Genomic DNA, 57,671 nt, shown 5'->3' on the forward strand with positions numbered 1-57,671 from the left:
ACTCGCATTCAACAAAAATTAGACTACAAATCACCGATTGAATATCGGAAATCTGCAATCTAATCAATGCTTTTTTGAATGTGTCCCACTAATTGGGGTCAGTTCCAATAGCTATCTTTTTTCATACTTAAGTCCTTTGATTTATAAGAAAAAATAGTTTAGAGTTTTGACATAGCTAAAATAAAATTACTAAAAGGAGAAAATTCGATGTTAACCTTAAGATTAATGAAAGATGATGATATTTCATTAGTAGCAGCTTGGTTGAATAAAGAACACGTGAAAAAATGGTATGAAATTCCCCATCTTAACGTAACAATTGATGATTGGTTATATGAAATCAATCACCGCTATGATGAATTTCAGTGGCTAACTCATCTTATTGTTATGTGGGGAGATACACCGATTGGGCTATGCCAATACTATAACTGTCAAGATAGCGGGGAAGAAGATTTTGGCACACTCCCCTTAGCCGGTTCCTATGGCATTGATTATCTCATAGGTGAAGAAGATTATTTAGGCAAAGGATTGGGGAAAGCTTTAATTTCTCTACTAGTTGATAAAATTTTCTCTTTTCCTGATGCTCAGCGCGTAACAGCTGATATTGACAAAGCCAACCAAGCTTCTGAAAAATCCTTGTTAGCCTGCGGTTTTGTATTGATAGATGGCGAAGATAGTCGCTTTGTTAAAACTAAAAACTCTTTTCAATAATTAACAAAAAAACAAGTAGTTGAAATAACTACTTGTTTTTCTTTGATTAATATATAGTCCTAATCTTCATATATCGCAGCCAGCTCCTGAATTCTTCGCTTCATTTCAGTCCGAACTGTTAACGGCTCCAAACACTCGCATTTATTTCCAAAACCCAACAGAATATTATAGTAGTAATTATTTTCTATAAAAGGAAAATTAACGATATAATGTTCTTCCCCCGCTGGTAAAAAATCTTCATAAGCACAATAATCAAGTAAATCATCCATAATTGATTGTTGAATCCGAATTTTGATTTGCTTTTGCATCGTTGTCAAAATATCAGTAAATTCCAACTGAGGCCTTTGATAATCTCTTGCTTCAAAAGTTGTTGCTTGCATTTCTAAGTTTGACATGCGGGATAGTTTAAACAAACGAAAATCATTTCTTTTAAGGCAATATCCCTGACAATACCAATGGCTATTTTTCAAAACAAGCTGATAAGGTTCAACCGTTCGGGTAGTTTTATCGCCATGTCGATCGGCATAGTCAAAAGAGAGAATTTTTCTTTCCTGCAAAGCTTCTTTAATAATTTTTAAATGTGCTTGGATATTTTTATTTCCCATCCACGAATTTAAATCAATATGGATTTGGCTAGATTTTAATTCAATTTCTTTTGCTCGATCAGCAGGGATAAAACTTTTAATTTTCTCAAGAGCATTAATCTGCTCATCGCAATGAATCATGCTGGATATACTGGAAAGCCCCAGCAAAATAGCAGAAAGATCACCAGTTGAAAAAACTTTTTTATCCAACTTGTAATTGGGCATAATTTCAAAACCACCACCCACTCCAGGTATGGCATGAATCGGAATCCCCGCTCAATCAATAGCATCAATATCTCGATAAATCGTCCGCAGAGAAACTTCAAATCGATTGGCTAACTGTTGCGCGCTAATCCGCTCTTTATCAAGCAAAATCATAATAATGCTAACTAGTCTTTCAACCTTCATTTACTAGTCCCCTTTTAAAATTTCTTTTCATTATATATTGTTGACATAGCGCTGTCAACAATTGGCTGTTATAGTAAAGAAGTAATCAAGTTAAATCAACTTATACAAAATAAATTATAATCAAAAAGGAGAAAAAATTATGTTTACAATTTATATTTATGTTCTTGATACTTTAGCTGACTGGGAATTAGGGCACGTTACTTCAGAGCTGAATTCTGGTCGTTTTTTCAAAAAAGATGCACCACAGTTTGCTATCAAAACAGTTAGTTTCTCTAAAGAACCTATCACAACTATGGGTGGACTGACAATTACGCCAGATTGCTTAGTTGATGAGATGGTTGTCAGTGAAAAAAATATGTTGTTATTACCAGGTGCAAACACTTGGCATGAGCCACAACATACTGCTATTCTAAAAAAAGCCAGCGAACTCCTTGCGGCTAACGGAACAGTTGCTGCAATTTGCGGTGCAACTACTGCACTAGCAAGCTTTGGTTTATTAAATAATCGTCCACATACTAGTAATGGCGCAGGCTTCCTTGAAATGATGGTTCCTGATTATCAGGGTCAAGATTTTTATATTGATGAGCCAGCTGTGGCAGATAACAATTTAATCACTGCCAGCTCTACAGGTGGTTTGTTGTGGGCAAAACTAATTATTGAACATTTAAGTGTTTTCCAAGCAGATACGTTAGATTTTTGGTATCAATATTTCAATACTGGCGCTGCTGAAGTTTTCTTTGCTTTGATGCAAAGCTTGCCAGCTAATAACTAATTAATATAAGAAAAAAATCACTAGATTAAGAAAAACGTTCATTAAATTGAACGTTTTTTATGTTCAAATTGTATCTACTAGCAATCTTCCCTTTCTTTTATTACTAATCCCCTCTAACAAGATAATAACAGCAATATTGACTTTTCAATACGAAGATGCTAATATGCTCTTATTCTCAATTAGTTAAATACTTAACTATTAAACATTTAATCATTTCTGTTTATCTGGCACAATTTACAAATAAGCACTGAATATCTTCAACATATTTTTTAATGCAAAAGGAGGATTTGCTAATGAATCCAGAGCTAAGAAATCAGTTTTTTACCACGATTTCAAAATATAAAAAAATAGAAACCGCCTTTTCTGCTGAATGGGAAATTTCAGTCAATGAACTGGCAATTTTAAAACGCATAACACAAGGTTGTCAACTAAGTAAAAATGGCAATACAAATTTAGACATAGCAGAAATTAGAGAACGTTTGACTATCACAAAACCTGCCGTATCTTACATTTTAAATACCTTAGAAAAAAAGCAATACATCACCCGCGAAATAGATAATAAAGATCGACGAAAAGTCTCCATAACCGCTACAGAAAAAGGCCATAAAATTGTAAAACAATTTTCAAAAAAAATGGAGAATTCCTGGAATTTATTATTAGATAATTTCGGAGAATCAGAAATGGAAAATTTGGTAGGATCTATGGAGCATCTTATTCATATTTGTGAGGAAATTTTATAAAAAAAGAACCCCTTAAATTTCAAAATCAAGCCCCTACTGTTTGTTCAATTCATTACAAAAAAGCAACAAGAAAGAGGTAAAAAAATGATTACATTAAAATCACAAAGAGAAATAGATAAAATGGCTGCATCAGGTGCCTTATTGGCTGCTGTTCATAAACAATTACGAACATTTATTAAACCTGGCATCACCAGTTGGGATATTGAAGTATTTGTTAGAAAATTCATTGAAGATCATGGTGGCATTGCTGCTCAAATTGGTTTTGAAGGTTATGAATATGCAACTTGCTGCAGCATTAATGATGAAATTTGTCATGGCTTTCCGCGAAAAAAAGTATTACATGAAGGCGACTTAATCAAAGTCGATATGTGCATCGATTTGAACGGTGCAATCTCTGATTCTTGCTGGTCTTATGCAGTCGGGAAAGCAACAAAGCAAACAGAACAATTAATGGAGATAACCAAAAAAGCCCTATATTTAGGGATTGAGCAAGCACAAGTTGGCAATCGTGTTGGTGATATCGGTCATGCGATTCAAACTTATGTAGAATCAGCTGGCTATGATCTAGTTAGAGATTTTATCGCTCATGGAATTGGTCCATCAATCCATGAAGAACCCTTTTTTGCTCATTACGGACAAGCTGGTAAAGGAATACGACTAAACCATCACAATCGAACCAATGGTCAATATAGGTTCATGGGAAGCGGAAATGGGAACTGACGGCTGGACCGCTAGAACAAAAGATGGCTCGTTAAGTTGTCAATACGAACATAGCTTAGCAATCACTAAAAACGGTCCAATAATTTTAATTTCACAAGGCGAAGAAGGAACTTATTAACTTTAATAGGCCCCCAGAATTGAACTGATAATTGACCCTTAGGAGAGAAAACTTAATGAAACATGCTGTTGAAGAGTTTATTAGGTTTGGTACTCCACCAGAGGAGTATACTGAATCGAATGATATTCCACAAAGTTGGATATATAAATATGGAGAGTTAATATCAATGATTGAAAAACCTATTACATATACTGAGGCTATGGCAATCATTAGAATGTATCCAAAAGAATATTTATTTGGTTTGGAAATGTCATTGATTCATATAATTGAATCATGTACTGAATTTAATTCCGAAAAGCAGTTAGCCCCAAATGAGGTAACAAAATATTTAGCTTTAATCAATGAATGTAATTCAGATTATTCTAAAGAGTTACTTTTAAAAAGGTTTAACAACTCACTTAACGATAAATATAAATAAAATTATATATTAGCAAGTATTGTATAAAACGGCTCATTGTTAACTGATGTAGGTGAAGCAAAAACAGTTCGTTTCCAATTAACAAGAATTTCTTACTAACTTTAACTTTTGTTTCAAGTGAGTATTCCAAAATTTACAACTCACTACGAAATATATCGAAAGCCTAAAAACCTTTATAAATCAAAGGTTTAAGCATAATTTATGGCGTCCACGAGAGGATTTGAACCTCCGACCCCACGCTTAGGAGGCGTGTGCTCTATCCAGCTGAGCTACGTGGACATTAATTAGCAAATATTCAATTTTACCCTCTTAGGGATATGGTGACATTCCCCTTAGGAGGCGAACCCTCTATCCTACTGAGGTACGAGGACAAAATAGTCTTTATTTAAAATCATTGCAAAAACTGTAATCCTTTTTATTTTATCCTTGGAAATGTCCCTTGTCAATCGCAATCAATCATTGTAAATGGTATAATGGTCTAGAACAAAGTGAAAAGGGCTGTTTTAGCTCTTGTTGCTAAATATCTAGGAGGTTATTCCATGGTTAAAAGATTAATTAGCGCTAGCGCCAGTGAAATCAGAGCAATGTCTGCTAGCGAATTGAAACAATCCATCAAAGCAAGTGAAGGTCGGACGATTGCGGTGGAAAATGTTGTATTGGCACCGCCAATGGCTGGCGATATTACAAATGCTGAAGTAGTTAGTGCTTATGGCGCTGATTTGATTTTATTAAATGCCTTTGATTGCTTTAAACCAATCGTTTTTGGTTTACCTAATCAATCGTTAGAAGAAAATTTTGCTAAATTAGCTGACCCTGAAGCACAAGTTGAAAATCCTATTCCAATTTTGAAAAAACTAACTGGTCGCCCAATCGGGATTAATTTAGAGCCAGTTGCTGAATCAACTGATATGTTTAGCGATAAATTAAATATCAGTAAAGGTCGTCAAAGTTCGCCTGAAACCATTCAAGAAGCAGAAAAATTAGGGGTAGATTTCATCTGTTTCACTGGCAATCCTGGTACTGGCGTAACTAATGCAGCGATTGCTGAGGCGGTTAAAACGGCTAAAAAACATTTCTCTGGTTTAATTATCGCTGGAAAAATGCATAGTGCGGGCTCTAGTGAACCTGTTGTAACTAAAAAAGCCGTAGAAGATTATGCCAAAGCTGGTGCGGATATTTTATTATTACCAGCTGTCGGAACGATTCAAGGCTTTACTGAAAATGATTTAATTGAAGCAGTGCAAATTGCTAAAAAATATGATTTACTAACAATGTCTGCTATCGGCACCAGTCAAGAAAGTGCCCGTCCAGAAACTTTACGACAAATGGCGATTCAAAATAAAATTTGCGGCGTTGATATTCAACATATTGGTGATGCGGGTTATGGCGGCATGGCGCCAACTGAAAATATTTATGAATTATCAGTTGCGATTCGGGGCATGCGTCACACAATCAGTCGTGTTGCTCGTTCAATTAACCGTTAAAACAAAAACGTTCGCTAACTTCTTTTGTTAGAAGTTGCGAACGTTTTTTATTTTAAAAGTAATCTTCAAGGACTGGTTTGCCTTCAGGAATAAACTGGTCGAAATACTCAATTTGTTTTGCCTCACCCGTGATAATTTCGTGAAAATGAAGTTTTTTACCAGAAGCATAGCCCATGAAAAATTGCGTCCACCCTTGAATATTGGCATGTAAAATTTTCCCAGCAATTTCAGCAGTTGGCGTGATGTCTTTTTTAATAGTAGTTTTGCCATCTTTAATAATCAGTTGCCAAATACCGTTATTCCAAGGTCCATAATCATCTTGCAATTCTAAATAGAAAGTAGCCTCTGTTGACTCCGGAATAAATGGATAAGCTTCAATGAAACTTTCAAAATCAACAATTCTGCCCATCATATAAGGTTGTATTTGGATCTCAAGTAACGGTGATGGCATCAAATAACTTAATTGCTCACCAGAGAAACCTTTTTTATAATAGAATTGATGAGTTGCACCACTGTGAGAACCGATGAAGCCAGCTAAAGCAGTATAGCTTTTTTGATTTAGTGCTAACCATTCATGAATAACAAATTGTTCCACCGTGACTTCATAAACTAAATAGCCTTCAACTTTTCCTAATGGATTTTCAACAATTGCAAAACGATAGTCTTTTCCTAAAGAAAATTTATAATCCAACCACCAATCTTCTCTAACTACCCCACCAGGATTTTCCGCTAACCATTGTTCATAAATACTTGTGATAGCTGGTTTAGCCTCTTCCCAATTGCATCGATAAATATGTCGGTCAGTCAATGGCGTTTGTGGCCAGTCGCGACTACTAATCTTGTATTCAATTTGTTCAAAAAGTTGCTCATAGCCATAACGGCGATAAAAAGGATAAGAAAAAGGTGCTAAATAAGATAATGCCGTTTTCTCTGTTTTAAGATCAAAGAGAATTTGTTTCATCAAAGCCGAAATATTCCCTTGCCCGCGATATTCAGGATAAGAAGAAACGCTCCCTATGCCCGACATTTTATAAGTTGTCCCATGAAAATCAATCGTAAACGGTGTAGCGATAATTTGAGCTGTTAGCTGATCATCTTCAAAACAGCCATAATTAGCCGAACAATCCACTAACCAATCAAATCGTTTTTTTCGCATTTCCGTTTTTTCTGAGTTAAAAGCGTAAGCCGCCAACTCAAACATTGCCTGTGAATCGGCTTGCGTCATCTTTCGGATATTATCTTTCATTTAATCCCTTCCTCTCCTTGAAATAGCCTATAAATTACTAAAATGTTTAGGCAAAGAAAAAAGGCGTCATCGCTGATGCCTTTTAATAAGATTCTTCAATCATTGTTAGCATTTTTTTAAAGCGACGCTTTTTGAAAAATCCTAATAATATTCCGGTAAACATATCATTCAATTTTTGGAATGTGCCATTTGAAGTCATTGACTCTTTATAGGTAACCATACAATGATTATCATCAATTGCTTGAATATCATAACGACAAACAAACTCATTTCTAACAGATAATGTACGATATTGATAACTACTATTTGGTACTAACTCGTCAATTATAATTTTAGCAGCTTGATCTTTCGAAAAAACCTTATCATAAGAAAAACCATTTAACTGTTTTTCAGTTAGGCTTTTCCCAGTGACAGTTCGTACATCATGACGAATTGAATCTAAAACTTTTCCATAAAAGAAAGCTGCAGGTACATTAAGATTTTTTTTGATTTCCATTGTCATTATCCTCTACTTTTTTGTTTTCTTTTTCCTTTTTAGCGCCTCTTCGATACACGAAAAAACCAATAGCGATTAAAAATACTGCTGAAAGTAAATTAATCCAATTATATTCACCTGTTGCAGCATTTGCACTATAAACAAATAAAAGAAAACCAATACTCATAATAAACAAGCCGTTTTTTACCATGTTGCTCACCTACCTAGTTTATCAACAGTTTAGGCAACATTAAAGAATAAAATTCTTCCCCAATCTGTTGCTTTAATTGAATCTTTTGCTAAACGAATTGCTTGATCTTTATCACCAGTGATTTCAAAAATCAATTGAATTCCTTTTTTTTCTTTAAATTTATAGCTAATTTCGCCTTCTGTCAATCCTTCTAACAAGGCAATAATATTGTCTCCTTGCATTGCTGAGTTTACTGTAATCATTTTTGTTCCTCCTTAGCTTATATTAACTTTAAAATTTTAACTCTTTATGAACATTAGTATTTTAAAAGAGTGGCTAAAACATTAATTGAAAATAATTATAACCCAGTCAGTTCTCGTTGTAAAATTTGCTTTTACAACGAGAACTATCTTTCTACCTGGATTTAATAATTATCAAACTTAATGTTCCAACCACTAAATACTTTTTTACTCTTCACCAGCAGCTGGATCTAGTTTATTTGCTGCTATAACGAATGGTGCCCAAATTGCTAAAGCAACCGCTAAATTGACAATGGTTAACACGATTGCTCGCCAGTCACCACCAGTTGCTAAGAAACCACTAAGTCCTGCTGGCATTACCCAGATAACACTTACTACAACTGGGTTAACTAAACCTGCCAGTGTGGCAAAGTAAGCAATTGAAGCTGTTACGATTGGTGCAACAATAAATGGTACCATGAAGATTGGGTTTAATACAATTGGCATACCAAACATAACTGGTTCGTTAATGTTAAATAAACCAGGCCCAATGCCTAATTTGGCTACTGTTAAATAATCAGCACGTTTAGAGAAAAGTAAAACCGCTACTAATAACATTAAAGTAACACCGGCACCACCAGGCCATACAAACGCTTCAAAAGAACCTGCAACCCATTTATAAGGGATAGCTTCTTTCATTTGGTAAGCATTCGTATTTTCGGTCATTGCAACACCATAGATAGATTGTAAAACTGCACCCATGATATTTGTTCCGTGTAAACCGAAGAACCATAATACATGAACTAACAATACGATAATGAATACTGCTAAATATCCTTGTGATAAACCAAGTAATGGTTTTTGAATAGATTCTGAAATCCAGTCAATCAAAGGCATACCTGCAACTTTTTGGAAAACATAGTAAATTGTACCAGAAACATATAAGCCAGCGATACCAGGAATAATTGCTGCAAAGGCTTTAGATACAGCAGGTGGCACTGAATCTGGCATTTTGATGATGATATTTTTCTTCATCAATTTCGCAAAAATAATTACTGAGATAAACCCAAAAATAATTGCTGTAAACAAACCTGAGCCGCCCATATATTTACTAAATGGGAAATAGCCCCAAGCATCAGCACTAATTTGGCTAACACCGTCAACTTCTGTTACTTTAGCACCTGCTTCAGTGAATAAACCAATTACTGATTTATCTAAAACTGTACTTAATTTGATGTTCGCTGTTGCTGTTTGAGGAATCCCCATGATAAAAGCAACTAATGAAACTAACGCGCCTGATAAAGGATCCACGTCATAAGCTTTCGCAATGTTATAGCCGAATGAAACTGAGAAAATAACCGCCATAATTGCTAAAGTTCCGCCCCATACTAAACCATTAACTGAAATTAACGGCTGACAGAATTTTGTAATTGCATTGCCTTCCCCGATATATTCTTTCGGGAAATCACGAACAAAAGCGTTTAATAATACTGCTATCGCGCCGGCCATAGTTGCTGGCATCATACCGATAAAAGCATCACGCAAAGCAACTAAATGTTTTTCTGACCCAATTTTTGCTGCGATTGGAAGAACGTGTCTTTCCAACCAAGATGTAAATGCATCCATTTTACTTCCTCCTTAAAAATATTTATATAAAGAAGGTGCTGACAATATATATTTATTAAAATAAGTTCTCTCGCAGCCTTCTGTTATAACTTTTTTATTTCGCTTCCATCTTACGATAAACATCAATGATTTCTTTTGCTAAATCTGTAAAAGCAATTGAAGTCATTAAGTGATCTTGGCTGTGAACTGTTAATAAAGTAACTTCCATATGGTTACCTTGTGCTTCTTGTGTTAACAAGCCAGTTTGTGAATGATGTGCTTCAACTAAAGATGCTTCTGCATCAGCGATTTTTTGATCAGCTAATTCAAAATCACCTGTTTTTGCTGCTGCGATTGCTTCCATTGCATCGCTTTTTGCGTTACCACCATACATAATTAAACCCATGATTGCTTCTAAGTTTTGTTGATCTTCCATTGTTTATTCCTCCTATTTCGTTTTAAAGTATTAATTTTTCTTCGAAAAATTAGTTTGATACTTTTTTTGTAACTCTTTCTTATTTTTCCATTAAAGCTAAAGCTTGATCAAGGACTTTTTCGCCATTCATCATGCCGTAGTCAGCCATGTTAATAACATCCAAAGGAATACCTTTTGGTTGTAATTTTTGTTCAAATTGTGTTTTCATGAAACGTACTTGTGGGCCTAATAATAAAACGTTAACGTCTTTTGCTTCGATATTGTTATCCGCATCTGATGCTGATACTGCGAAAATATCGGCTTCTAAGCCTCGTGCTTCTGCTGCTTTTTGCATTTTAGTTACTAACAAACTAGTACTCATCCCTGCAGAACAAACTAACATAATTGTTTTTGTCATTTTGGTACACTCCTTTTCTTTGCAAAAGTCTTTTATGCTTTTGCGATAAATTAAAAAGTCTTTTACACTTTATATAAAGCAAGAAGCGTGCCAAAAGTAGAATAGACCAAATTCCACTTAAATTGGTGATTTGGTCTATACAATTGTGTGTACACACTATTTTCCACAAATTACACACTATACATTTTGATAGTGTGTAACTTCAAATCAGAAATGGCGATTTTTCGCATTTTCTATTTGATTATCTAAGCGATTTTGTTGCATCATTTCCACTAAAAAGGCAAATTCAGCTTCCGGAATCTTAATTTGATAATTTTTTTCCAATGTCATAAAGTTAGTTCGCAAAATATCCATATCTAAGCGGTTCTGTTTAACAAATTCAGCTAAATTAGGAAAGGCGCGCCCTTCTTCACCAGCTAATAAATTATTAATCAGAAAAGCTGTATGAATAATCATCCCGGCATGTACTTCTGGTTCAATCGTAACGTGAATCTCTGTTTGAACTTGTTGTAATGTATTTTGAATAGCGTGAATAAATTTAGGAATATCAGCGATATTATCCAATTCATGACTTAAACTACGAATAATTTTTTCCGTTGGTACTTCATCAGCCGCTACCCGTTTTAAGATGTTTAGTTTTTCATCATCAAAAATGTCATAGGCAGAAAAGAAAGGAATATTTTGATATTCAATCGCAACAGTGCCGGCAATAGCTTTAATTTCATATTCTTCTAACAACCGATCAATATGCTTTTTGAAAGTTTCTTTTTCTAAAAACTGCATTTGAATTAATTCCACTTGCGATTTATCAATCACTGGTTCGATTCGTTGATATAATCGACTGGCAACCCCTTCACCAGTGAAACAAGTTACAATAATTGCTTTCTTGTTAATTTGTGGCGTATGACTATTATTACGGGAACGATCGCGAATAATCGATTCAAAAGCCATTTGAATATTTTGATAAATATCCTCCAAACTTCTGCCAACACTGGCCATCCGCAACGCTTCTAAAACAATCATCGTACTGGTCATACTAATCGCTTTGGTGCGCACACCTGTTTCTTCATAAATTAAATCCCCGAAAGAATTTAAAGACCCCATATCCGTTAAAAGTAACAAGCCATTACTTAATAACTCTTGATTTTGTTTGACATAAGTTAAGAGTTGACTATACATTGTTTGAACTTTCATTACCAACGGCATATTAAAAGCTTTACCTAATGTCGTCCCCAACAACTCTTGGGCTGTTTCTAACATACTAGAAGCTGTGGAATTACCATGCATTAAAATAATAACGCCAACTGGATTTTCGTGATTCTGTTCCGTTTCCCCTAAATTAATAGAAAGAAACATACTGATAAAGCCAATTTCATCAAAAGGAATTTCGATGTCTTCTTGTTCTTCAATAATTCCGGATAAATCCAGCGCGACTTTAAACTCTTTATTTAAAGTTTTGCGGATATTGTTTAAGCCAGGGTGAATAATCATATGGCCATCTTTAATTCGATCAATGGTACTTTGTAAATGCAGGGCAAAAGCAAAGCGAGATTTTTCATTATATTTTCGCTCTAAACGTTCTTCCGCAATATCATATAATTGATCAGTCAAATTTAAAATATTTTCAGGAATCAATTCTTTGTGAATTTGATTTTTAGTTAACTCTTGAACATAAGTTTGAAAATATTCATCTACATCTCGCGAAATTAGTTCTTCTAAATTAATATTATTTAATTCAACTTCTGATAGCTGCGAAACTTTTTCTTCAATGTCGTTGTAAACTTGCATATTGCGTTCTGGATCGTGAGACCAAACCACTTCGGCAGTTCCTGGCTCAAAAGTTAAATACTGACTTTTACTTTCTAAAAAGCGTTCCATGCGGTCAGGAATTTCTTTAATTTTCAATAAACCTTTTTGAACTTGTAGCGGTAAATCTTCTTTGCGAATCAATAACTCAGATTCTGCATGGGTGCGGTAATGTAAAAAAGATTTGGCACAAACTAATTTCAAATCCCGTTTAACTTGACCGATATTACCTTCTGCTTCATATAGCATAAAAGCTAATACAGCTTCTCGCTCCACTCGAATCCGCTGAATCAAACGATTGGCTTCTTGTTTAATAAATAGCGAAACAATTTCATAACGCTCATCTAACGAACGACTGGCTAAGTTAGGTAGCGTAATCGCCATAGGAATCCGGCGATTAAAGGTTGTTAAAAAGGATTCTGAAGATTCCGTAGTGGCGCCAATAATTTGCACAGAAGCTTCATAAGTTTCTTTACTTTCCCCTAACGGGCGATAAATCCCTTTATCAATAAAAGTAAAGAGCATTTCTTGTCCTTCTGGCGGCAAGCGATGAATTTCATCTAAAAATAAAATTCCCCCATCAGCATTAGCAATCAACCCCGGACTATCTTCTGTTGCTCCGGTATAAGCGCCTTTACGAACCCCGAAAATATGACCAAACAGTAATTGGGGATTTTGGGCATAGTCTGCACAATTAAAAGAAATGAATGGTGCATCTTTTGGTAAAGTCTGTGATTCCACCGCAAAAGAGTACATACACTCTGCAAACATTGATTTCCCAGTACCAGTTTCCCCAAAAATAATCGTATGTAAGCCCCGTGGTGGATATAAAATCGCCGCTTTGGCTTGTTGGATGCTGACTTTTAATGAATCTTTTTCACCAACCAAATTATTGAAAGAAACTTCGCTGGAATCATCTACATGGACTTCTTCTTCCTCTTCCAACAAAGCGCGATATTTCACTGGTCGCCCATCAGATTTTGAAATTTTATTTTCTTTGAAAAGTTCGCTTAAATAACGACTGGCATTGCTGCGATCAATTTGCAACAAGGTCGCTAGTTCAGCTGCCGTCATTTCCTGCTGATTGCTTTCTAAAGTATGCAAGATTTCTTCTTTTCTTGAGAGCATAAAAATTTCTTCCTCCGTTTCTAAATAACAGACCTATCTTTCAGATAACTTTTGGGATGTAATCACTTTTGCTTTTTTCTAACTTTTTTAGTGGTATTTTTTTTACCACTATTACTTTTAGTTTTTTTAGCTGCTGGCTTTTTAGAGCTTGTTTTATCCCGATTTTTTTCAGATGCAGTTGTTTCTGGCTTAGCAGTTTGTTGCAAAGCGCCATCGTATAAATAAATTTGCGTGGCTTTTATAGCGACTTTTTTCATTAATCGTTGATAATCGCGACGGCTGCCATCATGAATAAAGGTAATCACTTGACCAGCTTTGCCCATCCGCCCGGTTCGACCACTGCGGTGTAAATAACTTTCTTCTGTAAGAGGCACATCCACATTAACCACATAAGGTAAATCATCAATATCTAAACCCCGTGCCGCAATATCAGTGGCTAACAACAGACTCAGTTCGCCTGCTTTAAACTTATTAATTGCGCCTTTACGCAGTAACTTGTTTTGATCGGAAGCCAAGCTGCTGACAGGCAATTGATGATAAACTAATTTTTCTTCAGCGTTGCCTAATTCACTAATTTCATTAAAGAAGACCAAGCCTTGAAATGCTGGAATATTGGCTAAACGGCGCAGTTCATCTACCCGTTTTCGCGGGGGCACAACTATATAGTAGTGTTGAATACCCGCGTGGGAAGTATCTTCAGCAGTTACATCAATCACGGAAATAGCTGGCCGTAAATTTTGTGCTTCTGCTAAAACTTGCTGGCCAGTCGCTGAAAAGAACGCCAGCTGCGTTTCACGACTAACTGCCTTCACTACTTGTTTCGTTAAAGGATCGGCAAAAAGTTGATCGGCTTCATCAAAAACCACGGTTTTAATTTGATGGCTCTTAATTTTTTTCTGTTTAATTAACTCAACCACTCGACCAGAAGTTCCTACTAAAATTTCTGGTTTGGTTTTCAATTTTTCGATTTGACGTTTAACATTGGCGCCACCAATCACTGATTGCGTGATTAACCCTAAATCAGCTCCCCAAGTCTTGACGACTTCGAAAACTTGCATCCCTAACTCCTGTGAAGAAGTTAAAATTAAGAGTTGCATGCCGGCACCTTTAACGACTTTTTCTAACAAAGGCAACGTATAAGCCAATGTTTTACCTGAACCAGTTGGCGAAATCCCTAAAACATCTTCGCCACTTTTTAAAGGCTGATAACTTTGTTTTTGAATTGGCGAAAAGGTGGTAAAACCTTGCTCTTGCCAACGAACTTGCCATTTTTCTGGCATCTGCATCTCTTTATCTGTCATAATTGGATTCCTTATTCATTTTATAGTATTAATTTTTATCCGCATCAAAGCTGATTTCTGCGTTACTTCTTAAAATATAGAGAGTTTCGTTGACGTTGCGGGCTAATTCCACCCATTCTTCATATTTTTGACCCCAAACTTGATCTTCTGGGTTTAAAATCACTTGCGCAAAATTACGGGCTTCTTCAATCATCGGATTTTCTTCGGCTTGAACCGCAATAATTTCTTCTTGATTGGTTAAGCGGTCATAGTAGCTGGCTTCTTCGATAGCGTTGACGCCATTTAGTCTCAACGTGCCGTTTTCAAAGTAAATTTCCGATGGTAAAAAAGCATCGCCAATTTTCCCCGTTTGTAAAGCTATATCGAAATCTTGATAACGTAAAACGCCAAAACCTAAACCATCTACGCCCGTCGCGATTTTTTGAGCAAAATAATAACCGTTTTGCGGTTTACCAAACCAGCCTAAAGCTGCGTAAACTAAATATACCCCTAAATCCATGATTGCACCACCAGAAAAATGGGGTGAAAAAATATTCGGTTCTTCGCCAGCAAGCACTTGGTCATAGCGCGAAGAATATTTCATATAAGAAAAATTGCCACCAATCACTTGGCCTTTATCGCAAATCACTTCAGCAATTTTTTGATAGCTAGCTTCATGAATATTGCGAGCTGCTTCAAAAAAGAAAACATTTTCTTGGTTAGCCAATTGAATGATTTCTTCCATTTCAGCAATCGTTGAAAAGGCTGGCTTTTCGACAATCACATTTTTCTTAGCTAAAATCGCTGCTTTAGCTTGTTGAAAATGTAAACTATTAGGAGAAGCAATATAAATTGTATCTATCGGTAAAGCAAAAAAATCTTCAAAAGTAGTTGCCGTTTTTGCTGTGCCATATTTTTCAGCAAAAGTTGTCGCTGTCGCCAATTTTCTTGAATAAACGCCAGCTAATTGATAATCTCCTGTAGCAATCGCTGCTTCTACGAATTGATGACTAATCCAATTTGTTCCAATCACACCTAATTGAATCATTTTTTTATCCTTCTTTCTCTTCTGTATATTATGCTATTTTTAATTAAACTTCTTGATTAGGGTCAATAAAATCGGCTTGCAAATTAAAGTCAACTTGGCCGATTAGTTCAACTGTCTCCGCGGTTACTTGGCAATTATAAGCCAGCACCGTTAAACCTTCTGCCTGTCCTAGCTCAATCGCTTGCACTAAAGCTGGCTGCATTTTTTTATGAATAGTCGCTTCTTTAATTTCTGCAAATTGCACTACAAAAATCACGTAGCTGCGATAGCCAACGGTTAGCGCCTGACGTAATTCATTAACATGCTTTAAACCGCGCAAAGTCGGGGCGTCTGGAAAAGCACCAATTTGTTGATTTTCCAAAGTCATACCTTTCACTTCAATGAAAGCCTGCTCCCCTTGATCTGTTTTTATATAGAAATCAAATTTTGACTGTTGAAATGTTTGTTCGGGTTTAATTTCAGTTAGTTTGCCCGTTAAGCCAGATAAGTTTATTATACCAGTTTTCAAGCCATTATGTACTAATTGATTCGGTAGCTGGCTGTCAATATTAATCCAAAAATCAGCTTTTTTAGCCGCAACTAAATCATAGGCGGTTTTTCGTTTAGGTGAAGGTTGATAGTTTAAAGCAACTAACGTGCCAGGAATTAATATTTCTTTGCAACGACCGGTATTTTTTACATGAACGGTGACAATTTCTTGCGTTGTTTGTAAGCGACAAGTGGCAATAAACCGATTTTCTCTTTTTAAAAAATTTGCCAAAACAATTGATGAATATTTCATAGCCAGCTCCTTCATTTTTGAATACTATTTAATCAGTATTTCTAAAAATTTCTCTATAATATTCAGATTAGCAAACTTCCTGTCAAATTACCAAGAAAAAAGATTGCGCTTCAACAAAAAATATTACTAATACTGCGAATTTTTTACGTTTTTATTAAAGTCGTTGAAGAAACTATTTCTTCTAAAAAATTCGTGTTAAGCTTAGAACAGTTAAACAAATGAAAATAAATTAGGTGAGTAAAATGAAAAAGAAATGGCCATGGGTTTTAGGGGCTTCGATTTTTACCGGCCTTGTTGGTTCAGCCGCCCTACATAAAACTAAAACTAAAAAATCCGAACAGCTAAATAAGCACTATAGTGGTGAATGGCGCTTTTATCATGCCAATAAAAAAACACCTCATTCCTTAAAGGTAGAAAATGATTTGACAATCACTTTAGATAATCGTTCCATTAATGCTAATATCATTGAATTAAATGATGAACGACTAGTTTTTCAAGATGGCAATGGTTATCATTTGATTTTACAAATTACGAATAATCAAAAGGCTACTCTTTATGATGAAGCTGATGATTGCACCCACTCTTTAGATGCAATTTAGTTAGTGATTTTCATTCCCACAACTTGTGGGATTTTTTATTTGTGATAAATTTTGGTGAAAGTAATCGTTTTCCAGTAAGATAATTGAAAAAATCAAGGTTTTCCTTATTTTTAAAATAGTCAAAGTTGTTTTTTTTTGTTAGAATTATCTTACTGGTTTTGCCAACGTAATGAATTTAGCTTTAGGAATAAGTTTTCTTTCATAAACTGATAATAAATGGCCGCTGCCTAACTACATTGTCTAGTTATTCAAAGGAAAAAAGCCAACTTTCTATATCAATTTCCTGTTGCTTTGTAAGAAAGGATGAAGCCATATGACACCAAATCGCGAAGATTATTTGAAACTAATTTTAGAATTAGGTGGCGATACCAAAAAAGTTAGTAACAAGCAAATTGTTTCTGGCTTAAATATTTCCGCTGCTTCTGTAAGTGAAATGATTACCAAGCTAGTGAAAGAGCAGCTGGTAGAGCATTCCCCTTATCAAGGCGCACAATTAACAGAGCAAGGCTTACAAAAAGCCAGCAACCTGATTCGTAAGCATCGCTTATGGGAAGTTTTTTTAGTACAACATTTAAATTATCCTTGGAACACGGTTCATGATGATGCCGAAGTTCTAGAGCACGTCACTTCTGAAGAATTAGCGGATCGCTTGGAAGATTATTTAAATCATCCCCAAAGCTGTCCCCACGGCGGCATGATTCCTAGTAATCAACAAATCGTTAGCGAAAGAGAACGAGCAAATTTAACTGACTACCCTGTCGGTACAAAAGTCCGCATCGCTCGCGTAATTGACGAACGGGAATTATTAGATTATTTAGTTTCAATTAATCTAAATATCACCGAAGAATTCGTCATTGAAGAAATCGCCGCTTACGAAGGCCCGATTACCATTACCAATTCAGAGAAAAAAATAGCCGTTAGTTATAAAGCGGCTAGTACAATTTTCGTAGATAAGCTTTAAACTTGTAACAAAAATTTTATGAGAACAAGGAGTTATCTAACTAGTATGAAAAAAGAAAATGTTGTTTTATTTACTATTTTTGGTGCAACGGGAGATTTGGCCAAAAGAAAATTATACCCTTCACTATTTCGCTTATTTCGTAAAGGCTTGTTAAATGAGCATTTTGCGGTTATCGGTACCGCTCGTCGTGAATGGAGTAACGAACATTATCGGGAAATTATTCGTGAAACCATTCAAGATTTAGACCCAGTAACTGAAGAAGCCTCAAGCTTTATCAGCCATTTTTATTATCAAGCCCATAATGTGACAGATACAGAGCATTATGATGCGCTGAAGAATTTAGCTGATACCTTAGATGAAAAATATCAGCTGCAAGGAAATCGCCTGTATTACTTAGCGATGGCGCCACAATTTTTTGGCACGATTGTTGCTCATTTAGAAAGTCAAAAAATCAAAACCGATAATGGCTTCAACCGCCTAATTATCGAAAAACCTTTTGGCTTTGACTATCCTTCTGCCCATCAGTTAAATAAAGAAATTCGTGCGGTCTTCCCTGAAGAAGATATTTTCCGCATCGATCATTATTTAGGTAAAGAAATGATTCAAAATATTTCTGCGATTCGTTTTGCTAATAATATTTTTGAATCACAATGGAACAATCGCTATATTGATAATATTCAAATCACTTTTGCGGAAGCTTTAGGGGTAGAAGATCGTGGGGGTTATTACGATCAAAGTGGCGCACTAAAAGATATGGTGCAAAATCATATTTTACAAGTCTTGGCTTTATTAGCTATGGAACCCCCTGTGGCTTTTTCTGATCGTGAAATTCGTCATGAAAAAGTTAAAGCTTTAAACGCTGTCAGAATTTACAGCGAAGAAGCCGCTTTGCAAAATTTTGTTCGTGGTCAATATGCAGCTGGTTCTTTAGATTGTAATGATTACACTGATTATCGCAGCGAACCCAACGTCCCTGTTGATTCCACTACCGAAACTTTTGTAGCGGGTAAATTATATATTGATAATTTCCGTTGGTCAGGTGTCCCCTTTTATTTCCGAACAGGTAAACGCCTAACCGAAAAAGGCACCCGCATCAATATTGTCTTTAAACAAGTTCCAATTAACGTTTTTCGCCCTGAGGTTGAGGAACACAGCTTGCAAGAAGATTTACCACCAAATGTCCTAACCATCTATATTCAACCTACTGAGGGCTTCTCAATGACCTTAAACGGCAAAGAAGTGGGTCAAGGTTTTAATACCTTACCAGTCAAATTGGATTATCGTAACAGTGCTGAAACTGTCAGCAACAGTCCTGAAGCTTACGAAAAACTTATGCTAGATGCTTTACTAGGTGATAGCACCAATTTCACTCATTGGGATGAGCTAAAACAATCATGGAAAATCGTTGATGTGGTTCGCGCCGCTTGGGATAAACAAACGCCTGATTTCCCTAATTATCCTGCCGGCACCATGGGGCCACAAGCAGCTTTTGATTTATTAGAAAAAGACGGCTTCCAATGGATTTGGCAACCAGATATTTGGTATCGCGAACGCAATAAATTATAAAATCAAAAAATCCAGCTAAACAAAATTTTCTTTTGCTTAGCTGGATTTTTCTTATTCAATTATCTTTTATTCAAATCCTTCAGCTACTGCTTCTGGATATGCTGTTTCAACAATTTCAGCACAGTGATCACATAAAGTTGCTAAATGATCATGACCACCGACATGTTTTTTCACTTGACGACAACGATCACAAACTTCACCTTCAGCTTTTTCAATTAAAATCGCCACATCATCAAATTTGACAGCTGCTTCAGGCACTGCTGCACCAACTTCAGCTACAGTGAAGAAATCTGGTGAAACGATTAGCAATTGAGCTAAATCAGTATTGACAGCCATGAATAAAGCACTAACTTGTTCGTTAGGATAAATCGTTACTTTTGCTTCTAAAGACTTACCAATTAATTTTTCATTACGGGCTTCTTCTAAAGCTTTCAAGACTTTATCTCTAAAGCCCATGAATTCATTCCAAATATCTAACAATTCGGCTTGGTTAGCAAATTCTTGATGCTCTGGGAACTCAGCCAGTTGCACCCACTCACCCTCTTCTTTTAAGTGAGACCAAATTTCTTCAGCGGTATGCGGAATAATTGGTGTTAATAATTTCGTTAACGCCACAGCTGCATCATAAAAGACAGTTTGCATGCAACGACGTTGATAATCATTAGCTGCTTCAATATAAACAACATCTTTAGCAAAATCTAAGTAGAATGAAGACATATCACCGGTTAAGAAATTAACAACCGTTTTATAAATCGTTGAGAAGTTATATTTATCATAACCTTCATGACGGATTTCTTTAATCACTTGATTTAAGCGCACCATCATAAATTTATCAACAGAACGCAATTCCTCGTAAGCTACCCGATCAGTTTTTGGATCAAAATCACTAGTATTAGCTAATAAGAAACGCATTGTATTACGGATTTTACGGTAGATTTCAGAAACTTGGTTTAAAATTTCCATTGATACCCGCACATCTGATTCATAATCCACACTACTTACCCATAAACGTAAAATATCAGCACCCATTTGTTGCGTCACTTTACCAGGGACAATTGTGTTTCCTAGCGATTTACTCATTTTACGGCCTTCACCATCAAGCACGAAACCTTGAGAAAGTACCGCTTTATAAGGGGCAATTTCATTAATCGCGACACTTGTAGTGATACTTGAATTAAACCACCCACGATATTGGTCAGAACCTTCTAAATACATATCAGCTGGGAAACTTAACTCAGGTCTTTGTTGTAAAACTGCTTCATGAGATGAACCTGAATCAAACCAAACATCCATAATATCTGTTTCTTTGCGGAAAACACCATTTGGTGAACCTGGATGAGTGAACCCTGCTGGTAATAAATCTTGCGCTTCTCTTTCAAACCAAACATTAGAGCCAAATTCGCTAAATAATTCAGCTACATGTTCAATTGTTTCAGGCGTGATAATAGCTTCATCACTTTCAGCATAGAAAATTGGTAGTGGTACGCCCCAAGCCCGCTGACGAGAGATTACCCAATCGCCACGATCACGAACCATGTTGTAAAGACGCGTTTTACCCCAAGGAATAATCCAATCAACTTTTTCAACTTCATCTAAAATATTTTGACGGAATTTATCAATCGAAGCAAACCATTGTGGTGTTGCTCGGAAAATAACTGGTTTTTTACTCCGCCAATCATGTGGATAACTATGAACAAAGAAATCTAATTTTAGCAAAGCATTCTTTTCAGTTAATAACTCAGTAACCATCGGATTGGCTTTATCATAAAAGACACCTTCAAAACCAGGCGCTTCCGCAGTAAAGACACCACGATCATCAACTGGTGATAACACTTCTAAATTATATTTACGACCAACAATGTAGTCATCTTCCCCGTGACCAGGTGCCGTATGAACTAAACCAGTACCAGCATCTAGCGTTACGTGATCTCCTAAAATTACTAGTGATTCCCGATCATAGAAAGGATGCTGTGCTGTCATATACTCTAAATCAGTACCTTTTAGCTCTTGTAAGACTTCAACATTTTCCCAACCAATCGCTTCTTTAACAGTTGCTAATAAATCTTTAGCAATTACTAATTTACGACCGTCAGCATTTACCACGATATAAGTATAATCAGGATTAGCAGAAATACCTTGGTTAGCTGGTAAAGTCCATGGTGTTGTTGTCCAAATTACAAAAGAAGTATCCGTATCTAAAAGACCTTTGCCATCTTTTACTTGAAAAGCGACATAAATTGAAGCAGATTTAACATCTTTATATTCAATTTCCGCTTCTGCTAATGAAGATTCGCTTGATGGTGACCAATAGATAGGTTTTAATCCTTTATAAATATAGCCTTTTTCAGCCATTTTACCAAATACGCGAATTTGGGCTGCTTCATAGCTAGGCTCTAAAGTCACGTAAGGATGTTCCCAATTGCCAGCAACTCCTAAACGTTTGAAATCTTCCCGTTGAGTATCGACTTGTGTTAATGCATAATCAAAACATTTTTGACGGTATTCCGCCATCGTCATTTCTTTACGCTTAATGCCTTTATTGGTTAAAACTTGTTCGATTGGCAAACCGTGAGTATCCCAACCAGGAACATACGGCGAGCGATAACCTGACATTGATTTAGAGCGAATGATAATGTCTTTACTAATTTTGTTTAAAGCATGCCCAATATGGATATTCCCGTTAGCATAAGGCGGTCCATCATGTAAAATAAAACTTGGTTTGCCTTCATTTAATGCTTGACGTTTTTCATAAACTTGCGCTTCTTCCCACTCTTTTTGCCATTCTACTTCGCGAGTTGGCAAATTCCCTCTCATTGGAAAATCAGTTTTTCCCAATTGCAATGTTTCTTTCATTTTCATTATCTTTTATCCATCCCTTCTAAAAAACAGAGTTAATTCATTTTATAAAAACAAAAAAAGCATTCAGCCCAACAGGGACGAATGCTTCGTGATACCACCCAAAATTCGAAATCAAATCAATTGATTTCCTCTTGTAACCAATAACGAGGTCAAACGGTAAAACTTACTGTGATTTCAGTTTTACATAGTATAGAGGATCTTTCTCATTCAAGGGACCTACCAAACTTTCACTATCATTGGCTCGCTAAAGGTATTCAATCAGCTTTTCTGTTCTATACAACTATTTTAAAATTATTCATCTTCTTCTTGATAAAACTCTTCACTATCTGTTTCATCTGATTCTACATCAGTAGACTCATTTTTGTCAAATTCTGATGCTAGTAATTCTTTAATAACTACATGGCTATCATTGACATAGTTAGAAAATGGCTCTAAAATTTCATCCCATTCATCAGTCTTCATTTGCTCTAGTTGTGACTCTAACATTAAGCTTAAACGTTGATGGAACACACGTGTCCGTTTCTTCAAATCATCAGTTTCAGAAGCCAAACGTTTTGCTTTACTAGTTGCATCTTCAATAATTTCGCGAGCTTTTTCTTCAGAAGCCGCAGTTAAATTATTTGCTCTCGTTTCAGCCGTTGTCACTAATTCATTGGCACGATTTTGTGCTGAAGTAACAATCACTTCAGATTCTTTACTTGCATTATCTTTCACTTTATCCGCTGTGTCTTGGGCAACGATAATTGATTGATTTAATGCATCTTTTAACTCGTTAAAGTATTCCAATTTTTCTTCAGAATGCTTTAGAGCTTTTTCCATTTCACGATTTTTTGAAATTAATTCTTCGTAATCACGAACGATTAATTCTAAGAAATCTTCCACTTCATCTGGACTATAGCCTCTTAATTTTTGTGAAAAACTTTTATTTTGAATGTCTAAAGGAGTTAATGCCATCTAATTTCACCTCTGGGAATTATTTTCTTAATACACCTATCACAAGTCGTAACTTATCTTTTTTTGTTTTACCGTTGATTTCCAACAGTTGAATTCTACCAAAACCACGAACGGAAATAATATCTAGCTCAGCTAAAATAAAATCTGTCCGCTGTACTTCTCCCCAATTCACCTTAACTTTTCCTGACTCAATTAATTGTTTTGCTCGCTGACGAGAAATATTGTAAACACTAGCGACAACTGTATCTAAACGTAAGGAACTCACTGTCGTTGTTTCTTCTTGCCATTTATCAACCGATTGTAAAAACTCGCCGTCAGCCATTTCTTCAAAACGAACACTGACATTACCAACTTTATTGACTTGATTAGCGATAAAAGAACTAATTTCTTTCGTCATAAAAACTTGCCAACGTAAACCATCTGTTACAATATCACCAAAAGCATCCCGCCGAATTCCTGCGCCTAGCAGCGTTCCTAAAATTTTACCATGCCCTAAGGTGGAAAATTTCTGTGGGTACATCACTTCATAAGAAACGATTTCAAAATCTGCTTCAGTCGCTTGATAATAATCAGGGAAAATTAAACACCGACTTCTTTCCGCTTCAGGATAGCCACCATAAAACTGAAATTTCAACTCACTCATTTGGCGAACCAAAGTTTCAACAATATAAGCTTGCCTTGGATCTAAAAAATCAGTTAGATAAGGTGCATACTGACTATCAACCTTCTCAATCCAATCACCTACAGCGTCAATAAAAGGATGCTCATCTGCACGAAAATGTTGATAAACATTTACATTCAAAGACAACCACCCTTTCTTCTATCTATTAGAAAAAAATCCAACTCAAAACCTTAATTAAGCCACTAGTAGCCATATTTAAAATAATCGTTGCTACGAAAACTGTAAAACTAACTGAACCAATATTTAGGTTCCAGCGATCAAACAAACTTAAATAAGGCTCGACTATTTTGGAAATAAACCGTCCTATCGAAGAACGATAACCACCTGGAAACCAGGATAGTAATGCATAGGCAACTAATAAGGCCGAATATATTTGTGAAGCCCTTAATATTAATCTAAATAAATCTATTAAAGCGATAGGAAGCCCTCCTTTTTGCTGCTTATCATTTAGTCAAAAAAGCTTGCATCCGCTAATGTTTGAGCAACAGTTGTGTCAATTTCAACATTTGCAGGTGTACATAAGAAAATTTCATCACCAACTCTTTGGATATCGCCATCTTCAGCGTAAACCGCGCCAGTTAGAAAATCAACAACCCGACGTGCTTGATCTTCATCAAGTAAATCAAAGTTAACCAATACAGATTCACCTGCTAAAATACGCTTAGCAATAACCATTGCTTCAGAATAGACTCTTGGCTCAATAATAGAAATTTTTCCAGTTTGGTTTGCAACCTTACTTTCTTTTTTCGTATTTTTCACCGGACGATTGCCACCATCTAAAGCAACTAATTTGCTAGAATTAGTTTGTTGTACTGGCGGATTCTTCAGCTGTCTTTGTGATGAGTTTTTCACTGCTTGCTCAATTTTTCCACTAAACCGAGGTTCTCTACTTGAATCATTGACTGCTTGCTGATAACCAACAGAAGCAGTTTGTGGTACAACTCTTGATACGGGTTTTCTCACCGTACGTTGTGTTTCTTGTACCTCCTCCATGTATTCAGTATTTTCATCATCAGTTAAGCCGAAAAATTCAGTAAGTTTTCCGTTAAAAAGTGCCATACTGGGTTCCTCCTTTATGCATCCCCAAATAATAATCTCCCAATTCGTACATATGTAGCGCCTTCCTCAATTGCAATCGAGAAATCATTGCTCATTCCCATACTTAATTCTGTGCATGGGGCATGCTCTAAGTTCATTTGATTAATAGTCTGTTGTAAGCTATGCAACTCACCAAAAACATGATGCAATTCATCTTCTGAAGCATCAAAAGGAGCCATGGTCATTAAACCAATAACCTTTATTTTTCTAAAATCCGCGAGACTTTGAATGAAGCTAATTACATTTTCTGAAGCCAAACCTTGTTTAGATTCCTCTCTAGAAATATTAACTTCTACAAAGCAACAAATTTGATGATTTGCTCGCTTTTCTATTTCTTCAGCTAAAGAAAAACTATCCAGTGCGTGAAAGTAATCAATTTCATTAATAATTGTCTTCACTTTCCTGCGCTGCAAATTTCCAATTAAATGCCACTGAATGAAATCTAAATTGCTTAAGGCTTGCTTTTTTTCTAACAGCTTATCAACACGATTTTCAGCCAAATGGACAATCCCTTGATCAACTAATTCTTTAGTTTCTGCTATTGTAACAGTTTTGGTAACACCAACGACTGTTACAGTTTTTGAATTTCGTTGGGAGAGCGCACAAGCTTCTTCAATCTGAGCATGAATCTGATTCAAATTTTCGGAAATCAAGTTGCCCACTCCCTTCAAAAAATTAGCGTTTACGACGGAAGAAAGGTGGTGTACTTAACTCGTCAGTATCATTTGATTTAGTACTTTCACGACTGAAAGTTTCTAATTCTTTTTTCTCAACATTTTCAAATTGAGGGTCTTGACGAACATTTTCTTCACGACGGATATCCCAGTTTCCAAAAGCCCCTGCATCTTCATTAGATGCTGTTGGTTGTGGTGTTGCAACTGGTTGTTGTTGCACTGGGTCCATTTCCAAAACAGGTTTTTGTGGAACAGTATGAATTTGCGTTTGACGTGTTGCTTGACGCGTTACTGGTTTCTTTTCTTTTTTAGCTGGGTCAATACCAGTAGCAATAACTGTTACACGGATTTCATCAGCCATGTCTTCATTAATAGATGTACCTAAGATGATATTTACATCACCAGAAGCTGCGTTAGCAACGATATCAGAAGCATCTTGAGCTTCAAATAAGGTCATATCTACGCCACCCGTAATATTTAATAAGACTTGTTCAGCACCATCAATTGAAGTTTCTAATAATGGAGAAGAAATCGCCATTTTCGTTGCTTCAATCACGCGATCTTCACCGCTAGCAACCCCGATACCCATTAAAGCAGTTCCTTGATTTTCCATCACAGTCTTCACATCAGCGAAGTCCAAGTTTACGTAACCTGGTGCTGTGATTAAATCAGAAATCCCTTGAACCCCTTGACGAAGTACGTTATCAGCTTCACGGAAAGCTTCTAACATCGGTGTTTTCTTATCAACAACTTCTAATAAACGATTATTAGAAATAATTAGTAAAGTATCAACATTTTCTTTAAGTTTAGCAATACCTTCAGCTGCGAAACGACCACGTTTTGGACCTTCAAAACTAAATGGACGAGTTACGACAGCTACAGTTAATGCGCCAACTTCTTTAGCAATTTTGGCAACGATTGGTGCAGCACCAGTTCCGGTACCTCCACCCATACCAGCTGTGATAAAAATCATATCAGCGCCTTGTAAAGCTTCTTGAATAACTTGTTCACTTTCTTCAGCTGCTTTTTGACCAATCTCAGGCTGAGAGCCAGCACCTAAACCACGTGTGCTTTTAGGGCCTAATTGAATGATTGTTTCTGCTTTTGAATTTTTTAAAGCTTGCACATCAGTGTTGCAAGTAATAAATTCGACACCTTTTACATTTTCTTCAATCATGCGATTTACGGCATTTCCGCCGCCGCCACCGACACCGATGACTTTAATAACCGCACCATCGTTGATGCTATTATCATATGAAAATTCCATTCTATCTGTTCCTCCTAATATGATCTACCTTGTTTGCTATTCACAAAAACATCAATTCAGCTAACCAAATAAATTTCATAATTAATTACTGAACTAACAATATAGGAAAGTACCTACGGGATTTAATCGTCAAAAATATTTGAAATAAAGCTTGAGAATCTTCCACGGATATTTCCTGATTCTTTTGGTGTTTCTGATTCTTCATAATACTCTTCATTTGCTTCAGTGTTTTCATAAGTAACTTCTTGTGGTGCTGGTTGCATTGGTTGTTGTGGCGCTACCATTGGTTCTGGCTCGCCTAAAACAGCCGTCTTAGCTAAATGATAAACATCATTTAGTTCAGCAGTGTAAGCAACAATGCTAATCACGTTAGTGAAAACAGGATTACGTAAGCCCATATGATTTGGAACATGCAATTTAACGTTTGTTTCAAAAACATCTTGAGCTAAATCAACTACACCAGGTAAACTAGCTGCGCCACCAGTTAAGATTACGCCACCAGGTAAATCTAATGCATCAATTTCAGATAAAACTGCTTTTGATTTTTTGAAAATTTGTTCCAAACGTGCTTCAATGATTTCTGAAAGATATCTTTCATCAATTTTGATTGGCTCAGATTTCCCAATTACATCTACAGGGAATTCTTCACTAGCAGAAGTTCTCGCTGGATACGCATCACCGTAGTTAATTTTTAAAGCTTCGGCATTGTTAAAAGAAGTATTCAAAACGATTGAAATATCTTTTGTAACAAATTCTCCGCCTTCTTGATCAACATGAGTGAATTTCAACTGACCATCATGCATAACTGAAGTCGTTGTTTGACCGCCACCCATATCAATAACAATCGTACCGAAATCTTTTTCACCATCAGATAAAATAGACTCAGTTAAAGCTAAAGGTGTAATTAAGATTTCGCTAATTGATAAGCCCGCTTTTTGTACACATTTACGAATATTGTGAACAATTGTTTTTGGTCCAGTGAAAACTAAACCGAACATTTCTAAACGAACACCAATCATGCCGCGAGGATCTTTAATTCCTTCAAAGCCATCAACTGTAAATTCTTGTGGCAAAATAGCGACGATTTCTCGTTCTGGCGGTGTTGAGCGTACCATTGCTGCAGCAGCAACATTGCGCACATCCTCATCAGAGATTTCTTTTGATTCATTGTTGACAGCAATCATTCCTTGACAATTTTCAACTTCTAGTTGATTAGCAGGAAGACCCACGCTGACGCTACGAATCTGAATTCCGGCTTTTTCTTCCGCTTGGCGAACTGCACGTTGAATTGCTTGTACAGTTTTGTCGATATCAACAATAATGCCTCGGTTAATTCCTTCAGATTTCGCATTTCCTACACCAATAATATTCATTTGGCTATCGATATATTCAGCGACGACAACTTTTACTGAAGTTGTGCCAATATCGAGACCTACATACATTCCCGTTTTTACCATGAATGGGGTTCCCTCCTACGTTACTTTTCCGTATACTAGCAAATTTTCATTAAATTTGTTTATATAATTTAAAATTTCATCTATCCACTGCTCTCAATTTTACCATAAATCCCTACCTTTAATAAAGCATTATCTGTTAAATATCTGGTTTTTTCACCAATTCTTAGAAATTTATTCTTCATTTTCCGTAGAACTTTCAGTCTCTTTTTCAAGTTTTTCTCTTTCAGCAGCTTCTTCTTGCTCTCTTAAGTAGGCTTCTTCTTGCTCTTTTTCGGCGATATCAGCGAGTTCTTTAGCTTCAAATGTCGAAGTAAAAATGCCGACTTCCATATCAATATAGTGCGGCCCTTCAAGTCCCGTCACTACTTCTGGATAAAAGGCCATTTGGCTATCCATGTTTTTATATTGTACTAAAACTTGATTGCCATTATTCATCATTAAAGTTAATAGCGTTGTATTACTTGCTGACGGCGTATATTTAATGGTGACAATTTGACTTTTAACTTCATCAGTTAATTTGCCATAAGCCGCAATCGTTTTTTCAATAATTTTCGTATCGGTAAAATCTTCTAAAATCGGAAAGTTTTGATCGTTGGCTTCTTTAGCATTTTCTAAAACCGTCCCATTTTCTAAAATCGGAAAATATTGACTGTCTCTAAATAATAAAGCTAACTCTTGATATTCCGTAACTTTGATTTCAAAACTAGTGATTCCAGAAAAGCCAACCGTTGCTGATTTAATTTGTGGTAAATTAACATTTTTGGCGTAAGTATCACGATCAAAAAATTGTTTCCAGATATTGTTGCCAATTTTCAATTTAGAAGCTTTTAAAATTTCTTCACTAGCCACTTGCTGATTTCCAACAATGTTCACTGTTTGCAACTTACTTAAAGAAGAAACATCATAGATAAAAAATAGTAGCGGAATCGTAAAGGCGCCAATAATTAACGTCAGTCTTCTTCGTAAAACCTTACTTCGCTGATCTTTAATATTCGGCAGACGATCGGCAAACGATTCATAACTATCGTCCTCAACAATTTCTTCTTCTGGCAGATAAACGACTTCTTCTTCCAAAAGCTCTTCATCATCTTCTGCTAAATCATCATCCTCAGATTGTTGCCGATTCTGCCAAGTTGGCTGATCTCCTCGCTCCTGCATATAGCGAAGATTCTCTTGTTCCCAAGGGGTAAGATTATCTTCATCTCGCGGAAGTGGTTCATCATTATTTTTCTCCCCTTGGAAAGCTTCCAAGTGGATATAATTATCATCATCTTTTGACAAATCTTACCCCTCCATACTTTTTTATTTTTTGATAATCTCTTTAACCAAAGTTTCTAAACGCTGGCTGGCATCAACAATGCCTTCTTTTTTCGAAGCAGTCGCCATTTGTTCGCGTTTTGTTTGATTATTCATAATTTCATCTAAGGCCGCCACCAATTTAGCACCTGTAAATTCAGCATCAGCAATCATCTCAACTGCGCCAGCTTTCACTAAGCTTTGGGCATTTTTAGTTTGATGATCATTTGTAACATAAGGACTAGGTATTAACACTGCTGGTAAACCTAAAGCGGTAAACTCAGCAATTGAAGTTGCGCCAGCTCGACCAACTAGCAAATCAATGTTCGCCATAACTTCAGTCATTTGATTAATGTAAGGTTGAATACTGATGTTATTAAAATCTCCTGGCAAATCAGCCAAAGCTTTTTGCAACGTTTCAAAATAGCGTTCTCCAGAAGCATAAAGCACTTGATATTTTCTTTGGCTAAGTTCTGGTAAAGCTTCAATGACAGCTTGATTAATTTTCAAAGCCCCTTGGCTACCACCAAAAATCAAAACTGTTGGCACACCTGCTTGTAAATTATAGTTTGTCAAAATATCCGAAGGTTGCGCATTAACAACTTCTTGTCCGCGGGGATTTCCCACTAAGACAACTTTTTCTTTTGGAAAGAACTCCGCTGCATCTGCAAAACAAATGGCAACTTTAGAAACATAACGACTTAAAAATTTATTAGTAATCCCTGGCACACTATTTTGTTCGTGAACAATTGTCGGAATTTTCATCTTAGCTGCTGCGTAAACCACTGCACCTGAAACATATCCCCCGGTACCAATTACCACATCAGGTTTAAACTCTCTTAAAATCCGTTTGGCTTGTTTAATACTTTTGAAAAATAATTGGACTGTTTTCAAATTATCTAAAGATAGTTTTCTTTTAAAGCCTTGAATTTCTAAAGATTCAAACGGAATCTTTGCTTCAGGCACAATTTTGGTTTCTAAACCGCGTTTTGCACCAATATAGAGAAATTCATTTTGACTGTCTTGGGCTTGCATATATTTGACAAAAGCCAAAGCTGGGTAAATATGTCCGCCAGTTCCGCCACCAGTTACTAAAATTTTCATTCTTCATTCGCTCACTTTTATTATTGATTATTGAATTATCTCAAATTATTGACTGCTTGGATAAATTTTTCACCGCGAACTTCAAAATTAGGATATTGATCCCAACTGGCATTTGCCGGTGATAATAAAATCGTATCTCCCGCCTGACTTTTTTCAAAAGCTAGCGGTACAGCCGTTTCGACATTTTCAGTTACATAAATATTAGCAATGCCCGCTTGCTCGCCAGCAGCTACTAATTTTTGCGCCGTTTCACCAAAAACAATCAAAGTTTTTACATTTTTTAAAGCAGGAACTAAGGCTTCAAAACCATTGCCCCGATCTAAGCCACCAGCTAATAAAACCAACGGCTCACCTTCAAATCCACCTAAAGCCATTTCCGTCGCTAAAATATTGGTTGCTTTAGAATCGTTAAAAAACTTGCGGCCAGCAACTTCACCAACAAATTGCGTACGGTGAGCTACCCCAGTAAATTTACTTAAAGTTAAACGAATCGTTTCCGCTGAAACGCCTGCTAGTTTCGCTACAGCAATAGCTGCTAAGGCATTTTCAACGTTGTGAGAACCGGGAACCCCGATTTCTTTAACTGCCATAATCTCTTCTGCCTGGAAGTAGATTTTGTCAGCTTCCACATAGGCTCCTTCTTTGACTACTGATTTAGTAGAAAAAGGAATAACTTTTGCTTTGGTTGTTTTTGCTAACTCGACTAATTCAGCTTGTTGATAGTTAATGATTAAAGTATCTTCATTAATCATGTTTTCTTGAATACGCCATTTGGCTAATTTATATTCTTCACGATTACCGTGATAATCTAAGTGAGCTTCATAAATATTAGTAATCACAGCAATTTCAGGGCGGAAAGTTTCAATTCCTAATAACTGAAAACTAGACAATTCCATCACCATTACATCGTCAGCGGTCGCTTTTTGCGCCACATCACTAGCTGGAAAACCAATATTCCCTGCTAAACGGGCTTCCCCTTTTGCTCTTTGGGCATTTAACAATAAACCAATCATCGTTGTTGTTGTTGTTTTACCATTGGTTCCGGTAATCCCAATAATTGGCGCTTCAGCGATTTCATAAGCCAATTCAACATCGGTAATAATCGGCAAGCCTAAGCTTTGCGCTTTAGCAACTAAAGGATTGCTATAAGAAATCCCTGGATTTTTGACCACTAAAGAAAACTCTTCATCTAATAACTCAATTGGATGGCTACCTGTAATTACGCGAATCCCCATTGCTAATAAATCTTGGGCTTCAGGATTTTCTTCAAAAGGCTTGCCGTCATTAACGGTGACTAGCGCACCTAATTCATGTAGCAATTTAGCGGCGCTAAAGCCACTTTTAGCTAAGCCTAAAACTAAAACTTTGCAATGTTGATATTTAGTAATTTTCTTCATTGAGGGCTGCCTCCACATTCATCCAATAATAATTTTTATAAAACAATCCATAAAGTAACTGCTGAACAAATTAATCCTACTAGCCAAAAAGTAATATCAATTCGCCACTCTGACCAACCAGACATTTCAAAATGGTGGTGCAACGGTGACATTTTAAAAATTCGTTTGCCAGTTAATTTGAAAGAAGTCACTTGCAACATCACACTAGCTGTTTCACAAACATAAATAAAGCCAATTAATAATAAGGTCCATTCTTGATGTAACAAAATCGAAATCGCCGCTAATAAACCGCCTAGCGCTAAAGAGCCAACATCACCCATGAAAATTTTTGCTGGTTTATGGTTATAAATAAAAAAGCCAACCAATCCGCCAATGACGCTTAAACAAATAATTAAAACTTCCATTTGATTTTGATGCCAAGCAATAATTGCATAAGTACCAAAAGAAATTGTTCCTAGCCCAGAAACCAAACCATCAATGCCATCGGTTAAATTCACCGCATTTGAAAAGCCTACTAACCAGACTAAAACAAAAGCCCCATAAAGATAACCTAAAGGTAATTGAATACCAAAAACATTTAAAGTGTTGGGATTACCATCAATAATATAAACTACATAAAAAATTAATCCACCCAAAATCTGACCGATTAATTTTTGACGAGAATTTAAACCTAAATTACGTTTTCTGAAAATTTTAATAAAGTCATCTAAAAAGCCTAGACTACCATATAAAGCTAAAATGAAAATCATAATGCCCATGGCTGGCGTTAATTGCTTTTGCCAAACGCCTACCCAAAGTGCTGTAATCACCGCTGCTATTAAAAAGACTGTGCCACCCATTGTCGGCGTGCCAGCTTTTGCGTTATGCCATTTAGGTCCCTCATCACGAATAGATTGACCATATTTTTTTGATTGAAAGTAGCCAATAAAAAGCGGCATAATTGCAATTGTTATTGCAAAACTGCTAACAACAGCTAACAACATTTGAGTCCACAACATTATAAAAATCTCCTTGTTCATTTTAATGTATTAATTTTTTGAAGAAAAATTAGTTTTATCTTCACGCCGTATATCATTCGACTAACAGCCATGAATAATTAGAAGCTAGTTCATAGTTTAGAAATAAATTTTCCAGAAAAAAATTTAATGTTATCTTCACTACGCATACCATTCCACTAACTTGATTCTTGGTAAGTGGAACTGGCAACTGACATCCTTGTTCATTTTAATTTATTAATTTCAAAACTTAAGGCCAGAGCATTAGGTGTTAATCATTTTCCTTAAAGGATGAATAATTAACACTAACCTAATGTCCCAGTCCTATTGCTATTTCATCTATTTTTTTAATAACCTAAAGTAAAGGATAAAGTATCAGCTTTCAAAGCTGTTTCAGCTTCAACGCTTTGACTGACACAATGTCCATCACCAATGATGCTGACTTCAATGTTTAATAAATCGCCTAATGCTTGTAATTCGTCAGCCGTCCAACCTGTCGTATCTGGCATTGTTACATCGCCACCACTATACAACAACATCCGAGTATTAGGAGCAACTTCAGAACCTGCTTTTAATGATTGACTTTGAACCATATCTCCAGAACCTAAAACAATTGGATTTAAAGTTTCTCGTCTAGCAGAGACAGCAGCTGAATTAATTTTTTCATTTTCATAATTAGTTACTTTAACTGAAGCTGTGCTTTCTTCATAGCTATATTCTTCACTATCAAGTAATTCCATTGAACGTTTCATAATTGGATTAGCAATTTGTGCAAAATACGCATTGCTCCAATTAACTGGTAGTTTAGTTGTTAAGTATAAAATATACTGAGGTTCTTCAGCAGGATACATCAACACCACTGAATTAATATAGCCATCTTTTCGATAACCAGTCCCATCTTCACTAGCAACTTCGGCAGTCCCTGTTTTCGCTGCAATATTATAGCCATCTAGTACATAGCCATCTTTATAAGCAGTTCCTAATTCAGTATTAATAACATCTTGCATATAACTCAGGGTCATATTAGCAGCTTCAGCTGAAACAGGTTGTCCCACTACTTCAGGTTCAATAACTTTGACTTCATTAGTAATAGGGTCTTCAACTTTTTTTACATAATGTGGAGCAATCATTTTTCCATCATTAGCAATAGCGGTAAACATTTGTAGCATTTGAAATTGATTAACACCAATGGCTTGTCCGTAAGCACTCATGGCTTTATCGACAATATTTTCCAATTCAACTGAACCAGCTGTTTCATCAGTAAGTCCTGAATATGTGCTTTTACCAAAACCAAACTTAGCTAAATGACGATCCCAGTTATTCGGGAATAAAGCTTCCATTCGTTCTTCTAATTTAACCATCCCAATATTACTTGAGTGAGCTAGTGCTTGACCAAAATTTAAGCTACCACCACTTTCATAACCATCATCCCAGTCATTAATTTTACTATCCATTAACTCGTAAGTTGTGGTAGGGTAATACTCACCTGAGTTAAAAACACCATCGTCTATAGCAGAAGCAACTGTCGCTACTTTAATGGTAGAACCCGGTTCAAATTTATCTTCTACAAATAGATTGCGCCAAACGAAGTCTTCTTCTTCAATCCCAACCATGGTTTCTGGATTAAAAGTTGGTCGTTGTGCCATAGCGATAATTTCGCCGGTTTTGGCTTCCATTAAAACACCAGTAAAGTTTTCAGCCGTAACTGACGACCAAACTTTATCAATTTCATCTTCCATTAAACTTTGCATGTTGCGATCGATGGTTGTATAAACATCAGCTCCAGCAATTGCTTCAGTTTGACTTTCAACCGTACCAGGTAATGCCATGCCATAGATATTTTTCTTAAATTCAGTTTCACCATCAACACCACTTAATAATTTGTCATAAGCGGCTTCAATCCCAAATTGGCCAGTTATCCCTTCATCAGGATTTTCTTTATCTAAAGAAGCATAGCCAATTAAGTGAGAGGCAAAGGTGCCGTTAGGATAAATCCGACTTGAATATTCATCAAAGTATAAACCTTTAACATTAGCTGCCGTCATAGCCTCTTCAATCTTTGCACGCTTTTCAATGCTAATATCGCGGCCTTTATTACCAAACTCAACTTGATATTTATTTTCAGCTAAACCCGTTTGCAAACGTTCCAACACTTCAGAGCGTTCCATTTCCAAATTTTCCGCCACAATTGCCGCTAACGTACTAAAATCAGTTTCTTGAGCGTAAAGTTTATCATCACCCGAAATGTACTCTTCAGACAAAATTGCTTTAAGTTTATACGTGGTTGAGTTACGAGCAATTTCATCCCCATTACGATCTAAAATCCTGCCACGTTCAGCAAGATCAATTCTCGTTCCTTTATATAAGGTATCGACTTTGTCCTGTAAAGACACATCAGCCACATGTCCACCTATAACAATATAGGATAAACGTGCGGCAAATAAAAAGAACAACCCAATACTCGTAGCAAATAAAATGATCCCTACTTTTTTGCGATTGTTCACTGGATTCAAATTTCGCTTGTTAATAAATTTCTTTATATGTCTATTTTTCATTTCAATTTCCTCAAATTATCATCACTGATGACCATACCTTTTTTATCAGCAACTTCTTTCACACGTTCTTTGCGAGATAACTCAGATTTTTCTTGTTCTAAAAGCCGAGCTGAACTGTTCTTCTCTGCAATTTCCGTTTGAATTGAAGAAATTTCATCTTCAACCTTGGTAATTGTTGTTCGTAACTGAATGGTGCCAACAGAAATACCAATGATTCCCATAAGAATTAAACTAAGAATAAATTTTTCCATTTTTGAAAGCCTCTTAAAATGTCCTGCAGGTAAGACTGGCGCCTGCGTAATATTTTGATAGGAAGTTTGTCGTACAGGTATCGAATCATTCGAAGTCTGAATCGGTGCTTCATATGGATCATATTGATATTCATCAGTTCTTTTTAACTCAGCCATATTCCTAATCCTTTCTTACGCATTTTTCCGCCACTCGCAACTTAGCACTACGAGAACGATTATTTTCTAACAATTCTTCTTCACTAGGAAGAATTGGTTTTCTTGTAATTACTTTCAAAATCGGTTGGAATTCTTCAGGGATAACCGGTAAACCTGGTGGTAAATCTTTAACAGAACTATATTCTTTAAAAATTGTTTTCACGATACGGTCTTCCAGAGAGTGAAAAGAGATGACTGAAATCCGACCTTGAGATTTAAGCAAACGAATGCTTTGTTCAAGTGCTGTTTCAACCACGCTTAACTCATCATTAACCGCAATTCTGATTGCTTGAAAAACCCGTTTAGCAGGATGCCCACCTTGACGTCTAGCAGCTGCGGGAATCCCCATTTTAATCACGTCAACCAACTCTCCAGTTGTAGCGATTGGTTTTTCCTGACGAACCCGTTCAATTTGTCGAGCAATTTGTTTAGAAAATTTCTCTTCTCCATAACGGAAAAAGATTTTAACTAAATCGTGATAACTATATGTATTTACAATTTCATAAGCAGTTAAAGGACTGCTTTGATCCATCCGCATATCAAGTGGTGCATCTTGGTGATAACTGAAACCACGACTTGCTTCATCTAATTGTGGTGAAGAAACACCTAAATCATAAAGCAAACCATCTACTGCATAAACGCCGTGATCTGCTAATTCTGCTTCAACATTAGCAAAATTACTTTTAATAAAAGTAACCATTCCTAACTCCACATATTTAGCTAAGCGCTCTTTGCCATGATCAATGGCTAATTGGTCTTGGTCAAAAGCATAGAGATGTCCCTCTGGCTCAAGCTGACTCAAAAGATATTCACTATGTCCGCCACCACCAAGGGTGCAGTCAACGTAAATGCCTTGAGGCTGAATATTTAAGTTTTCAACTGTTTCTTTCAACATCACTGTATAGTGTTGAAACTCTTGTGCCATTGCAGTTGCCTCTTTCTACTTCTCTCTAGAATCCAAAATCAATCATCGTTTCAGCAATTTCATCAAAGCTTTCTTCAGCTTCTTTAGAAAACTCTTGCCAACGCGCTTCATCCCAAATTTCAATTCGGTTAGAAACGCCAATAATAACACACGTTTTAACAATGCCTGCGTGAGTTCTTAAACTAGCAGGTAAGTTAATTCGTCCTTGTTTATCAACCTCCACCTCAGTTGCGGCAGAATAGAAAAAGCGGACAAAAGTACGTGCATCTTTTTTAGCAAGGGGCATATCATTGAGTTTTTCTTCGAGTTTTTCCCACTCAGACATAGGGTAGCCAAATAAGCAGCCATCTAAACCTCTAGTGATAACAAAGTTATCGCCAAGGGCATCACGCAGCTTAGAAGGCACAATGAGACGGCCTTTTGTATCAATATTATGTTGAAATTCACCCATAAACATCGAGAAAAACCCCATCCCTCCACTCAATAAGAATAGTCTACCACATTCCCCCACTTTCTACCACCAAATTCCAAAAAAAGTAATCACTTTTTTTAGTCTTTTGATTTTTGCAGGATGAAAAGCAGTCTTTTTTGAGTTTTTTTAAGCTTTTCTCGATTGTTTAAAGTTTTTTTAAATTTCCTTAAATAAAGAAATGAATGATGCTTAAAATGATTAATGTCAAATATAAAATCAGACATAGTAAAAAGACTAATCGCCAAAACATTTTGAAATAACGTCCGTATAAAATCTCTTTATAGTAACGGCTATGAAAAACAGCCACGCCAATCCCTAAGATTAACAAAGCAATCATGAAATAAGGAACAATTGAGCGGTGGTAGACCGCCTTCGTTAATTCACTTAAACCGATGACTAAAAACGGCACAGAGATATCTGCGGTTTTCCATTTCAATCGCTTAATTGTCGGAACGCTTGTTTTCAAAAAGTTACATGCGAAAATCGCAATAACTGGAAATACATACCAAAATATGATAATTAGTGAAAATGACTTCATTGTTTAAATTCCTTCCTTTTTTTACAACCAAGCATACTATACTTGATTTTCTTTACATGAGTGTTGCAGTTCTCTTAAAAGTTTATGCATATTTTATTGTCTCTATTATATAGTAGAAACATTTCTTCTAATCAGCAAATTTCTATTGCAAAAAGCTTTTTAAAAGACTTAATAAAGCCTTATCTATTTAACCTAAATCCCTCCTTTAAAAAGTTAGTTATTAATATGGGGTAATCTAGCTTCGCTGGCTAACTCTCTTCGAAAAAGTGAAGAAGAAATTCGTGGCAAAAAACTCCACTATAAATTATCCTTGCACTTTGATGAGAACTAAACGAGCCTCCTTCGCTTTTTTTGTTGCAACCTTTTCCAAAAGATAGTAAACTTTAGATAATCAAAAATAAAGGACTGACGTATTTTGAAAGAGAAAAAAACGAGCACTTTAACGAAGTTAACTAAAATCTTCGCTTGGTCAATGGTAATCATTACTTTAGGTTCAGTATTAATTACTGCTTATACTGCTTTAACAAATTAATTATTTCTATTTAATAAAATGAAAGAGTGGCACAAAAGCTGTCTCCGTTATACAAATCTGATTACTGCGAGAAATTTTCTCCGCAGCTCAGTGAAGCCTTGTCTTTAAAACAGGCTTCATATTTGGTTTTAACGGATGTCAAAGGGCTTTTGTTCCACTCTCTATTTTTTTGCCTGTTGTAATAACTCGCGAGCGTGCTCCAAAGTTAGTTCGGTAATTTCTTTACCTGCTAACATGCGAGCAATTTCGGCTACGCGTTCTTCTTCGTTTAATTGATGAACTTGAGTTTCTGTTCGTTGGTTGCTGACTTCTTTGGAAATATAATATTCATAATCCGCCACCGCCGCAACTTGTGGTAAATGGGTGATACACAAAACTTGTGAAGCTTCGGAAATTTGATGAATCTTATTTGCGATAGCTTGAGCTACCCGACCACTAACACCGGTATCTACCTCATCAAAAACAATGCTGGTCATCCCTTGCACTTGAGAGAAAATAGTTTTCAACGCCAACATCACTCGCGATAACTCTCCACCAGAAGCAACTTTTACTAAAGGTTTCAATGGTTCACCGATATTCGTAGTAATATAAAATTCAACTCTATCTAGGCCGTTTTCATTTAGCTCTGGTAAACTTTCAAAGCGAATTTCAAAAATGGTGTTCTCCATATATAACTGATGCAACTCACTTTGAATTGCTTGTTCAATGTCACGACTGACAGCTAGGCGTTGTTGTTGTAGTTGTTCAGCTATTTTTTGTAAAGCGGCTTGCTGTTCATTAAGTGCCTGCTCCAAATTTTCCAGTTTGCCTTCTGAATAAATTGATTTTTCTAACTCGCTGACGATTTTTTGATAGTAAGCTAAAATTTCGGTAATTGATTGACCGTATTTGCGTTTTAATTGATGAATTAAATCTAAACGCTGCTGCACTTCTTCCAAGCGACCTTCATCTGACTCTAAATTTTCTACTTGGCGACCAATATCACTGGCTGCATCTTGCAGCAAGTAATGGGCGCTTTGCAGATTTTCCGCAATCGCTTGATAGTCTGCATCTAATTTACCAATTCCTTGCATTTCAGAAGCTGCCACCGCAATTTGATCCACAACACTTTGACCATCCGCCGTTAAAACTTGATAACTTAACGCCAACGTATCGACAATTTTTTGATAATTAAGTAACTTATCCCGTTCTTCAACTAAAGCTTCTTCTTCGCCTTCAGATAAATCCGCATCGGCAATTTCCTCTTGTTGAAAAGTTAGCATATCTACTCGCTGCACATAAGCTTGTTCATCTTGCTGCAAACGTTGTAGTTCACTTTCCAATTGTTTGGTTTCAAAATATTTTTGACGATATTGATTTTTCAACTGTTTGAAATCTTGATCCATGAAACTGTCTAACAGCTCTAAATGGCGCTCGGCTTTCATTAATTCTTGATGTTCATTTTGCCCTTGAATATCAACTAAATATTCACCCACGGCCCGCATGTTCGTTAAGGTCAACGTCCGACCGTTCACCCGACAAATACTTTTGCCTGAATGATAAATATCTCGTTGCACCACTAAAACTTCATCCGTTAAATCTATTCCTAATTCTTCAGCTAGTTTAAAGAAACTTTCTTGTTGCGGCAATTCAAAAATCCCTTCAATTAAACAGCTCTTCGATCCTTGACGAATATAATCACTAGAGCTACGGCTACCCGCCAATAAACTCATGGCATCAATGATAATTGATTTTCCCGCACCCGTTTCTCCTGTCAACGCTGTCATTCCAGTATGAAAAGATAATTTCAAATAAGAAATAATCGCAAAATTTTGAATCGTCAATTCTTGTAACATTTTGCCACTCCTCATTAATTATTTGATAAAACACGACGAAAATCTGTGCTTATTTTATAAATAAGCCAATAAATACTTTTCTAAAGCTTGCGCTTCAGCTTCGCTATTGGCAATTAATAAAATTCCAGCATCATCATTTAAAGTCGCAAAAATTTGTTCTCGCATTTGTTTTTCCAGCATCTGACTAACTGCCGCAGCATTGCCGGGAACAGTTTGTAAGAAAACAAATTTTTCCATCACTTTTACATTGACTAAAGCTTCCTTTAATAAACGGTTCAGGCGCTCCTCCAAATTTTCTTTGGTTTCTGTTGGCATGGCATATTGATAACCACCCGTCAGCGCCGGAATTTTAATTAATTTCAATTCTTTAATATCTCGGGAAATCGTCGCTTGAGTTACTTCAATTCCTTGAGCTTTTAAAATTTCAACAAACTCCTCTTGCTTTTGAATCACATTTTCATTCAAAAGCCGTGCAATTAAGCGATGGCGATCTTTTTTACGCATAGACGAACCTTCTTTCTATATTTATTTCTTTAAAGCTTGATGAGCTTCAGCAACAACTGCCGCCATATCAATATCAGCCGCGATTGCACCTGTGGTTTCAGCGACTAAGTGAACTAAAAATTCAATATTGCCTTCGCCACCAGTAATTGGTGAAAAGCTTAGTTCTTTCACTAAATAGCCTGTACTTGCTGCAAAATTTAATATATCTTTTAAGACTTGTTGATGAGTTTGCGGATCACGAACGATGCCTTTTTTGCCGACTGCTTCTCTGCCCGCTTCAAACTGTGGCTTAATTAAAGCAATCACCGAGCCTTGTTCTTTAATAATCTTATGTAACGGTGGTAAAATTAGTTTTAAAGAAATAAAAGAAACATCAATCGTGGCAAATTCTGGTTGTCCTTGCGTAAAATCTTCTGGCGTACAATAACGGAAATTTTTACGCTCCATCACTACCACCCGTTCATCTTGACGGATTTTCCAAGCCAATTGATTGTAACCAACATCTAAAGCGTAACTTAATTTAGCGCCATTTTGCAAAGCTGCATCTGTAAAGCCGCCTGTTGAAGCGCCGATATCTAAAATAACTTTATCAGCAACGGTTACATCAAAGTCCGACAATGCTTTCTCTAATTTCAAACCACCTCGTGAAACATAGCGCAACTGCTCCCCTTTGGTATGCAAAAGAGAATCGGCTGCGATTTTTTCACCAGGTTTATCTAAGCGTTGATTTTTTATATCATAAACCAAACCAGCCATCACAGCTCGTTTGGCTTTTTCGCGAGTTTCAAATAAGCCTTGATTAAAAGCCAATACATCTACACGTTCTTTTTTCATTTTTTCCTCTATTCTTGTTCTTCTTGCCAACGAAGCATATCAACGATTTCAAATAGCAAGCTTTCTGTGAAAAGTAAATCTTTTTGGCAAATTTTAATTAAGCAATCTTCAACTTGTTGCAACTCATAAGCTAAAGCAGCAATTGATTCTTCAACACCTAACAGACTTGGATAAGTATTTTTTCCTAAAGCCCGATCGCGACCAACATTTTTACCTAAAATATCGGCAGTTGCAGTCACATCTAACAAATCATCTCGCACTTGAAAAGCTAAACCTAAATGTTTCGCCATTTCTTGTAAAAGATCCATAATATCTTTAGGTTGATTAGTTAATTGTCCCCCAGCTACAATCGCAAACTCTAACAACTTACCTGTTTTACGTTCATGAATGGTTGCTAATTCTTCTAAAGTTAATTCTTGCCCTTCCCCTTCAATATCAGCAGCTTGCCCCGCTACCATCCCACTAGTTCCAGCCGCACGAGTTAAAGCTTGAATTAAAATCACTTTTTTCAAATCAGTAATTTCAGTTTGACTCAACAATTGAAAAGCTGCTGTCAATAAGCCATCGCCAGCTAAAATCGCCATCGCTTCGCCATAAACTTTATGGTTAGTTAATTCTCCGCGACGTAAATCATCATCATCCATCGCTGGCAAATCATCATGAATCAGCGAATAAGTGTGAATCATCTCCAAAGCTGCCGCCACTTGATAATGGCCTTTAGTTATAGGCACATGAAAAGCATCAATAACCGCTAATAAAAGCAGCGGACGCAATCGTTTGCCCCCAGCTTTAATAGAGTAAGTCATGCTTTCTAACAATTTTTCTTCATTGGTATTATCAGCAATAAATTCCAACATCGCATCCTCAACTTGAGGTAAATGTTGCTTAGAAAAAACATCTAAAAGTGTCATTATTTTTCGGCTCCTTCATTATCAAAAACCACTTCTTCACCATTTTCCGTCATGACTTTCGCTAAAGTTTTTTCCGCTTTAGTTAAAGTATCTTGACACTGCTTGCTAAGCGCCATTCCTTCTTGAAAAGCGGTTAAAGCATCCTCTAAGGGAATATCGCCTTGCTCTAATTGATTAACAATTTTCTCTAACGCCAATAATGACTCTTCAAATGTTGCTTGTGCCATTTTTTACACCTCTTATTCTTTCCTTACATCCTTTATTTAATTGCCAAAATTATTTCCAACTACAAATCATTGGTTTGAATTTCTTTGACTTCCGTAATAGCTTGACCATCGCGATAATTAATCACCACTTGATTGCCTATCGTTAATTCCGCCACACTTTTAACTACTTGTTGGTCTTTAGTAGTGTAGCTGTAACCTCGCCCCATAATTTTCAGCGGACTAAGTAAATCTAAAGCTTGCACCGTATTGCTAAACTGTTGCTGCTTATTGGCAAAATAGTAATTCATTTGTTGCAACAACTTGCCGTGTAAATATTGTACTTCCTGTTGTTTTTGCTGCACTTTAACCACTGGCGAATTTTGCTCTAAGCGATGGAAAATTTCTTGTGCCTGACGCTCTTTTTCAAAAACAACTTGTTGGGTGCCTTGTAACAAACGTTGTTGTAAGTGGTCCAGTTTTAAAGCTTGCGCTTCATAAAGCCGATTTGGTTGGTGGAAAACATAAAACTCACTGACTCGTAAAAAACGTTCCCGTTTCACTCGCAGTTGCTTATTTAAAGCTTGTTGCAAACGAACTTGCCGTTCTTTAATTCTCGTCAACTCTTCAGTTAAAACTGGTACCGCCAACTCAGCTGCTGCTGTTGGCGTAGCCGCTCGAACATCGGCAACTAAATCAGCTACTGTCGTATCGGTTTCATGCCCCACCGAAGAAATAATCGGTGTCTTAGCCGCAAAAATCGCTCTGGCCACTCGCTCTTCATTAAAAGGCCATAAGTCCTCAATAGAACCGCCGCCTCGCCCCATAATAATCGCATCAAAATTTCCAAGTTCTTCAACCTTTTGCAGATTTCTGACAACATCATCGGCTGCTTGGTTTCCTTGAACCACTGTCGGAAATAAAACGATTTGGGCAATCGGATAACGGCGTTGCACCGTGGTAATAATATCTCGAATCACGGCCCCACTAGGACTAGTTAAAACCGCAATTCTTTTAGGATAACGCGGCAACATTTTCTTCGGTGCAGAAAATAGGCCTTCCTGATTTAACTTCACTTTCAATTCTTCTAAAGCCTGATATAATGCCCCGACGCCATCTGGCTCCATATGTTCAATGTAGATTTGATAGTTGCCGCTCGCTTCATATAGCGAAATCCGTCCGACAACTAAAACCTTCATACCTTCTTTTGGCTCAAACTTCAATTTTTGAAAAGCACCTTTAAACATAATCGCCGAAATCTTCGCCCCATCATCTTTTAAACTAAAATATTGATGAGCATTAGCTCTTTTACGAAAATTAGAAATTTCGCCAGTTAAATAAACCCGCTCTAAATAGGGATCGGCTTCAAATTTTCGTTTAAGATATTTCGTTAGTGCCGTAACACTTAAATATTGCTGGGGCATCTTATTCAGCTCTTTCATAGTAATGTAATAATTTTAAGCTAATGTTTTTTTAGCTGCGGTTACAGTTTGTTCCATTAACATGGTGATTGTCATTGGACCGACACCACCGGGAACCGGTGTGATAGCACTAGCGATTTCTGCAACTTCCTCGTAAGCCACATCACCCACTAGTTTGCCAGCTGCGTTGCGATTCATTCCTACATCAATCACTACTGCCCCTGGTTTCACGTATTCTTTCGTCACAAATTCAGCTTTACCAATCGCTGCCACTAAAATATCGGCTTCTTTAGTAACTTCGCTTAAATTTTGTGTCCGTGAATGAGTAACGGTAACGGTGGCATTTTTATCAAGTAGTAAATGCGCCATTGGTTTTCCCACAATATTACTGCGACCAATCACCACTGCCCGTTTGCCTTCTAAATCAATTTGATATTCTTCAAACATTTTCATAATGCCATATGGTGTGCAAGGAATCATGCTAGGTTTGCCAGCAAATAAATTCCCCAAGTTAACTGGATGAAAACCATCAACATCTTTTTCAGGGGTAATGGCTAATAAAACTTTTTCTTCATCAATATGAGCTGGCAAAGGTAACTGCACTAAAATCCCGTGAAAAGTTGGGTCTTCATTATAAGCTTGAATTTTTGTCAATAGTTCTGCTTCTGAAGTCGTTTCTGGTAAACGTTCCACTTTTGAAAGAATCCCGATTCTTTCAGCAGCCTTTTCCTTATTGCGAACATAAACTTGGCTCGCTGGGTTTTCTCCTACCAATAAAACCACTAAACCAGGCTGAACTCCCTGTGCTTTTAATTCATTTACAGCTAAGGCTGTTTGATTTTGCATCTTCTCAGCTAATTTTTTCCCGTCAATCTTAACTACCATCTAAATAACATCCTCCATTTTACTTAATGCTTTTATTCTATCACAAGTTTAAATTGAAAGAAAATGCTAGTTTATGCAAAATTTCGCAAAAAATACATTTTATTACCAATTAGAAAATTTATCGTCAATTTTGACTTAACATTTTTAATCATAATAATAGTAGGAAAATTTTTTAAACTAGTCAAATTCTCCACAATAAACAGCTGTAAAAAAAGTCTGTCTGTGATACTTTATGCATATTTTTATAGCAAATAAGATAACATAAAAATCTCTTTGCAGGTCAGCATTGCCAACCTGCAAAGAGATTCTTTAAATTATGCTTCAATTTCTTTAACGACATTAGATAAAACACCATTCACAAATTTCCGTGATTGGTCATCACTAAAGGTTTTAGCCAATTCAATGGCTTCATTAACCGCTACCGTATTAGGCACATCATCCACATAAAAAATTTCAAACAAGGCGATTCGCAAAATGACTAAATCTAACTTAGCAATTCGTTGAATACTCCATTTATTTTTTAAATGACCTTGGATGCGTTCATCAATTTCTGCTTGTTTTGTTAAAACCCCACCAACTAATAAGTCTAGGTAAGCTGGAATAAAAGAGTCTTCTTCTTCGTTTAAAAGCTCTTGATGGTCTAATTCAATAGCATTAAAGATTGCATCTTGTTTAGATAAATCAGCATTAAAATCTAGGGGAAATAAAGCTTGCAAAGCTTTTTCCCGAATTTCATGACGAGATAGTTCCTTAGTCATCCTGTCCCTCTTCCTCATCTGAAAATAAATCATCCAAATCTAATTTTTCGATTTTTTCAGGAACAACAGCTACAATATGAACATTAACTTCAGCTAATGGAATATCAGTCATAAATAAAACTTGTTGTTTAACACGTTCTTGCATTTCCATTGCTACTTTTGGCACAGCTACGCCATAGTTTAAATAGCAATAAATATCAACTTTTAGCTCACCTTCATCAGAAGTTAAATAAACTCCTTTACCATGAGCTGCACGTCCTAATAATTCTGTAACATTGCTAGCAAAAGTTCCCCGCATACCATATACGCCTTCAACTTTAGCTGCCGCAATGCCGACGATTACTTCAATAACTTCAGGAGCGATTACAATCTCCCCTAATTCATGATTTGCATCTAATACTAAATTTCTTTCATCTGCCATTTCAAAGTTCCTCCCTAAATGAGATGATGATTTTCGTTAGGCCCTTCACTTAAGTCGCCTTAATCAACAAAATCAATAATCTTAACAATTAGGTAAAAAATTACCCATTCCATAAGTTAAGCACTACTCCCTACTAGTTTATCATTAAATCAAAAGATACGCCATAGTGAAAACTTCTCTGACAGAAAATATTATAAAAAGTCTTAAAAAAAGACAAAATCCTTGCTTTTTATCACTGAATAACAGCTTAAAAGCAAGGATTGAATGATTTTCATTAAATATTTTTAACGAATTTTTGTTAATAACATTTGAGCACAGTCAATTTGATTTGGAATATTGCCATTTTCATCTTCGACACGCCAAATATCTGGAGTAATTTCATCAACGACATACATTTTACCAGCGGCATCATAACCAATTTCAATTTTGAAATCAATTAATTTTAAATCTAATTTTGCTAATTCAGCCCGCAAAACCTCGCCAACTTTTTCTAAAATTGCTAAGCCTTCTTGATATTGACCCGGTTTTAAAATACCTTTCATTTGGCAAATTCGATCAGTAATTAAAGGATCCCCTTGTTCATCAGATTTTAAAGTCACTTCTAAATATGCTGGCTCAAAAGCAATGCCTTCAGCTAAGTCAAAACGGCGGCACATACTGCCAGCTGTATAATAACGTAAAACAAATTCTAATGGCGGAACGGTTAATTCCCGAACTTTCATTAAATTCTCTGATAAGTCAGCCCCTAAGTAATGCGTTGGGATGCCATTTTTTTCCATTAGTTCAAAAAAGTATTGTGAAATTTCTAAACCAATTTTCCCTTTACCAGCTACACTACCACCAACTGTGTTAGAGCCAGGATCAAACACGCCATCTTCACCAGTAGCGCTGTCTTTAAATAATAAATAAACATCTTGCGTTGCTTCATCTCTAAAAACTGTTTTGGTTTTGCCATCATATAATTCTTTCACTTGAATTACCTACCTTTTTTGTTTTTTACTTTTTAATCATACCTAGCAAAAAACAAAATGTCGATATTTTTATGAACAATCGCAAAAAAAAATTCGCGAACGTTCGTTTTCGATCGATAAACACATAAAAATTCATGAATGATATTCATTGATTACTGTATTTATATTTTTTTACTTAAATGATAAACAACTAAGAAAAAGAGACTGTATAAAACAACAAACGCCTTTAAAAAGCTGGCTATTGCTACTAATAAAATATTTTCAGCTGCTGGCGGCAATAACCTATTAAATTTATAGTTTAACAAAGGTCCACTGATAATCACTAATCCCCCAAACAAACTCGCTGGAAAAAGCAATTTCATTAAAATTTGCTTTTTGACTAGCTGATTAATTTGCACCGTATCTTTCCCCAGATAAAATAATAAAAATTATCCCTAAACTAATTTGCAAAAACCCCATCCAGCGCTGATTATTTATATCAAAAATTTTAATTTGCGGCTGAAACAATAAAGTTCCAAAAATAAAAGACATGGTAGAAAATAATAAGCATACACAAAAAACACTATTCATCATTATTTCTGTCCTTGGATTAGCGGTCACCCCCGCAGCCAAGTAAAGACTATCTTTTTGATAAAGTATCTCAGTCTTTGCTTTTCTTAAGTTGGCTATTTTCCCAAATAAAAACTGGTAAAAAGCAACGACCGTTAAAAACAGGGGGATCGCAATCAACGAAACCAGTAGTGCCGCAAATTTTTCAGGTAACACAACAATTCCAATTAATGACAGAAATAAGCAACCACCACTAACAATCAAGATTGAAGTTCCATACTGCTGGCCCGTTTTGTTTAATGGCTGATTGCGTTTTTTTTCAATCATTAGTTGCTTAATCGTTAATCTCTGAATGCTTCTTTTTAAAAGCCCCAAAGATATCAGCTCCATAATAAAAAAAAGTATCAAGGTTTGACCAACAACTTTTAAAAATAGACTACTTGCGCCATTAACAGCTTGATTGCGTGCGATTAGATTAGTAAGTAAAAAACCTAACAAAATACAAATGAAAAAACAAACGATACCAATCACGACAAATTCAACTAACACCAGTAAAATCAAATTATTTCTTTCCAGCCCCAACAACAAATAATTAGCAAATTCTTTGCTACGTTGTTTTAACATAAACTTGTTTATATAATTAACTAATATTAATAAAATCACGGTAATCAGCAAGGGCAAAGCCAGCGTTTGAAAGCCAGCTTGAATATTCCCTATCAAAGCAATGAAATTAGCCACTAACATAATTGAAAACAGAATGATTAAAGTCATTATATAGATCAGATAATCCGTAATTGAACGTTTGGCATTTCGTAAGGCTAGTTTAAAGTACATAATTATTTTGCGCCTCCATTTGTGCTAAAGTATCCAAAATATTCGTGAAAAAAGCCTGCTTTCCTTGTTGTTGGCGTTTAAGGTTGGCTTTAATTTCCCCATCTTCCAAAAAAAGAATCTCATCGCAATAACTAGCAGACAAAGCATCATGGGTAACCATTAAAATCGTTGCACCAAATTCTTGCCACAGCAGACTAAAAGCTTCCAACAATTGTTTGGTAGCCCGCGAATCTAAAGCACCAGTTGGTTCATCCGCTAAAATAATACTTGGATTCGTCGCCATCGCTCTGGCACAAGCACAGCGTTGCCGTTGTCCACCAGATACTTCGTAAGGGTATTTATCTAATATGGCAGTAATCTCTAATTTACTGGCTAAATTATCAATAATTCCAGCAATTTTTTCTTTAGCAATTTCTTTAATAGTTAAAGTTTCCAGCAAATTGTATTCTTGAAATACAAAACCCAAATGCTCTCTGCGAAATTTTGCTAAATCTTTTTCAGATATCGTTGCGATATCTTGCCCGTTAATTTCAATCGAACCACTTGTTGGTTTATCAATCGTAGCTATCATATTTAGTAAGGTCGTTTTACCAGAACCTGATGCTCCCATAATTCCTACAAAACTTCCTTGAAATACTTCAAGATTAAGATTGTTGATAGCATCGGTCGTAATACTTTCAGTTTGATAAGTCTTTTGAATATTTTTTAAATTTAGCACACAGGGTGTTGCAGGATTATTTTCGGGTGCTGCTATTTTTTCTGGCCCAATCCAATTAGTAATCAAATCAATTAAAACTTGCTCTGATTTTTCTGCTAACTGTTCTTCAGGAATCTTTTCACCAAGTAATAATTCATTTAAAGTGATGCCTAACAACTCACATAAAGGTAAAAATAAAGAGACATCCGGCATGGATTTTCCGCATTCCCACTTTGAAACAGCTTTACTGGTAATGCCAAGTTTTTCTGCCAATTGATTTTGCGTCCAGGCAATCATTTTCCGCCGCTCTGAAATAAATTTTCCAATCTTTATCCGATTCATGGCTTTACCTACCTTTTCTTTTTCACCACTAGTTTAAACTATTTAGTCAATTTCGCAAACCTACCAGTGGTAGAATCTCCTTAAAAGCTTGCTATCACAAGTTAATCTACTGCTAGTTTACTTTAATTTGCGCAAATTCCCCCATAAAAAAAGAAGCTACTTTCATAGCTTCTTTTTTACCAAATGAGTTTACAACTAACTTCTTAAGCCTTTACCACTATCAACTAAGTAATAACAAATTGCGTAAAGCACAATGATAAATAGCACTAAAATTGAAATAGAAATGATAATCGGTACATCAGTTGTTCCCAGAAAGCCATAGCGAAATCCTGAAATCATATAAACGATTGGATTTACCTTTGATACAGCTTGCCAAAACGGTGGCAACATTGAAATCGCATAAAATACGCCACCTAAATAAGTTAATGGTTGTAAAACAAAAGTAGGTACAATCGAAACATCATCATAAGATTGCGCAAAAACACCATTAATTAAGCCAGCTAAGGAAAATACAATCGCCGTCATTAATACGGTAAGCACCACAATCAACCATGAATAAACGTGCAGGGGTACAAAAAACAAGGAAACAATCGTAACTAACGTCCCCACTAAAATACTTCTTCCTAAACCACCAATGATAAAGCCCCAAATAATCACATGAGTTGGCACTGGCGCAACTAATAATTCTTCAATATTTTTTTGAAATTTTTGCGAAAAGAAGGACGAAGAAACATTGGCGTAAGAGCTAGTGATTACTGACATCATAATCAACCCTGGTACAATAAATTCCATATAAGAGAAGCCGCCCATATCGCCAATTCGGCCACCAATCATTTTGCCAAAAATGATAAAGTATAATGAGGTCGTAATAACTGGTGGCACTAATGTCTGCACCCAGATACGCAAATAACGATTGGTTTCTTTCACTGCTAAACTTTTTAATGCGGTAACATAGGTACTAAACATTTTGCTCCTCCGTTTGCTGCTTTTCTTCAGTAATTTTTAAAAATAGTTCTTCCAAGCGATTGGATTTATTCCGCATCGAAAGGACTTTGATATTTTGTTGGTCAAGCTGTTGAAAAATATTGTTAACCCCTTGGTTTCGTTCGACTTCTACCGCCAGGGTTAATTCATCTTCAAAAGAGCTACTATAACCTTGTATCTCAGGTTTTTTATCATAATGTTCCAAATCAAAAATAAACGTTTCGTATTGTAGTTTCGCCAACAAGGACTTCATGCTAGTATTTTCGATTAACTCACCTGACTGAATAATACCGATATTACGGCAAAGCATTTCAGCTTCCTCTAAATAATGCGTGGTCAAGATGATTGTTGTGCCATTTTCATTTAATTCTCTTAAAAAAGTCCACATTTCTCTTCTAAGCTCAATATCCACGCCAGCCGTTGGTTCATCAAGAATTAATAAACGGGGTTCGTGCATTAAAGCACGGGCAATCATCAATCGGCGTTTCATTCCGCCAGAAAGCATACGGGCCCGCTCATTTCTTTTCTCCCATAAATTTGACTGTTTTAAATATTTTTCGCTACGTTTCAAGGCCTCTTTTCTAGCAACACCGTAATAGCCAGCTTGGTTTACAACAATTTGTTGAACAGTTTCAAAGGGATTAAAATTAAATTCCTGCGGCACAAGCCCAATTTGTTGCTTTGCTCGCTCTAAATCATTATCAAGGTCATAACCAAAAACCTTGACTTGCCCCGTCGTTTTATTGACAAGGGAAGTAATGATGCCAATTGTCGTTGATTTCCCAGCGCCATTTGGACCCAATAGCGCATAAAAATCGCCTTCTTCGACAACTAAATCAATCCCCCGTAGCGCTTCAACGCCGGTTCCATAAACTTTTTTTAACCCTTTTAATTCAAGTGCATAATTCATTGACTGAATAACTCCTCACTAATATTCTCTTTTATTAAAGTACATAACAGTTAAAAATTTATTAACCATTATTCAAAAAAATTTGATTCAATAAGCCCGTAAATTCTTCAATATTTTCTGAAACTAAAGAATAATACTGCCAATTCCCCGCTTTTCTCGCTGAGACAAGCCCCGCTTCCATCAAAACTTTCATATGGTGAGAAAGGGTCGGCTGTGTAAAATCAAAATGATTTAAAATCTCACAAGCACATTTTTCTCCCGATGAAATCACATCTAAGATTTTTAGCCGATTCGGTTCAGCAATTGCCTTCATCACTTTTGATACTTGCAAATAATCCATGGTTTTACCCTCCAGATAGATATTCGTCTATATATAATATAGATAAACATCTATACTTTGTCAATCAGCAAGATAAAAAAAGCTATAAAGACTGAATTTATCAATCTTTATAGCTTTTTAAGTCATTCTATAAAATAATTAATTCTTTTGGTGAATGGGTTAAAACTTTATTACCAGTTTCAGTAATTAATAAATCATCTTCAATTCTCACGCCACCAACACCTGGCACATAAATGCCTGGTTCATCAGTAATGATGTTGTTAGCCACAAAAGCTTTTTCAGCTCGGAAAGAAACATTTGGTCCTTCATGAATTTCTAAACCGATTCCGTGGCCGGTTGAATGACCGAACGCTTCCCCATAACCTTTGGCTGTAATTAAATCACGAGCCACTGCATCTAACTCAATACCAGTAACGCCAGGTTTGGCCACTTCAAGCACTTGCAACTGAGCATCTAAAACGATTTGATAAATCTCTTTTAATTTTTCACCAGGGTCACCAATCGCAAAAGTTCTGGTCATATCAGAAACATAACCTTGATAGTAGCAACCAAAATCTAAAGTGATGATTTCACCTTTTTCAATCACTTTTTGACTAGCTACGCCATGAGGCATCGCTGAACGCAAGCCACTAGCGACAATCGTATCAAAAGAAACCCCACTGGCTCCTAAAGAACGCATGTAAAAATCCAATTGATTAGCGACTTCAATTTCTGTCATGCCAGGTTTAATAAAATCTAAAACATGAGCGAAACCTTTATCAGCAATCTCACAAGCTTTTTCAGTTATCGCAATTTCATTGGCATCTTTGACTTCTCGCAAAGATTCAATCATTCCTGCCACAGGCTCTAAACCAGTATCTTCAAGGAAATCTTGATAGATTGAATATTCAGCAAAACTCAAATGATTTTCTTCAAAAGCTAATAAGTTAACTTCTTCCGCTTCACAAATATTAGCTACTTCTTGATAGATTGAACCACTATGTTTTACAATTTGATAACCTTGCGCTTGTTCAGCCGCTTGCTCTGTATAGCGAAAATCAGTAATAAAGAAAGCATTATTACCTGTAATTACTGCCAACCCAGCTGTTCCGGTAAAGTTTGTCAAATATCGCAAATTATAGTTACTTGTAATTAAAAAACCGTCAACGCCTTCTTTACGCATTAACTGACGCAAATTATTAATTCGTGTTTCTAACACAAAAATCCCTTCTCTCTCTCAAATTCATCTTTTATTATAACAGAAAATCATCTTAATGAACTGATAGAAGACAAAAAAATTGACTTTAAGCACATTTGCCTAAAGTCAATTTTCAAATTATTTTGAAGCTATTCCCTTCACGCCACGTTTCACAACATCGAAAAAGCTCAATGATTGCACCATACGCTCTGAAGGAACATAATTACGAATCGCTCGTAAAACTTTTTTAGCATCTTTGGCTGCAAAAGTGTAAGTCCCATTTTTTTTCGTTTGAATGGCAAAACGAGGAATCCATCGACCTTTAAACATCACAGAAGCTAGTACATAATCAACTTCTTCCCAAGGGATTTGCATATATTTTCTCGTATCGCGATCGTGATAAAATTCAAAACTTTTATCACCAATCATAATTTTTCCATAATCTGTAAGCCCGGTAAAAGCTGTACCTTCTATCACTAAATCAACTTTAGTATTTAAAGATTGGACCATGATGAATCCTCCATTTCTTTCATTATAGGCAGGTAGCCTGTTATTTTTAAATTATAGCAAGCCTGCTAAGTGACCAAGGACACCGACAATGAATAAGCCAATGATAATGATGATTGGAGAAACTTTTTTCTTCAATAACCACATACATAATAAAGTTAGTAACAATGGCACTAAACCAGGAATCAATTGATCTAAGTTTTGTTGTAAGGTTGTAACTTTAGTTGATGACAACGCCAAACCTGAATCGACTTGTTCAAATGCTTCGCGAATCCCTTTTGAACCTTCAGATAGTTTATCCCATTCAATATAGGCGCCTTTATCCAGTTGAACTTTTGCAACAGTCGGAACAAACTTGATGGATACCCACCGCTGCACCAAAGCAGCTAGAACGAACATCCCTAAGATGGAAGCACCTTTAGTAATGTCTTGTAATAAGCCACCTGATAAATCATCAGTAATTTTAGAACCGGCACGATAACCAAATTCTTGTGTGTACCACATAAATGCCCAACGAATAATATTCCAAGCAACGAAGAAAATAATCGGACCTAAAATACTACCACCCATTGCTAAAGATGCACCTAACGCACCTAACATTGGTCGAACTGTAAACCAGAACACGGGATCGCCGACACCGGCTAAAGGTCCCATCATCCCAACTTTAACCCCTTGAATTGCTACATCATCAACTGGCGCCCCATTAGCCCGTTCTTCTTCTAAAGCTAAGGTTACCCCTAAAATTGGTGAAGCAATATATGGGTGAGTGTTAAAAAATTCTAAATGTCGTTTTAAAGCTAAAGTACGATCTTCTTTTTTAGGATATAATTTTTTGATTGCTGGAATCATTGCAAAAGCCCAGCCACCATTTTGCATCCGTTCATAGTTCCAAGAACCTTGAAGGAATGTGGAACGCCATGCAACTGCTAAACGATCTTTTTTCGTTAATTCAATTTTTTCTGCCATTTTCTTTTCCCTCCAAGTCTAATAATCATTTAAGATATCATCTAACGGATCACCGGTATTACCGCCACCAGCACTACCAGAGTTACCCATTTTAGATAATTGAATATAAATTAAAGCTAATGCAACACCAACTGCTCCTAGAGCGATTAATGTTAATTCAGAAATTGCAGCAATCACAAAACCAAGAATGAAGAATGGCCAAACTTCTTTAGTTGCCATCATATTGATAACCATTGCATAACCAACAGCTACAACCATTCCCCCACCAATTGCCATACCATCACTTAACCAAGCAGGCATTGATTCTAATAAGTTTTGTACGATTTCTGGTTTAATTAATAGTAAAGCGGCTGCGGGAACAGCAATCCGCACACCTTGTAAAAGTACTGCTAAGATATGCCACATTTCAACACCACGAATATCACCGCGGTCTGCCGCTGCATCCATTAAATGAACCATTGGTACAGCTAAAGTTCTAACGATCATTGTTAAAAACAAACCTGCTACGGCAAGGGGTACAGCAATTGCAATTGCTGATGGTACACCTGCCACACCTTGACCACCTAAAACTAAAATAATTGCTGACGCAACTGAAGCTAATGCCGCATCTGGCGCTACAGCTGCACCGATATTCGCCCAACCAAGAGCGATCATTTGTAAAGATCCACCAAGAACAATTCCGGCTTCTAAGTTTCCTGTTACTAAGCCGATTAAAGTACAAGCAACTAGCGGTTGGTGAAATTGAAATTCATCTAAAATCCCTCCCATCCCTGCTAAGAAAGCTACTAAAATAACTAATATCGCTGGTACAATAGGTAATGCTAATTCCATTATAAAAACCTCCTTCTATTTCACATTTGCCAATTCATGTTTGGCTTTTTTAAGAATTTCATCCATATTATCTTTAGAATCATTAGGTACTTTACGAACATCAAATGTTAAGCCTTTAGATTTTAATGTTTCAAAAGTTTCCACGTCGTCTGTTCCCATTGATAAGACTTTACTTACAACAACTTTACCAACTGAGTGAGCCATTGAACCGATATTCAAATCTTTGATTTCTACGCCGCCCTCAACTGCTCTTAAAACATCTTGTGGATTTTCAAAAAGCAACATTGCTTTCGTATTACCAAAACGTGGATCTTTAGCAATCTCAATCATTTTTTGAACAGGAATCACGTTAGCTTTTACCCCAGGAGGTGCAGCCTGTTCAATTAATTTTTTCCGCAAATCATCTTTCGCTACCGCATCAGAAACAACAATAATCCGGTTTGGCAAAACTGATTTAGTCCACGCGGTTGCAACTTGCCCATGAAGTAAACGAGAGTCAACCCGCGTTAAAACGATTTTAATTTTGCCATCGCCAACAACGGTACCTTCTGGTAATGAGCCGCCATGTCCTTGATTGCCGCTAACTTTGCTTGTTTCTTGTGATTCTAATGATTCAGGACGTACCCGAATGCCTTCTTTCGCAATCGTAACTAAATGGCTAGCAATTTCATGTGATGTTGTCATAGAAAAACGAGAAGCATAAGCTTCAATTAACATCGGTAAATTCAAGCCACTAACAATTGCCCAATGATCTTTGTGTTCTTCAAATAGTGAATTGGCTTGATTGAAAGGTGTGCCACCCCATAAATCAATTAAAAACAGAATTTCTTCTTCATCCAAGGCGACAATTGCTGTTTCAATCTTAGCTTTTAAATCTTCTGGGCCTTCGCTAGGCATTAAAGTAATTGCCTGAACTTTTTCCTGCTCTCCAAAAATCATTGAGCCAGATTGCAAGATACCTTCAGCAAATTCTCCATGACTAGCAAGAATAATCCCTACCATATCTATTTCCTCCATTCTATTGCTTAATAAAATAAAAATAATACACTTTGATAAAATTGCTGTTGCCTTTTTGAAAAGAATTACCTTATTTGAAATTAAGGATAAAAGTAATAATTTCTTAGTTACAATTCCAATCACAGTAATTTTTCCTTTTGCAACAAATCGACTAATTTAACTTTACGATCAGCCGGAACTTTACGAATTTCAATTTCAATTCTTTTAGAAATTAAATAGCGAAAAGCTTCAATGTCTGCATCATCAATCGAAACAAAATTAGTAATCATTCGTTTGCCATCTTGAAATCGCATCCCGCCAATATTGATAGAGGGAAGTCTGACGCCAGCTTTGACAATCGCCGCCACATCTTGTGGATTCGTAAACAGCAACATGACCTTAACACCTGCAAAAAGAGCATGGCGATGAACTTCAACCATTTTTTTTACAGTAATCACATTAGCTTTGATACCAGGGGGAACTGCTTGGCCTAATAAAAACTTCCGCAATTCATCCTTAGCAACTTCATCACTCACAACAATAATTCTTTGAATACCTGTCGTTTTTGCCCAGACGGTTGTAATTTGTCCGTGAATTAACCGATCATCAATTCGTGCTAAGCAAATATTCATCATAGTTACCTCCTCAACAAATGGCCAAAAATGGTAAGATTCTTAGCCAAAATGCCCACCTACCTTTCTCATCTTTATATAAGCAAGTACCGTGCCAAAATACACTAACTTAGCCTCACACAATACAGGCTTTTACGCAATACACAAAGAATACACTAGAGTTTAGTGTATTCTTTGTGGGGTTGTGTATTGTTGGAAAAATA

Annotated in this window: 61 protein-coding genes, 1 tRNA gene and 2 pseudogenes; 10 read left to right on the forward strand and 54 right to left on the reverse strand. The window is 36.3% G+C overall.

Annotation, left to right across the window (positions count from 1 at the left end; all coding sequences use genetic code 11):
* The first annotated feature begins 207 nt into the window (after positions 1–207).
* Complete coding sequence (locus M2139_RS06870; RefSeq protein ID WP_280738157.1) at positions 208–708, forward strand: GNAT family N-acetyltransferase; 501 nt, start codon at positions 208–210, stop codon at positions 706–708.
* Positions 709–767: 59 nt separating this feature from the next.
* Here the strand turns inward: M2139_RS06870 and M2139_RS06875 are convergent, their stop codons facing one another.
* On the reverse strand, positions 768–1,517 hold the full coding sequence (locus tag M2139_RS06875) for a YafY family protein (protein WP_348522600.1): 750 nt from the start codon (positions 1,515–1,517) through the stop codon (positions 768–770).
* A gap of 51 nt (positions 1,518–1,568) precedes the next feature.
* Positions 1,569–1,700 carry an HTH domain-containing protein gene (locus M2139_RS14280; protein WP_348522601.1) on the reverse strand — a complete coding sequence of 44 codons (132 nt, stop codon included), beginning with the start codon at positions 1,698–1,700 and terminating at the stop codon, positions 1,569–1,571.
* Between the two features lie 139 nt (positions 1,701–1,839).
* On the opposite strand from M2139_RS14280, the gene M2139_RS06880 reads away from it, so the two are divergent.
* The 4 genes and pseudogenes from M2139_RS06880 (at position 1,840) to M2139_RS06895 (ending at position 4,468) form a co-directional block, all read left to right on the forward strand.
* Positions 1,840–2,472 carry a type 1 glutamine amidotransferase family protein gene (locus tag M2139_RS06880; protein ID WP_280738156.1) on the forward strand — a complete coding sequence of 211 codons (633 nt, stop codon included), beginning with the start codon at positions 1,840–1,842 and terminating at the stop codon, positions 2,470–2,472.
* Positions 2,473–2,765: 293 nt separating this feature from the next.
* A complete protein-coding gene (locus M2139_RS06885; RefSeq protein ID WP_280738155.1) occupies positions 2,766–3,212 on the forward strand; it encodes a MarR family transcriptional regulator in 447 nt (148 codons plus the stop codon).
* An 84-nt stretch (positions 3,213–3,296) separates the two neighbouring features.
* Positions 3,297–4,050, forward strand: a pseudogene (gene map, locus M2139_RS06890) (type I methionyl aminopeptidase).
* Between the two features lie 55 nt (positions 4,051–4,105).
* Positions 4,106–4,468, forward strand: a complete 363-nt coding sequence (locus M2139_RS06895) for a hypothetical protein (protein ID WP_280738154.1) — start codon at positions 4,106–4,108, stop codon at positions 4,466–4,468.
* A 202-nt stretch (positions 4,469–4,670) separates the two neighbouring features.
* Here the strand turns inward: M2139_RS06895 and M2139_RS06900 are convergent.
* A tRNA-Arg gene (locus M2139_RS06900) sits at positions 4,671–4,747 on the reverse strand.
* A gap of 260 nt (positions 4,748–5,007) precedes the next feature.
* Between M2139_RS06900 and M2139_RS06905 the strand changes: the two genes are divergently transcribed.
* On the forward strand, positions 5,008–5,952 hold the full coding sequence (locus M2139_RS06905; protein WP_280738153.1) for a haloacid dehalogenase-like hydrolase: 945 nt from the start codon (positions 5,008–5,010) through the stop codon (positions 5,950–5,952).
* Between the two features lie 52 nt (positions 5,953–6,004).
* On the opposite strand, the gene M2139_RS06910 is transcribed toward M2139_RS06905, so the two are convergent.
* The 11 genes from M2139_RS06910 to sfsA form a co-directional block, all read right to left on the reverse strand.
* Positions 6,005–7,198 (reverse strand): GNAT family N-acetyltransferase, encoded by a 1,194-nt coding sequence (locus M2139_RS06910; RefSeq protein WP_280738152.1) that lies wholly within the window; start codon positions 7,196–7,198, stop codon positions 6,005–6,007.
* An 82-nt stretch (positions 7,199–7,280) separates the two neighbouring features.
* A complete protein-coding gene (locus M2139_RS06915; RefSeq protein WP_280738151.1) occupies positions 7,281–7,694 on the reverse strand; it encodes a DUF3284 domain-containing protein in 414 nt (137 codons plus the stop codon).
* Complete coding sequence (locus M2139_RS06920) at positions 7,672–7,884, reverse strand: hypothetical protein (RefSeq protein WP_280738150.1); 213 nt, start codon at positions 7,882–7,884, stop codon at positions 7,672–7,674. Before M2139_RS06920 ends, M2139_RS06915 begins: the two co-directional genes overlap by 23 nt.
* 29 nt (positions 7,885–7,913) lie before the next feature.
* Positions 7,914–8,126 carry a hypothetical protein gene (locus M2139_RS06925; RefSeq protein ID WP_280738149.1) on the reverse strand — a complete coding sequence of 71 codons (213 nt, stop codon included), beginning with the start codon at positions 8,124–8,126 and terminating at the stop codon, positions 7,914–7,916.
* 204 nt (positions 8,127–8,330) lie between these two features.
* Positions 8,331–9,728, reverse strand: coding sequence for a PTS sugar transporter subunit IIC (locus M2139_RS06930; RefSeq protein ID WP_280738148.1), 1,398 nt, complete (start codon positions 9,726–9,728; stop codon positions 8,331–8,333).
* Between the two features lie 94 nt (positions 9,729–9,822).
* Complete coding sequence (locus M2139_RS06935) at positions 9,823–10,143, reverse strand: PTS lactose/cellobiose transporter subunit IIA (RefSeq protein ID WP_280738147.1); 321 nt, start codon at positions 10,141–10,143, stop codon at positions 9,823–9,825.
* Between the two features lie 79 nt (positions 10,144–10,222).
* Entirely contained in the window at positions 10,223–10,540 is a 318-nt protein-coding gene (locus M2139_RS06940; protein WP_280738146.1) for a PTS sugar transporter subunit IIB, read from the reverse strand.
* A gap of 207 nt (positions 10,541–10,747) precedes the next feature.
* A complete protein-coding gene (locus M2139_RS06945; protein WP_280738145.1) occupies positions 10,748–13,474 on the reverse strand; it encodes a sigma-54-dependent transcriptional regulator in 2,727 nt (908 codons plus the stop codon).
* A 62-nt stretch (positions 13,475–13,536) separates the two neighbouring features.
* On the reverse strand, positions 13,537–14,775 hold the full coding sequence (locus M2139_RS06950; protein WP_280738144.1) for a DEAD/DEAH box helicase: 1,239 nt from the start codon (positions 14,773–14,775) through the stop codon (positions 13,537–13,539).
* 28 nt (positions 14,776–14,803) lie between these two features.
* On the reverse strand, positions 14,804–15,802 hold the full coding sequence (locus M2139_RS06955) for a Gfo/Idh/MocA family oxidoreductase (protein ID WP_280738143.1): 999 nt from the start codon (positions 15,800–15,802) through the stop codon (positions 14,804–14,806).
* Between the two features lie 43 nt (positions 15,803–15,845).
* Positions 15,846–16,583, reverse strand: coding sequence for a DNA/RNA nuclease SfsA (gene sfsA, locus M2139_RS06960; protein ID WP_280738142.1), 738 nt, complete (start codon positions 16,581–16,583; stop codon positions 15,846–15,848).
* A gap of 242 nt (positions 16,584–16,825) precedes the next feature.
* Between sfsA and M2139_RS06965 the strand changes: the two genes are divergently transcribed.
* The 3 genes from M2139_RS06965 to zwf all read left to right on the forward strand — a co-directional run bounded on the left by M2139_RS06965 (position 16,826) and on the right by zwf (position 19,709).
* On the forward strand, positions 16,826–17,182 hold the full coding sequence (locus M2139_RS06965; protein ID WP_280738141.1) for a DUF4828 domain-containing protein: 357 nt from the start codon (positions 16,826–16,828) through the stop codon (positions 17,180–17,182).
* Positions 17,183–17,495: 313 nt separating this feature from the next.
* On the forward strand, positions 17,496–18,143 hold the full coding sequence (locus M2139_RS06970; RefSeq protein WP_280738140.1) for a metal-dependent transcriptional regulator: 648 nt from the start codon (positions 17,496–17,498) through the stop codon (positions 18,141–18,143).
* Between the two features lie 45 nt (positions 18,144–18,188).
* On the forward strand, positions 18,189–19,709 hold the full coding sequence (gene zwf, locus M2139_RS06975; protein WP_280738139.1) for a glucose-6-phosphate dehydrogenase: 1,521 nt from the start codon (positions 18,189–18,191) through the stop codon (positions 19,707–19,709).
* A gap of 66 nt (positions 19,710–19,775) precedes the next feature.
* On the opposite strand, the gene ileS is transcribed toward zwf, so the two are convergent.
* The 17 genes from ileS to M2139_RS07060 all read right to left on the reverse strand — a co-directional run bounded on the left by ileS (position 19,776) and on the right by M2139_RS07060 (position 38,428).
* Positions 19,776–22,568: an isoleucine--tRNA ligase gene (ileS, locus tag M2139_RS06980; RefSeq protein WP_280738138.1), complete on the reverse strand. Its 2,793-nt coding sequence runs from the start codon at positions 22,566–22,568 to the stop codon at positions 19,776–19,778.
* A gap of 291 nt (positions 22,569–22,859) precedes the next feature.
* Complete coding sequence (locus tag M2139_RS06985) at positions 22,860–23,522, reverse strand: DivIVA domain-containing protein (protein WP_280738137.1); 663 nt, start codon at positions 23,520–23,522, stop codon at positions 22,860–22,862.
* Between the two features lie 19 nt (positions 23,523–23,541).
* Positions 23,542–24,324, reverse strand: a complete 783-nt coding sequence (locus M2139_RS06990; protein WP_280738136.1) for an RNA-binding protein — start codon at positions 24,322–24,324, stop codon at positions 23,542–23,544.
* A 25-nt stretch (positions 24,325–24,349) separates the two neighbouring features.
* Positions 24,350–24,613, reverse strand: coding sequence for a YggT family protein (locus M2139_RS06995; protein ID WP_348522602.1), 264 nt, complete (start codon positions 24,611–24,613; stop codon positions 24,350–24,352).
* Between the two features lie 38 nt (positions 24,614–24,651).
* Complete coding sequence (sepF, locus tag M2139_RS07000) at positions 24,652–25,263, reverse strand: cell division protein SepF (protein ID WP_280738135.1); 612 nt, start codon at positions 25,261–25,263, stop codon at positions 24,652–24,654.
* A 14-nt stretch (positions 25,264–25,277) separates the two neighbouring features.
* Positions 25,278–25,955, reverse strand: a complete 678-nt coding sequence (locus tag M2139_RS07005) for a YggS family pyridoxal phosphate-dependent enzyme (protein WP_280738134.1) — start codon at positions 25,953–25,955, stop codon at positions 25,278–25,280.
* Positions 25,956–25,977: 22 nt separating this feature from the next.
* Positions 25,978–27,243, reverse strand: a complete 1,266-nt coding sequence (ftsZ, locus tag M2139_RS07010) for a cell division protein FtsZ (RefSeq protein WP_280738133.1) — start codon at positions 27,241–27,243, stop codon at positions 25,978–25,980.
* A 122-nt stretch (positions 27,244–27,365) separates the two neighbouring features.
* A complete protein-coding gene (ftsA, locus tag M2139_RS07015; protein ID WP_280738132.1) occupies positions 27,366–28,700 on the reverse strand; it encodes a cell division protein FtsA in 1,335 nt (444 codons plus the stop codon).
* Positions 28,701–28,871: 171 nt separating this feature from the next.
* Entirely contained in the window at positions 28,872–29,981 is a 1,110-nt protein-coding gene (locus tag M2139_RS07020; protein WP_280738131.1) for an FtsQ-type POTRA domain-containing protein, read from the reverse strand.
* A 21-nt stretch (positions 29,982–30,002) separates the two neighbouring features.
* Positions 30,003–31,100, reverse strand: coding sequence for an undecaprenyldiphospho-muramoylpentapeptide beta-N-acetylglucosaminyltransferase (gene murG / locus M2139_RS07025; protein ID WP_280738130.1), 1,098 nt, complete (start codon positions 31,098–31,100; stop codon positions 30,003–30,005).
* Between the two features lie 35 nt (positions 31,101–31,135).
* Positions 31,136–32,497, reverse strand: coding sequence for a UDP-N-acetylmuramoyl-L-alanine--D-glutamate ligase (murD, locus tag M2139_RS07030; RefSeq protein WP_280738129.1), 1,362 nt, complete (start codon positions 32,495–32,497; stop codon positions 31,136–31,138).
* A 35-nt stretch (positions 32,498–32,532) separates the two neighbouring features.
* Complete coding sequence (gene mraY / locus M2139_RS07035) at positions 32,533–33,495, reverse strand: phospho-N-acetylmuramoyl-pentapeptide-transferase (protein ID WP_280738128.1); 963 nt, start codon at positions 33,493–33,495, stop codon at positions 32,533–32,535.
* 344 nt (positions 33,496–33,839) lie between these two features.
* On the reverse strand, positions 33,840–36,047 hold the full coding sequence (locus M2139_RS07040) for a penicillin-binding protein (RefSeq protein WP_280738127.1): 2,208 nt from the start codon (positions 36,045–36,047) through the stop codon (positions 33,840–33,842).
* A complete protein-coding gene (ftsL, locus tag M2139_RS07045) occupies positions 36,044–36,454 on the reverse strand; it encodes a cell division protein FtsL (RefSeq protein WP_280738126.1) in 411 nt (136 codons plus the stop codon). Before ftsL ends, M2139_RS07040 begins: the two co-directional genes overlap by 4 nt.
* 4 nt (positions 36,455–36,458) lie before the next feature.
* Entirely contained in the window at positions 36,459–37,418 is a 960-nt protein-coding gene (gene rsmH, locus M2139_RS07050) for a 16S rRNA (cytosine(1402)-N(4))-methyltransferase RsmH (RefSeq protein ID WP_280738125.1), read from the reverse strand.
* A gap of 25 nt (positions 37,419–37,443) precedes the next feature.
* A complete protein-coding gene (mraZ, locus tag M2139_RS07055) occupies positions 37,444–37,875 on the reverse strand; it encodes a division/cell wall cluster transcriptional repressor MraZ (RefSeq protein ID WP_280738124.1) in 432 nt (143 codons plus the stop codon).
* Positions 37,876–38,056: 181 nt separating this feature from the next.
* Positions 38,057–38,428 (reverse strand): DUF3397 domain-containing protein, encoded by a 372-nt coding sequence (locus M2139_RS07060; protein ID WP_280738123.1) that lies wholly within the window; start codon positions 38,426–38,428, stop codon positions 38,057–38,059.
* A gap of 415 nt (positions 38,429–38,843) precedes the next feature.
* On the opposite strand from M2139_RS07060, the gene M2139_RS07065 reads away from it, so the two are divergent.
* Positions 38,844–38,960 (forward strand): DUF4044 domain-containing protein, encoded by a 117-nt coding sequence (locus M2139_RS07065; protein WP_280738122.1) that lies wholly within the window; start codon positions 38,844–38,846, stop codon positions 38,958–38,960.
* A gap of 161 nt (positions 38,961–39,121) precedes the next feature.
* On the opposite strand, the gene recN is transcribed toward M2139_RS07065, so the two are convergent.
* The 23 genes and pseudogenes from recN to M2139_RS07180 form a co-directional block, all read right to left on the reverse strand.
* Positions 39,122–40,795 carry a DNA repair protein RecN gene (recN, locus tag M2139_RS07070; protein ID WP_280738121.1) on the reverse strand — a complete coding sequence of 558 codons (1,674 nt, stop codon included), beginning with the start codon at positions 40,793–40,795 and terminating at the stop codon, positions 39,122–39,124.
* Between the two features lie 54 nt (positions 40,796–40,849).
* Positions 40,850–41,299: an ArgR family transcriptional regulator gene (locus M2139_RS07075; protein ID WP_280738120.1), complete on the reverse strand. Its 450-nt coding sequence runs from the start codon at positions 41,297–41,299 to the stop codon at positions 40,850–40,852.
* 21 nt (positions 41,300–41,320) lie between these two features.
* Entirely contained in the window at positions 41,321–42,133 is an 813-nt protein-coding gene (locus M2139_RS07080) for a TlyA family RNA methyltransferase (RefSeq protein ID WP_280738119.1), read from the reverse strand.
* A gap of 8 nt (positions 42,134–42,141) precedes the next feature.
* Entirely contained in the window at positions 42,142–43,044 is a 903-nt protein-coding gene (locus M2139_RS07085) for a polyprenyl synthetase family protein (RefSeq protein ID WP_280738118.1), read from the reverse strand.
* Positions 43,044–43,271: an exodeoxyribonuclease VII small subunit gene (locus M2139_RS07090; RefSeq protein WP_280738117.1), complete on the reverse strand. Its 228-nt coding sequence runs from the start codon at positions 43,269–43,271 to the stop codon at positions 43,044–43,046. Before M2139_RS07090 ends, M2139_RS07085 begins: the two co-directional genes overlap by 1 nt.
* Before the next feature lie 59 nt (positions 43,272–43,330).
* Entirely contained in the window at positions 43,331–44,671 is a 1,341-nt protein-coding gene (xseA, locus tag M2139_RS07095; RefSeq protein ID WP_280738116.1) for an exodeoxyribonuclease VII large subunit, read from the reverse strand.
* A 33-nt stretch (positions 44,672–44,704) separates the two neighbouring features.
* Positions 44,705–45,553, reverse strand: coding sequence for a bifunctional methylenetetrahydrofolate dehydrogenase/methenyltetrahydrofolate cyclohydrolase (locus M2139_RS07100; RefSeq protein WP_280738115.1), 849 nt, complete (start codon positions 45,551–45,553; stop codon positions 44,705–44,707).
* Between the two features lie 314 nt (positions 45,554–45,867).
* Positions 45,868–46,311 carry a transcription antitermination factor NusB gene (gene nusB / locus M2139_RS07105; protein ID WP_280738114.1) on the reverse strand — a complete coding sequence of 148 codons (444 nt, stop codon included), beginning with the start codon at positions 46,309–46,311 and terminating at the stop codon, positions 45,868–45,870.
* On the reverse strand, positions 46,304–46,732 hold the full coding sequence (locus tag M2139_RS07110; protein WP_280738113.1) for an Asp23/Gls24 family envelope stress response protein: 429 nt from the start codon (positions 46,730–46,732) through the stop codon (positions 46,304–46,306). Before M2139_RS07110 ends, nusB begins: the two co-directional genes overlap by 8 nt.
* Positions 46,733–47,016: 284 nt before the next feature.
* The gene (locus M2139_RS07115) at positions 47,017–47,703 is read right to left on the reverse strand and encodes a phosphoribosylaminoimidazolesuccinocarboxamide synthase (protein WP_280738112.1); all 687 of its coding nucleotides are present in this window, start codon (positions 47,701–47,703) and stop codon (positions 47,017–47,019) included.
* Between the two features lie 161 nt (positions 47,704–47,864).
* Entirely contained in the window at positions 47,865–48,101 is a 237-nt protein-coding gene (locus M2139_RS07120) for a hypothetical protein (protein ID WP_280738111.1), read from the reverse strand.
* Positions 48,091–49,086: an FtsX-like permease family protein gene (locus tag M2139_RS07125; protein ID WP_280738110.1), complete on the reverse strand. Its 996-nt coding sequence runs from the start codon at positions 49,084–49,086 to the stop codon at positions 48,091–48,093. The genes M2139_RS07120 and M2139_RS07125 overlap by 11 nt, the downstream gene beginning before the upstream one ends.
* Entirely contained in the window at positions 49,076–49,804 is a 729-nt protein-coding gene (locus M2139_RS07130; protein WP_280738161.1) for an ABC transporter ATP-binding protein, read from the reverse strand. The genes M2139_RS07125 and M2139_RS07130 overlap by 11 nt, the downstream gene beginning before the upstream one ends.
* Positions 49,805–49,930: 126 nt before the next feature.
* Positions 49,931–50,125 (reverse strand): annotated as a pseudogene (locus tag M2139_RS07135) (helix-turn-helix transcriptional regulator); the annotation flags it as partial.
* A 195-nt stretch (positions 50,126–50,320) separates the two neighbouring features.
* Positions 50,321–51,091 (reverse strand): ABC transporter permease, encoded by a 771-nt coding sequence (locus M2139_RS07140; RefSeq protein WP_280738109.1) that lies wholly within the window; start codon positions 51,089–51,091, stop codon positions 50,321–50,323.
* The gene (locus M2139_RS07145; RefSeq protein WP_280738108.1) at positions 51,084–52,019 is read right to left on the reverse strand and encodes an ABC transporter ATP-binding protein; all 936 of its coding nucleotides are present in this window, start codon (positions 52,017–52,019) and stop codon (positions 51,084–51,086) included. The genes M2139_RS07140 and M2139_RS07145 overlap by 8 nt, the downstream gene beginning before the upstream one ends.
* A 61-nt stretch (positions 52,020–52,080) precedes the next feature.
* On the reverse strand, positions 52,081–52,359 hold the full coding sequence (locus M2139_RS07150; RefSeq protein WP_280738107.1) for a metalloregulator ArsR/SmtB family transcription factor: 279 nt from the start codon (positions 52,357–52,359) through the stop codon (positions 52,081–52,083).
* 127 nt (positions 52,360–52,486) lie between these two features.
* The gene (locus M2139_RS07155) at positions 52,487–53,557 is read right to left on the reverse strand and encodes a Xaa-Pro peptidase family protein (RefSeq protein ID WP_280738106.1); all 1,071 of its coding nucleotides are present in this window, start codon (positions 53,555–53,557) and stop codon (positions 52,487–52,489) included.
* A gap of 117 nt (positions 53,558–53,674) precedes the next feature.
* Entirely contained in the window at positions 53,675–54,046 is a 372-nt protein-coding gene (locus M2139_RS07160; protein WP_280738105.1) for a DUF956 family protein, read from the reverse strand.
* A 51-nt stretch (positions 54,047–54,097) separates the two neighbouring features.
* A complete protein-coding gene (locus tag M2139_RS07165; RefSeq protein ID WP_280738104.1) occupies positions 54,098–55,009 on the reverse strand; it encodes a PTS system mannose/fructose/sorbose family transporter subunit IID in 912 nt (303 codons plus the stop codon).
* A gap of 18 nt (positions 55,010–55,027) precedes the next feature.
* Entirely contained in the window at positions 55,028–55,840 is an 813-nt protein-coding gene (locus M2139_RS07170; RefSeq protein WP_280738103.1) for a PTS mannose/fructose/sorbose transporter subunit IIC, read from the reverse strand.
* Between the two features lie 15 nt (positions 55,841–55,855).
* Positions 55,856–56,842: a mannose/fructose/sorbose PTS transporter subunit IIA gene (locus M2139_RS07175; RefSeq protein WP_280738102.1), complete on the reverse strand. Its 987-nt coding sequence runs from the start codon at positions 56,840–56,842 to the stop codon at positions 55,856–55,858.
* 134 nt (positions 56,843–56,976) lie between these two features.
* Complete coding sequence (locus M2139_RS07180; RefSeq protein WP_280738160.1) at positions 56,977–57,468, reverse strand: mannose/fructose/sorbose PTS transporter subunit IIB; 492 nt, start codon at positions 57,466–57,468, stop codon at positions 56,977–56,979.
* Positions 57,469–57,671 lie beyond the last annotated feature (203 nt).

The organism is Enterococcus sp. PF1-24, from assembly GCF_029893325.1.
Taxonomy (GTDB): Bacteria; Bacillota; Bacilli; order Lactobacillales; family Enterococcaceae; genus HY326.

Bases quoted from the DNA above. Each gene is read 5' to 3' on its own strand.
- recN (WP_280738121.1), bottom strand. From the start codon at position 40,795: ATGTTACAAGAATTGACGATTCAAAATTTTGCGATTATTTCTTATTTG.
- M2139_RS07145 (WP_280738108.1), bottom strand. From the start codon at position 52,019: ATGAATTATGCACTTGAATTAAAAGGGTTAAAAAAAGTTTATGGAACC.
- M2139_RS06950 (WP_280738144.1), bottom strand. From the start codon at position 14,775: ATGACAGATAAAGAGATGCAGATGCCAGAAAAATGGCAAGTTCGTTGG.
- M2139_RS07140 (WP_280738109.1), bottom strand. From the start codon at position 51,091: ATGTTTAGTACCTATGTTACCGCATTAAAAAGTTTAGCAGTGAAAGAA.
- M2139_RS07090 (WP_280738117.1), bottom strand. From the start codon at position 43,271: ATGGCACAAGCAACATTTGAAGAGTCATTATTGGCGTTAGAGAAAATT.
- M2139_RS07080 (WP_280738119.1), bottom strand. From the start codon at position 42,133: ATGAAAAAAGAACGTGTAGATGTATTGGCTTTTAATCAAGGCTTATTT.
- M2139_RS07170 (WP_280738103.1), bottom strand. From the start codon at position 55,840: ATGGAATTAGCATTACCTATTGTACCAGCGATATTAGTTATTTTAGTA.
- ftsZ (WP_280738133.1), bottom strand. From the start codon at position 27,243: ATGGAATTTTCATATGATAATAGCATCAACGATGGTGCGGTTATTAAA.
- xseA (WP_280738116.1), bottom strand. From the start codon at position 44,671: ATGCCCCAGCAATATTTAAGTGTTACGGCACTAACGAAATATCTTAAA.
- M2139_RS07110 (WP_280738113.1), bottom strand. From the start codon at position 46,732: ATGGCAGATGAAAGAAATTTAGTATTAGATGCAAATCATGAATTAGGG.
- M2139_RS06875 (WP_348522600.1), bottom strand. From the start codon at position 1,517: ATGCCCAATTACAAGTTGGATAAAAAAGTTTTTTCAACTGGTGATCTT.
- M2139_RS06970 (WP_280738140.1), top strand. From the start codon at position 17,496: ATGACACCAAATCGCGAAGATTATTTGAAACTAATTTTAGAATTAGGT.
- M2139_RS06895 (WP_280738154.1), top strand. From the start codon at position 4,106: ATGAAACATGCTGTTGAAGAGTTTATTAGGTTTGGTACTCCACCAGAG.
- M2139_RS07160 (WP_280738105.1), bottom strand. From the start codon at position 54,046: ATGGTCCAATCTTTAAATACTAAAGTTGATTTAGTGATAGAAGGTACA.
- M2139_RS07100 (WP_280738115.1), bottom strand. From the start codon at position 45,553: ATGGTAGTTAAGATTGACGGGAAAAAATTAGCTGAGAAGATGCAAAAT.
- zwf (WP_280738139.1), top strand. From the start codon at position 18,189: ATGAAAAAAGAAAATGTTGTTTTATTTACTATTTTTGGTGCAACGGGA.
- M2139_RS06940 (WP_280738146.1), bottom strand. From the start codon at position 10,540: ATGACAAAAACAATTATGTTAGTTTGTTCTGCAGGGATGAGTACTAGT.
- murD (WP_280738129.1), bottom strand. From the start codon at position 32,497: ATGAAGAAAATTACTAAATATCAACATTGCAAAGTTTTAGTTTTAGGC.
- M2139_RS06915 (WP_280738151.1), bottom strand. From the start codon at position 7,694: ATGGAAATCAAAAAAAATCTTAATGTACCTGCAGCTTTCTTTTATGGA.
- M2139_RS06885 (WP_280738155.1), top strand. From the start codon at position 2,766: ATGAATCCAGAGCTAAGAAATCAGTTTTTTACCACGATTTCAAAATAT.
- M2139_RS06920 (WP_280738150.1), bottom strand. From the start codon at position 7,884: ATGGTAAAAAACGGCTTGTTTATTATGAGTATTGGTTTTCTTTTATTT.
- ftsL (WP_280738126.1), bottom strand. From the start codon at position 36,454: ATGGCTGAGTTAAAAAGAACTGATGAATATCAATATGATCCATATGAA.
- M2139_RS06965 (WP_280738141.1), top strand. From the start codon at position 16,826: ATGAAAAAGAAATGGCCATGGGTTTTAGGGGCTTCGATTTTTACCGGC.
- murG (WP_280738130.1), bottom strand. From the start codon at position 31,100: ATGAAAATTTTAGTAACTGGTGGCGGAACTGGCGGACATATTTACCCA.
- M2139_RS06905 (WP_280738153.1), top strand. From the start codon at position 5,008: ATGGTTAAAAGATTAATTAGCGCTAGCGCCAGTGAAATCAGAGCAATG.
- M2139_RS06945 (WP_280738145.1), bottom strand. From the start codon at position 13,474: ATGCTCTCAAGAAAAGAAGAAATCTTGCATACTTTAGAAAGCAATCAG.
- M2139_RS07085 (WP_280738118.1), bottom strand. From the start codon at position 43,044: ATGACACTTTTAGATGTTTTTTCTAAGCAACATTTACCTCAAGTTGAG.
- nusB (WP_280738114.1), bottom strand. From the start codon at position 46,311: ATGACTAAGGAACTATCTCGTCATGAAATTCGGGAAAAAGCTTTGCAA.
- sfsA (WP_280738142.1), bottom strand. From the start codon at position 16,583: ATGAAATATTCATCAATTGTTTTGGCAAATTTTTTAAAAAGAGAAAAT.
- M2139_RS07150 (WP_280738107.1), bottom strand. From the start codon at position 52,359: ATGGATTATTTGCAAGTATCAAAAGTGATGAAGGCAATTGCTGAACCG.
- M2139_RS06955 (WP_280738143.1), bottom strand. From the start codon at position 15,802: ATGATTCAATTAGGTGTGATTGGAACAAATTGGATTAGTCATCAATTC.
- mraZ (WP_280738124.1), bottom strand. From the start codon at position 37,875: ATGTTTATGGGTGAATTTCAACATAATATTGATACAAAAGGCCGTCTC.
- M2139_RS07180 (WP_280738160.1), bottom strand. From the start codon at position 57,468: ATGAATATTTGCTTAGCACGAATTGATGATCGGTTAATTCACGGACAA.
- M2139_RS06870 (WP_280738157.1), top strand. From the start codon at position 208: ATGTTAACCTTAAGATTAATGAAAGATGATGATATTTCATTAGTAGCA.
- M2139_RS06910 (WP_280738152.1), bottom strand. From the start codon at position 7,198: ATGAAAGATAATATCCGAAAGATGACGCAAGCCGATTCACAGGCAATG.
- M2139_RS14280 (WP_348522601.1), bottom strand. From the start codon at position 1,700: ATGAAGGTTGAAAGACTAGTTAGCATTATTATGATTTTGCTTGATAAA.
- rsmH (WP_280738125.1), bottom strand. From the start codon at position 37,418: ATGGCACAAGAGTTTCAACACTATACAGTGATGTTGAAAGAAACAGTT.
- M2139_RS07175 (WP_280738102.1), bottom strand. From the start codon at position 56,842: ATGGTAGGGATTATTCTTGCTAGTCATGGAGAATTTGCTGAAGGTATC.
- M2139_RS07075 (WP_280738120.1), bottom strand. From the start codon at position 41,299: ATGCGTAAAAAAGATCGCCATCGCTTAATTGCACGGCTTTTGAATGAA.
- ftsA (WP_280738132.1), bottom strand. From the start codon at position 28,700: ATGGTAAAAACGGGAATGTATGTAGGTCTCGATATTGGCACAACTTCA.
- M2139_RS07040 (WP_280738127.1), bottom strand. From the start codon at position 36,047: ATGAAAAATAGACATATAAAGAAATTTATTAACAAGCGAAATTTGAAT.
- M2139_RS06985 (WP_280738137.1), bottom strand. From the start codon at position 23,522: ATGGCATTAACTCCTTTAGACATTCAAAATAAAAGTTTTTCACAAAAA.
- sepF (WP_280738135.1), bottom strand. From the start codon at position 25,263: ATGGCACTTTTTAACGGAAAACTTACTGAATTTTTCGGCTTAACTGAT.
- M2139_RS07125 (WP_280738110.1), bottom strand. From the start codon at position 49,086: ATGTACTTTAAACTAGCCTTACGAAATGCCAAACGTTCAATTACGGAT.
- M2139_RS07060 (WP_280738123.1), bottom strand. From the start codon at position 38,428: ATGAAGTCATTTTCACTAATTATCATATTTTGGTATGTATTTCCAGTT.
- M2139_RS06930 (WP_280738148.1), bottom strand. From the start codon at position 9,728: ATGGATGCATTTACATCTTGGTTGGAAAGACACGTTCTTCCAATCGCA.
- M2139_RS06935 (WP_280738147.1), bottom strand. From the start codon at position 10,143: ATGGAAGATCAACAAAACTTAGAAGCAATCATGGGTTTAATTATGTAT.
- M2139_RS06925 (WP_280738149.1), bottom strand. From the start codon at position 8,126: ATGATTACAGTAAACTCAGCAATGCAAGGAGACAATATTATTGCCTTG.
- ileS (WP_280738138.1), bottom strand. From the start codon at position 22,568: ATGAAAATGAAAGAAACATTGCAATTGGGAAAAACTGATTTTCCAATG.
- M2139_RS07165 (WP_280738104.1), bottom strand. From the start codon at position 55,009: ATGGCAGAAAAAATTGAATTAACGAAAAAAGATCGTTTAGCAGTTGCA.
- M2139_RS06880 (WP_280738156.1), top strand. From the start codon at position 1,840: ATGTTTACAATTTATATTTATGTTCTTGATACTTTAGCTGACTGGGAA.
- mraY (WP_280738128.1), bottom strand. From the start codon at position 33,495: ATGTTGTGGACTCAAATGTTGTTAGCTGTTGTTAGCAGTTTTGCAATA.